This window comes from Pseudonocardia sp. NPDC049154, assembly GCF_040648315.1.
Classification (GTDB): domain Bacteria; phylum Actinomycetota; class Actinomycetes; order Mycobacteriales; family Pseudonocardiaceae; genus Pseudonocardia.
Genome location: NZ_JBEZDN010000041.1, coordinates 1 through 55,266, shown reverse-complemented (window position 1 = coordinate 55,266; position 55,266 = coordinate 1). Strand labels below are relative to the sequence as shown.

The following is a 55,266-nucleotide window of genomic DNA, read 5'->3' as shown; positions in this document are numbered from 1 at the left end:
GATGATCTCCTCGTTGGGCTCGGCGATGCGGGCGGCCGGGCCGGTGAGGGCGATCCCCGCGACGAGCCGGCCGTCCCGCGGCCCGCGGATGGGCACGGCGATGCAGCCCCGGTCCTCCCGGAACTCCCCGCACTGCCGCGCCAGGCCGTCCCGCGCCACGGCCTTCAACGTCCGGTCGAGCTCCGACTCCGAGGTCACCGTGCGCGCCGTGAACGGGCGGACGTCCCGGACCAGCGCGCGCCAGTCCGCCTGCTCGGCCAGCAGCAACCGGCCCAGGGCGAACGCGTACGGGAAGCGCGCCAGCTGGCTCGGGTCCGGGGCGGGATGGTCGGGATCGGGGTCGATCAGGGAGATCTGCCCGGCGGCGAACCAGGCGACGTGCACCGCCCACCGGGTCTGCGCCCGCATGTGGTCGACGACGGCCCGGGCGGCCGTGTTGAGGACGGTCGTCGCGGGCAGCGCGAGCCGGGCCGCCCGGCGGCCGAGCGCGAACCCGCTCAGATCGGGCAGCCGGACCAGGTACTCCTCGGCGACCAGCAGGTTGAGGATCCGGTAGGTCGTGGCCTGGGGCATGGCGAGCGACTCGGAGATCTCCTTCGCCGTGACGCCGGGACCCGCGGCGACGACCTCCTCGAGCACGTGCAACGCGCTCCGGACGGCCTTCGGCTGCCGTCCCGACAGCGGGATGGGCCCGGTCATGCCGCGCCGCTGTGGGGGCCGCGGTGGGGGAAGAGGACGTCCGCGGTGGTGGTCTCGTCGTACACCCCGATACCGGCGAGCGCCGCCGGCCTCCTCAGGCGGACGACCAGGTAGCCGGCCGCACCGAGCACCGCGAGCCCGGCGAGCAGGAGGCCCGACAGCGGCCGCGTGACCACGAACGCGACGAGCACGACCAGCAGGATGGGCACGATCACCGCGCTGACGGCGACCGCGGGCCAGGTCAGCTCGCCGATCCGGTGCAGGAACACCGGGGCGGCCGCGCACACCAACAGGTAGGCGAGCAGGAAGCCGCAGGCCGCGAGGGTCAGCACCGTGACCAGCACCGTCGGGAGGGGGACGCCGGCGGCGAGCAGCAGCACCGGCACCCCGGTCGTCACAGGCACGGACGCGAGGACCGCGAGGTGCGGGGTCCGGAACCGACGGTGGGTGCGGCCGAACGCCTGCGGGGCCACCCCGTCCCGGGAGAGCGAGAACAGCACCCGGGCCAGCGCCGTCGCCGTCGCCAGGCCGCAGGCGACGAAGGACATGACCAGCCCGAGATCCAGCAGCACCGGCAGCCAGCCCCAGCCCTTGGCCGCGGCGAGCGCGACCACCGGCTCGGCCTGGCCCGCCAGGCCGCCGGGGGTGGCGGAGAAGCCGAAGACCTGGACCTGGGCGGCGAAGACGTAGAGCACGCCGGCCACCGCCGCGGTCAGCCCGACGGCCCGCGGCACGCTGCGGAAGGGCTTGCGCACCTCCGTGCCGAGCGACGTCGCGATCTCGAACCCGATGAAGGCGGCCAGGGCCGGCAGCACCCCGGCGACGATCCCGCCGAACCCGGGCGGCGGCATCGCCGTCGCCTCGGCGGGTGCCGCCCCGCCGGCCGGTCCGCCGGCGAGCAGCAGCGAGAACACGATCAGCATCAGGGTGATCGAGATGCTCTCGGCCAGCAGCACGACCCGCGCGGAGAGCCGGGCGCCGCGCAGCACCAGCACCCCGGTGCCGAGCCCGATCACGGCCATCACGACCGCGGCGCCGAGGCGACCGCCACCCGCGCCCCACAGGTGGTCGAGCAGCGCCTGGAGGTAGAGGGTGGCGCCGACCAGGGCGCCGGCCGCCAGCAGCCCGTACCCGAGCAAGGACGCCAGCGCGCTGGCGTAGGCCGCGGCCGGGGTCAGCCCCTTCGCGGTGAGGCTGTACAGCCCGCCGGACGCGGCCATGCGTCGGGTGAACCGGGCGATGCAGCCCGCGACCAGGAGCGCGAGCGCGGTCGCGATGGCGAACGACCACACCGTGCCGTGCCCGGCGGAGACGGCGACGATCGCCGGCGTCGCGGCCATCGCGGCCGACGGCGCAGCGCCCGAGACCGACTGGGCGAAGACCTCGAGCGGCCCCAGCCGGCGGCGCTCCAGCCCCTCGACCGGCGACCGGCTGCGCAACCGCAAGCGCGCCTCATCGCGCATCCGACGCCCCTCTCCCACGCACGGCCCCGAGCGTAGGTGGGGAATGTTAGCCACAGCGTGCACCGCCGTGACCAGCATCGACCCCTGGAATGAGAACCGTGGCGGCATCCCCGGGTCCGAATGAGAACGTGCTTTGACTCACGCGGCGCAGCCGCCCACGGTGGTCGACATCACTCATCCGAGTCACCTGGAGAGCCGCTGATGAGCGTCACGGGATCGGATCGACCACACACCCTCACCGGCAGGCTCGGCGTGGGGTCGATCGTGTTCATGGTCGTGGCCGCCGCCGCGCCGCTGACCGTCATCGCCGGCACCGTCCCGCTCGGCCTGGCCGCGGGCAACGGCGCCGCCTTCCCCACCACCTTCGCCCTGTGCTGCGGGATCCTGCTGCTGTTCGCGGTCGGGTTCTGCGCGATGAGCAGGCACGTCCCGAACGCCGGCGCCTTCTACTCGTACGTGCAGAAGGGGCTCGGGCGCCCGCTCGGGCTCGGCTCCGCGTTCCTCGCCCTGGTCACGTACGCCGCCGTGCAGCTGGCGGTGTTCGGCTACATCGGCGCCGTGATCGACGCCCTGGTCCAGCACTGGGGCGGGCCCGCGCTGCCCTGGTACGTGTGGTCGCTGGTCGTGGCCGCCGTCGTCGGGGTGCTCGGGTACCGGCACATCGAGCTGTCCGGCAAGGTGCTCGGCGCCCTGCTGATCGCCGAGGTCGCCATCGTGCTGGTGTTCGACGCCGTGGTGATCGGCCGGGGCGAGCACCTCTCGACCGCGTTCGTGCAGCCCCCGCAGTTCGTCTCCGGCTCGCTGGGCATCGCGATCATGTTCGCCATCGCGTCGTTCATCGGGTTCGAGGCCACCGCGGTGTTCCGCGACGAGGCCCGCGACCCGCAGCGCACCATCCCCCGCGCCACCTACACCGCGCTCCTGCTGATCGGCGTCTTCTACACCCTGTCCAGCTGGGCCGTCGTGTCCGCGTGGGGCGACGCCGCCGCGATCGAGGCGGCGGCCGCCGATCCCGGCAACATGATCGTCACGACGATCACGAACGTCCTCGGGCCCGCCGGCGGCGACGTCGCCCAGGTCCTGCTCATGACCAGCCTGTTCGCCGCCGCGCTGTCCTTCCACAACGTGCTGGCGCGCTACTACTTCTCGCTCGGCAACTCCGGCGCGCTGCACCCGGCGGTGGGGCGCAGCCACCCCCGCCACTCCTCGCCGCACGTCGCCTCGCTGACCCAGACGATCGTCGCGGCGTCGTTCCTGGTGATCTTCGCGATCGCCGGGATGGACCCGGTGACCCAGGTCTTCGCGTGGATGGCCGGCACCGCGACGCTCGGCGTGCTCGGGCTGATGACCCTGACCTGCGCTGCGGTGCTCGTGTACTTCCGCCGCAACCGCGTCGACACCCGGGTGTGGCACACCCTCGTCGCGCCCGCCCTCGGCCTGGTCGGCCTGCTGGCCTGCCTCGTCCTCACCGTCTCGAACTTCCCGACGCTGATCGGCGGCTCGGGCGCACTGGCCTTCGGCATCGGCGCGATCCTCGTGCTGGCGTTCGTCTTCGGCCTCGTCTGGTCCCGCCTGCGCACGGTGTCCGGCTCCCTCCCGGCCACCCCGTCCCCGGCCGCCGACGCGGCCTGAAAGGAGCACCTCCCATGACCACTCTCGAGAACCGTACGCACGCGCTCGCCATGACCACCGAGGCCGAGGTGAGCACCGTCCGCGAGGTGCTGCTCGACGCCGGGCTGCTGGGCGAGACCGTCCGCTACACCTTCTTCACGCCCGAGGAGCCCACCAAGGGCGCGGTCCTGAGCGGTGCGCAGACCGACCGCCGCTTCCGCGTGGTGCTGCTCGACATCGCCAGCGGACGCTCCTGGGACGTCGTGGTGTCCACCGACTCCCGCTCGGTCGTGTCCAACCGCGAGCTCGACCCGCCGCGCGACGGCCAGCCGCCGATCATCGACACCGAGTTCGAGATGATCGAGGACATCCTCAACGGCGCCGCCGACTGGCGCGCGGCCCTCGAGCGCCGCGGCGTCGACCCGGCGCAGGTGCGCGCGGTCCCGCTGTCCGCCGGCGCCTTCGACGACTACCCGGAGCACCCGGGCCACCGCGTGGTCCGCGCCTTCGGCTTCCGCCAGGACCACGAGAAGGACCACCCGTGGGCGCACCCGATCGACGGGCTCGTCGCCTACGTCGACCTCACCGCCCGCACCGTGGACCGCGTCGTCGACCACGCCGAGCACCCCGTGCCCGAGACCACCGGCAACTTCGACGACCCCGAGGTCCAGGGCCCGCCGCTCGACCTCAAGCCGATCGAGATCACCCAGCCGGAGGGCCGCTCGTTCACCGTCGAGGACGGGCACGTCCGCTGGGGCAAGTGGGACCTGCGCATCGGGTTCAACGAGCGCGAGGGCCTGACCCTGCACCAGATCGCCTTCGACGGCCGCCCGATCTGCTACCGGGCCTCCGTGGCCGAGATGGTGGTCCCCTACGCCGACCCGTCGCCGGTCCGCTTCTGGCAGAACTACTTCGACTGCGGCGAGTACATGTTCGCCCGCTACGCCGACTCGCTGCAGCTGGGCTGCGACTGCCTCGGCGACATCCTCTACACGGACGCCGTGATCGCCGACGACCTCGGCAACCCGCGCACCATCCAGAACGCGATCTGCATGCACGAGGAGGACTACGGCGTCCTCTGGAAGCACTCGGACATGTTCACCGGCTCCCGCGAGACCCGCCGCCAGCGCCGCCTGGTGATCAGCTTCTTCACGCCGATCGGCAACTACGACTACGGCTTCTACTGGTACCTCTACCTCGACGGCACCATCGAGCTCGAGGCCAAGGCCACCGGCATCGTGTTCACCTCGGGCACGCCCGGCGAGTACGCCACCGAGATCGCGCCCGGCCTGGGCGCACCGTTCCACCAGCACCTGTTCTCCGCCCGGCTGGACATGACCGTCGACGGCGGGCGCAACGCCGTCGAGGAGATCGAGGCCGCGCGGGTCCCGATGGGCGAGGGCAACCCCTACGGCAACGCCTTCGCCCGCAAGGTCACCCGCCTGTCCCGGGAGTCCGACGCCCAGCGCGACGCCAACGGCGCCACCGGCCGGGTCTGGCACATCATCAACACCGAGAAGACCAACGCCCTGGGCCAGCCCGTCGGGTACACCCTGCACCCGGAGGGTCAGCCGACCCTGCTGGCCGACGACGCGTCGGTGATCCGGTCCCGCGCCACCTTCGCCAGCAAGGCGCTGTGGGTCACGCAGTACGACGCGGACGAGCGCTACCCCGCCGGTGACTTCGTGAACCAGAACCCGGGCGGCGCCGGGCTGCCGGCCTGGGTGCAGGCGGACCGGCCGGTCGACGGCGAGGACATCGTCGTGTGGCACACCTTCGGGCTCACGCACTTCCCGCGCCCGGAGGACTGGCCGATCATGCCGGTCGACTACACCGGCTTCGTGCTCAAGCCGTCGGGCTTCTTCGACCGCAACCCCGCGCTCGACATCCCGGCCTCGAGCAACGGCCACTGCCACACCCAGGGCGAGGTCCACGGCCCCGGCAAGGACCGCGGGGCCGAGTGATGCACGGCGCGGGCTGGTGGGAGGTCGTCGTCGGCGTGGCGTGCCTGCTCGCCGCGGCGGTCTTCCTCGCCCGCGCCCTCCGCGGCGACCGGGTGGGCGGCCCGGCGCACCGCCTCACCGCGCTGGGGCACAGTGGCATGGCGCTCGCGATGTGCGCGATGGCGGCCGGCGGGCTCGTCCTGTCGGCCGCCCTCGCCGTGGTGTCCTGCCTGTTCACCCTGGCCGGACGACGGCGGGGCGAGGGCAACGAGAACGGCGCAGTCGTCCACAGCTGCCTCGCCGCGTGCGCGATGGTGGCGATGCCGTTCGTCGCGGGAGACCACGGCGGCCTCACCGTCGCGGCCGTCTGCCTGGCCCTGACCGGCTACTTCGCCGTGCGGAGCGGGCGCTGGCTGGAGGCGCTGCGCGGCCGGTTCCGCGCGGAACCGGTCGCCCACCTCGTGATGAGCGGGGCGATGGCGACCACCTTCCTCACGATGATCTGACGTGCTCTGACGGCCCGGAGGGGGCTCGGATGTCCGGACCGGTCGACGAGGCGGCGGCCTACCGGGTCGCGTTCGGGCTCGCGGCCGCGGCGCAGCAGTCCTCCTGGGGTGCGACCGCCGCGGCGGTGCTCGAGGAGCTGGGCACCCATCTCCCCACCGCCGCCGCGGCGCTGGTCGCGGTGGATCCCGTGCGCGGCGGGCACGTCGTCCTCGGCTCCACCGGCTACCGGCCCGAGGTGCTGGACTTCCTGACCTCGCCGGCCTTCCTGGTCGACGACGTCGGCTACCGCCTGCTCGTCGAGAAGCCGCGGCGGGCGCGGGCCTGGTCCGACGTGGAGGGTCCCGACGCGTACGCGGACACCCGGTCGGCGCGGACGGTCTTCCGCCCGGCCGGGTTCGCCGGCGGTGCGACGGCCCGGCTCGTCAGCAGCGACGGCCGGTACACCGGCGACCTGCACCTCAGCACGGACGATCCGGAGCACCCCGCCCCCGAGCTGACGGCGGCCCTGCACCACGCCGCGCCCGTGCTGGCCGGCGCGGCGGACCTGTCCCGCCGGCTGCTCACCCTGCTGGAGTGCGGCGGCATCGAGGGACCCGCCGCCGTCGTCGGGCCCGACGGCACGGTGGTGCCCGTGCCCGGCCGCACCCGCCCACCCGGGCTCGACGACGACCTCGCGGCGAGGATCGTCCGGTGGCGCCGCGCCCGCCCGGACCCGCCGCAGGCGCGGTTCCTCGCCCCGGCACCCGCGGGCTGGGTCCCGCTGCAGCTCGTCGCGGTCGAGGACGGCACGCTCGTCGCCACGCGACCCCAGGACGCGGCCCACGGGTTGTCCTACCGGGAGGCCGAGGTGCTGACGCTGCTGGCCGACGGGCTGGCCAACGCGACCATCGCCCGCCGGCTCGGGATCAGCGCCCGCACCACGGCCCACCACGTCGAGCACGTCCTCGGGAAGCTGCAGGTGGACTGCCGGGTGACCGCCGCCCGGCTCGCCGTCGAGCAGGGGCTGCGGCTGCTCCCCGAGGCCTGACCTCACACGTCGAGCGGGTCGAGCGGCTTCGGGTCGGCGAAGCGCTCCAGCACGTTGCGGGTGAGGCGCGAGACGTCGTTGTCGTAGCCGTTCGTGGCGAGGCTGCCGGCCCACGCGATGGAGCCGGTGGAGAACACGCCCCCGCCGTTGGCGGTCGTCAGGTAGACGACGTCGGCGCGGACCTGGAAGTTGTCCGTGCCGCCCAGGCCGTCGAAGGGGAAGTAGATGTCCTCCGCGACGAGCGGGTAGTTGTCCGAGTGCCGGCCCGCGCTGGTGGCGAGCAGCAGCGCGTTCGGCGGGGTGCCGAGGGTGAGGTCGTAGCGGTCGCACTCGTGCCCGGCGGCCCCGTTGCCGACGAGCCCGTGGTCGCCGAGCACCGTGGTCCCCTCCAGGCCTGCGGTGAGGAAGCCGGCCCGCGGGTCCGCGAAGTCCTGCAGCGTGTCGTAGGCCGAGGAGTGATCCATGCCCTCGGTGGTGAACCCGACGCCGAAGAGCTTCTGCGGGCTGCGGCCGCGGTTGCGCCAGATCCCGCCGCGCTCCGGGGTGAAGGCCATGTGCAGCTCGCCCGGCCGGGCCTGCCAGGCGCGGCACCCGGCCTCGCCCTTGCGCACCTCCATCAGGTGCGGCTTCTCCGGGTGGTACGCGATCACCCAGTAGAACCCGTTGCCGCCCATGTACATCCCGCGGCCGCCGGCGCCGAGGTAGGTCTCCCAGGCGTCGAGCATCCGCGCGGAGTAGTACTCGGGGTGGGTGCCGGTCAGCACCACGGAGTAGCGGCCCAGCAGCTCGGCGCCCTCGCGGTCGAGGTCCTCGTCGGTGGCGACGTCGAACTCCGCGCCCACGCCGTGCAGCCAGTCGACGAGGTGCAGGTCGGCGGGGAACTGCCACAGCGAGCCGGTGCTGTGCCGGTGGCCGGGGCGCATCGTGAGAATCGGCCGGAGCCGGCTGGTGTGCCCGACGCCGCTGCCGTCCGAGTGGTGGTCGTAGGTCGACAGGCCGTACTCGGGGTGCTCCAGCAACGCGAGGTCCGGCGCGGCGAAGACCGAGGTGTGGCCGAGGATCGACTGGGCCACCGGGACGTCCGGGACGATGTGGTCGTTGGCGTAGGCCAGGTAGCTCGCGGTCGGGAAGAGCAGAAGGATCTTCGCCGTGGCCGTGCCCCGCGGGGGGAGGACCCAGAACGGGATGTGGTCCACGGTGTCGCCGAGTGTGATGCGCAGTGCGTAGACGGCGCTGGGCAGGTCGTCCGGGACGGTGAGACGGACGTCGGTCTCCCAGCCCGCGTCGTCGAGGGCGTCGTCGGTGAAGTGGACGGCGCCGTACTCCTCGGGCGCGTGCCGGTAGTTCTCCTCCTCGCCGGTCCAGTTCCAGCCGGTCATGGCGCGGTACGGTGCGTTGTGGCCGCGGCCGTGCAGCCCGTGCGGGCCCCGGTCGGTGTAGGTGTCCGAGGGGACGCCCGTGCGGCCGATCTCGGCGGCGAAGTCCCAGTGCGCCAGCAGGTCCGCGGTCGGCCCCTCGCCGCGGGACAGGGCGGTGCGGGCCTCGTCGGTGAGGGCGCGCGTGTAGACGGCCGGGGAGTCGAGCTTGCCGTTGTAGTGGTCGGTGAAGCCCGCGGTCGCCGCGAGCACCGTGTCGACGTCCGGCCGCGCCGGTACCGGGGCGCCCTCGTGAGCGCCGGTGGTCGGGGCGGCCAGCCCGACCGCGGGGCTCCACAGGCTGTTCGCCGAGGTCAGCGTGGGGGTCGCGGTGACGACGGTGGCGCCGTCGCTCCAGCTCGCGGTGACCGAGTACCAGATCCACGGGGCGAGCGGGGCGTCCGCGACGGTCTCGTGGACGGTCGTCCCGTCGCCGAGGCGCAGGGTCACCCGGCCGTCGACGAGGCCGAGCCACCACCCGCCGGTCCCGTCCCAGCGCGAGACGAAGGCCTGCGGGCCCTTCGCGGGCGTGGTCGGCTGGACGAACACGTGCACGGCACCGGTGCCGCCGAGCGCCAGCCGGCCGCCGTCCGGCACGACAACCGCGGAGCCCGTCCGGATCTCCTGGTGGCGGGCCGGGTAGGTGCCCGTGACCGGTGTGTCGACCACCGACTCGCGGAAGCCCGGGCCCGCGGGGTTGGTGTCGCCGTTGCGCAGCCGCACGACCTCGGCGCGGAACTCGCCGGGCTCGTCGCAGCTGACCTTGAACTCGATCGTCTCGCCGGGCGCGACGGAGAAGCGGTCGGCGTAGCCGGTGACGGTGGGCCGGGGCACGTGCACCATCACGCCACCCCCGCCCGCAGCTCGGCGACCCGCCGCAGGAACACGGCGTGCATCGCCTCCTGCTCGGTGGCGTAGGGCCCGTCGTCGAGCACCTCGGGTGCCTGACCGTGCGCCCCGGTCAGCGCTGCCAGCCGGTACTCCTCCCACGGCCGCACCGCGACGATCACGAGCTTCCCGGGGATCGGCGCCCGCCGCATGTGCCGCAGCACCCGCTGCAGCGCGTCGCTGTGCGGACCCGCGGGGTTCGCCTCGTGCTCGGCGATCACCTCGTCGCTGAGCAGCGACAAGGTCCGCTCGGTCGCTCGCCGTTCGAAGAGGCCGTAGACCTCCAGCTGCCTGTCCCGCATCCGGATCCGCCTTCCCCTGGTGGTGGTGGGTCAGCGAACCGGAGCCGGGACGCAGGGCTCAATGGGCAGAAGTGCCCATTGAGTCCAGGAACCCGACCAGCAGGTTGAGCAGGGGCATCCGCGCGAGGTGGCCGCGCACGCGGTCCTCGAGCGCGGCGGGGTCGTCGTCCGTGGTCGGGCTCGTCACGACGCCTCCTTCCGGCGCTCGAGGAACCGGGCGAGCCCGGCGCGCACCCCCGGGGTCCCGACCGTGGAGGCGAACCAGGCCGCCTCGATCCCGAGGCCCTCGTCGATCGGCACGTTGATCCCCCGCGTCACGGCGGCAAGGCACGCGGCCACCGCGGTGTCGGCGTGCCGGACGACCCGCTCGGCGAGCTCGCGCGCCGCCGGGAGGAGGTCGTCGCGCGGGACGACGCGGTTGACCAGCCCGATCTCCGCGGCGCGCTGCGCGCCGATCGCGTCGCCGGTGAGGATCATCTCCAGGCCGCGCTTGCGCCCGACGTGCCGCGGCAGCCGCTGCGACCCGCCGAACGGCGGCGGGAAGCCGAGGGTGATCTCGGGCTTGGCGAAGGTCGCGTGCTCGGCGGCGAGGGCCAGCGGCGCCGCCTCGGTGATCTCACAGCCGGCGCCGTAGGCGAGCCCGTTGACCGCGACGATCACCGGGACGGGGCAGTTCTCGACTGCCCGGGTGAGCGCGTGCCCGCGCGCCACGATCTCCCGGAGCGCGGCGGCCGGGCCCCGCGCGATGCTGCCGGCCAGGTCCGGGATGTCGGCGCCGGCGCTGAAGGCCCGGTGCCCGGCACCGGTGAGGATGATCGCCCGCGCCCCGTCCCGGGCGGGCAGCTCGTCGAGGTGCGCCCGCAGCGTGTCGATCGTGCGGAAGTCGAGGGCGTTGAGCTTCTCCGGGCGGTCGATCGTGAGGACGGGCACCGTCCGGTCACCGGACACGCGGACTGGCATGGGGACTCCGATCTCGAGGTGACGTCCACGCCATGTCAGACCAGGCGTCCACGCTCGACAACGACGGGGCGCCCCGACGTCAGGCCGCCGTCAGCCCGTCCGGAACCACCGGCAGGCGTACGGCCCGAGCAGGACCGACGCCCGCCCCTCGTCGTCGAGCCGGAGCGGCTTCGCCGCCGGGTCCAGCACGTCGGCCGGCTCGGCACCGGGCAGGCCGGTCAGCACCGGTTCGGCGCGGACCTCCGCGTCCGAGAAGTTGTGCAGGGCCACGACCGTGGTGCCGTCGGCGTCGCAGCGGTGCGCGAACACCGGGCGCGCCTCCGGCCCGGGATCGAGCACGGTGTAGGTGCCCCAGGCCAGCTCGGGGCAGGCGCGGTAGCTGTCGACGAGCAGCCGCATCCAGGACAGCAGCGACCCCGGGTCCCGCGTCTGCTCCCGGGCCGCGGCCCAGTCCATGTCGGAGCGCACGGCGAACCGGCCGGGCAGGCTCAGGTCCTCGACCATGCCGATCTCCTCGCCGTAGTACAGCACCGGGGTGCCGGGCAGGGAGAACAGCAGGCTGTAGACCATCCGGATCCGGCGCTCGTCGCCGCCGAGCATGGAGGGCAGCCGCCGCCGCAGCCCGCGGCCGTAGAGCTGCATGTCCTCGTCCGGGCCGAACGCGGCGAAGACCTCCGCGCGCTGGGCGTCCGTGAGCTTGTCGAGGGTGAGCTCGTCGTGGTTGCGCACGAACGTCGCCCACTGCCCGTCCTCGGGCGGGTCCGGCCGTTGCCGCAGCGCGTTCGCCAGCGGCTCGGCGTCGGCGCGGGCCAGGGACAGGTACATCTGCTGCATGCCGACGAAGTCGAAGCACATCGTCAGCTCGTCGGTGGTTCCCCCGCCGTCCCGGGCGCCGAAGAAGGGCATGGTGTCCGGGTACGGGAGGTTCACCTCGCCCAGCAGGACCGCCTCGCCGTTGCGCCGGCGCAGGAACGCGGCGAGGTCGGCGAGGTAGTCGTGCGGGTCGGGCAGGGCACCGGCGTCGTCCTGGCCGGCGGTCTCCAGCAGGAACGGCACCGCGTCGACGCGGAACCCGGACAGCCCCACCTGCATCCAGAAGCCCATGATCCGCGCGATCTCGTCGCGGACCTCGGGGTTCGCGACGTCGAGATCCGGCTGGTGCTTGTAGAAGCGGTGCAGGTAGTACTTCCCCGCCTGCTCGTCGTACTGCCAGACCGAGGTCTCCTGGTCGGGGAACACCACCCCCTGCGGGCCGTCGGCCGGCGGCTCGTCCTGCCAGACGTACCAGTCGCGGTACGGGGAGTCCGGCGAGCTCCGCGCGTCCTGGAACCAGGGGTGCTGCGCGGAGGTGTGGTTGACGACGAGGTCGGCGATCACCCGCATGCCGCGGTCGTTCGCCGTGCGGATCAGCTCCACGAGGTCGCCGTGCGTCCCGAGCCGCGGGTCGACGCCGTAGAAGTCGACGATGTCGTAGCCGTCGTCGCGGTCCGGGGTCGGGTAGAAGGGCATCAGCCACAGGCACGTGACGCCGAGCCGGTCCAGGTGGTCGATGTTCTGGATCAGTCCGCGGAAGTCCCCGCAGCCGTCGCCGTCCCCGTCGGCGAAGGTCTCGACGTCCAGGCAGTAGACGACGGCGTTCTTCCACCACAGGTCCGAGGTCCGGGTCAGCTTCACGCCGCACTCCTCAGCTGGGGCAGGACCTTGTCGCCGAACGCGTCGAGGAACGCCGCCTGCTCCTGTCCGACGTGGTGGATCGCGATCTCGTCGAAGCCCAGGTCGGCGAACTCCGCGAGCAGCGCGGCGTGCCGCGCGAGGTCGCCGGACACCTGCACGGACTGCCGGACCTGCTCGATCGGCACGTGCGCGGACACGGCGTCGAAGGTCTCCGCGGTGTCGATGTCCCAGCAGGCCGGCGGCGGGAAGACGTTGCTGCGCCACTGGTCGAGCGCGATCGCCTCGGCCGTCTCCTCCTCCGGCGCCCAGCTGACGTGCACCTGCAGGTGCAGCCGGCCGCGCCCGCCGGCCTCCCGGTAGGCGTCGATCATCTCGCGCAGGTGCGGGACGGGGGCGTTCACGGTGATCAGGCCGTCCGCCCACTCCGCGCACCAGCGGGCGGTCGCCACGCTCACCGCGGCCCCGACGAGCGGGGGCGGCTCGGGCGGACGGGTCCACACCCGCGCCCGGTCGACGCGGACGAGCCCGTCGTGGCTGACCTCCTCGCCGCGCAGCAGCGCCCGGATGACGTCGACGCACTCCCGCAGCCGTGCGTTGCGGACCTCCTTGCGGGGCCAGTCGTCGCCGGTGATGTGCTCGTTGCTCGCCTCGCCCGTGCCCAGGGCGGCCCAGAACCGTCCCGGGAACATCGCCCCGAGCGTGCCGATGGCCTGCGCGATGATCGCCGGGTGGTAGCGCTGCCCGGGGGCGTTGACCACGCCGAACGGCAGCGACGTCGCCTGCATCGCCGCCCCCAGCCACGTCCAGGCGAACGCGGACTGGCCCTGCCGTTCGCTCCACGGGGAGAAGTGGTCCGACGACATCGCGGCGTCGAACCCGACCTGCTCCGCGCGGACGACGGCGTCCAGGAGTGCGGTCGGGGCGATCTGCTCGTGCGACGCGTGCCAGCCGAAAACGGTCATTCCTGCCAGTACCCGGCACGGTTCCGGCCGACACCCAGGACTCCCGCGGACCTCGGCCGCTGGTCGCCGCGTCCCGGGCCCGTCATCCTGGTCACGTGGCCTACCGCTTCCTCGCCGACGCGGTGATGCTGGTCCACTTCGCGTTCCTGACCTTCGTCGCGCTCGGCGGGTTCCTCGCCTGGCGCTGGCCCCGGGCCCTCGTGCTGCACGCGGTCGCGGTCGGATGGGGCCTGGTCAGCGTGCTCGCCCATGTCGAGTGCCCGTTGACGGCGTGGGAGGACCGGTTCCGGCGGCTCGCCGGGGAGCAGGGGCTGGCCCGGGGCTTCATCGACACCTACCTGACCGGCGTGATCTACCCGCGCGAGTACCTGCTGGCCATCCAGCTCGCGATCGGCTGCCTCGTCGTCGTGTCGTGGGTGGGGTTCGCGGTGCGCCGGCGCCGGACGGTGCATCGCTGACGCCGCACGTCGATCAGGCGCGCGCCCCGGCGTCGTGCCATCCTGTCGCCCGGGGCGGGACGACCTGTCGCCCGGGCGGGTCGACCGGAGCCGGGAGCACGCATGAACCTCGAGAAGGTCGTGTTCGGCTTCTTCGTGCTGCTCGCCGCGACCCTCAACTTCGGCTTCTTCATCGGCGACATCTCGAACCCGGCGCTGCACAACATCTACGAGCTGTTCGCCGCCATCGTCGTCAGCCTCATCGCGACCGTGCTGAAGTTCGGCGACCGCACCCAGATCGGCGCGGTCCACCTCGCCACCAGCCTGGTCGCCGACCTGCAGCTCGTGACGGCGGCACTGGCCTGGACCTACTCGGCCCACATCGCCGACACCGGCCTGACCCCGGCGGCGATGGCCAGCGTCGTGTCGCTCTCCGGCGGCGCGCTGTTCGCCAACGTGGTCTCGGTGGTGCTGCTCGTGGTCGAGACCGTGTCGTACCACCGCCGGTAGGCGCGCATGGGCAACCCGCTGCTCTCCTTCTGGATGCGGCTGCTGGGGCAGGACGAGGAGCCGGGCCCCCGCGGGCCGTCCCGGCGGCTGCGCCGGCGGATCCCGATGGCGTCCGCCGTCGAGGCCGAGGCCACGATCTTCCTGATCCTGCGCCGCATGCGCGCCCCGTTGATCGTGCTGATCACGATCTTCGCGGTGAGCGTGCTCGGCCTGACCCTCGTCCCCGGCCAGGACGCGACCGGCGCGCCCTACCGGATGAGCTTCTTCGATGCCTTCTACTTCATGAGCTACACGGCGTCGACGATCGGCTTCGGCGAGCTGCCGAACACCTTCACCCCCGCCCAACGGCTGTGGGTCACCGCGACGATCTACCTCACCGTCATCGGCTGGGCCTACGCGGTCGGCACGCTGCTGGCGCTCCTGCAGGACCGCGCGTTCCGCCGGGCGCTCGCCCTGCAGCACTTCACCCGCAAGGTCAAGCGGCTGCGCGAGCCCTTCCTGCTGATCGTCGGGCACGGGCGCACCGGGGAGCTGCTGTGCCGCGCGTTCGACGCGCTCGGCAAGCGGGTCGTCGTGATCGACGTCGCCGAGGACCGCATCGACGCCCTCGAGCTCGGCTCGTACCACGGGGACGTCCCCGGGCTCGTCGCCGACGCCCGCGACCCGGGGCACCTCGGCGTGGCCGGGCTGCGCAACCTGCGGTGCGAGGCCGTCGTCGCCCTGACCAACGACGACGAGGCCAACCTCGCCGTCGCGATGACCGCCGCGCTGCTGCGGCCGGACCTTCCGGTGGTCGCACGCACCGTCTCCCCCGCGATCGCCGAGCGCATGCAGGCCTTCGGCAGCCCGACGGTCGTCAACCCCTTCAACCGCTTCGGCGACCACCTGCGGATCGCCATGCGCTCGCCCGCGTCCTACCAGCTCATGACGTGGTTGGAGAGCGGCCCGGGCGCCGAGCTGCCCAGACGGGGGCGGCCGCCCGGCGCGGGGCACTGGGTGGTGTGCGGCTACGGCCGCTTCGGGCGCGAGGTCACCGCCGACCTGCGCGCGGAGGGCCTCGACGTGACCGTCGTCGACCCGCGCCCGGATCCGGCGCCGGCCGACGGGGTCGCGACCGTCGAGGGCTCCGGCGTGGATCCCGCGGTCCTGGTGCGGGCCGGCGTCGCCGACGCCGTGGGGTTCGTCGCCGGCACGGACAACGACACCACCAACCTCTCGATGGTCTCCGACGCCCGCCGGCTGAACCGCTCGATCTTCGTGGCCGCCCGGCAGAACCGTGCCGCGAGCGCACCGCTGTTCGCCGCCATGGAGATCAACTCGCTGCTCGTGCCGGCGGAGGTCGTGGCGCACGAGGTGTTCGCGCAGCTCAGCACCCCGCTGCTCTGGCGCTTCCTGCAGGGTGTGCCGCAGCAGGGCGACGCCTGGGCGGCGGACCTGATCCGGCGCGTGACCTCGGACTGCGGGCGGCGGATGCCGGCCCTGTGGAAGATCCGGCTCAACCGCAGCGAGACGCCGACCCTGCTCGGGTGGCTCGATACCGGCGAGGCACGGCTCGGCGACGTCCTGCGCGACCCGGAGCGCCGCGAGAACCGGCTCGGCATCACCGTGCTGATGGTCCTGCGGCGGGATGCGGACGGCACGGAGGAGTGCGTGATGGCGCCGGACGACGGGTTCGTCCTGGCCCCGGACGACGAGCTGCTCCTGCTCGGCGCCACCCCCGCCCGCCGCGGCCTCGACGTCACGCTCATGGTCGACGCCGCCCGCGAGTACGTGCAGACCGGGCGGCGGGTGCCGGCGGGGTGGGTCTGGCGCAAGCTCACCCGGGCGGGCCGGGACTGACGCCGACCCCGCACCGTGGCCTTGGTCCCTTCCCGTGGTGCGGCGGGTGTCGCAGGGTGCGGGCCGTGGTGACGAGGTTGCGGCTCGACGAGCTGATGTCCGCGTGGGTCAGCGGGCCGGACACCCCGATGCAGATCGGGCTGCTGGGTGTGTTCGACGCCGGACCGTTCCGGCGGGCCGACGGCCTCGTCGACCTCGCCCGGGTCCGCGCCGAACTCGCGCAGCGCGCCACCCGGGTCGCGGGGCTGCGCAAGCGGGTGGTGTGGACCCGGCTCGGCGAGGGCCGGGCCTTCTGGGCCGAGGACCCGGCCTTCGTCCCGCCGGCTCACGTCGAGGTGACGACCCTGCCGACGGGCACGGACCTGCCGAGCTGGGCGGCGACCCGGTCGGCGACGCCCCTGCCCCCGGACCGCCCCCTGTGGCGCGCCGACGTCGTCGGCGGGCTGCCCGGGGAACGGTTCGCGGTGCTCCTGGTGGTGTCGCACGTCCTGGCGGACGGGGCCGCCGGCATCGCGCTGCTCGGCTCGCTGCTCGATCAGCAGCCCGAGGCGGCGACTCCGGTCGTTCCGCCGACGACCCCGCCACCGCTGCCGTCGCACCGGCAGCTCCTACGGGCAAGGCTGCACGAGATCGCCGCCGCGGCGCGCCGGCGCTGCCGGCGGGGGGTTCGACGCCCACGCGGGGGCAGGCGAGGGCTGACCCAGGTGCGGGCGGCGCTCGCGGAGTTCGCCGGGCCGGAACCGGTCACCTCGCTCCCCCGGCACATCGGGCCGGGCCGCAGGCTGGGGGTCGTTCCCGTCCCGCTGCCGGAGCTGCTGCGGACCGGGCACGCGCTCGGGGTCACGGTGAACGACCTGCTACTCGCCGCCGTCGCCACGGGCCTGCGGGAGTACCTGACCGCCCGCGGCGAGGACGTCCCGGGGCTGGTGCTACGCGCGACCGTGCCCGCGACGACCGGGCATGCGGACCGCCAGGTGGGCAGCATGCTCGTCGTCGGCCTGCCGGTGGGCGAGCCGGACGCGGCGCGGCGGCTCGCCCTGATCCACGAGATCACGACCCGGGACAAGGCCCGGCTGCAGGCCGCCGGCACGGACGTCGCGGATCTCCGCCTGCCCGCTCCGCTCGCGCGCCCGTTCCTGCGCCGGGCGCGGCGGTTCGGCAGCCGGCGGCTCACCCTCGCCGTGACCGACGTGACCGGGCCCTCGACGCCACTGTGGCTGGCGGGCGCCAGGTTGGTGGCCGCGGCACCGATCGCGCCCATGAGTGCGGGCGTGCCGCTCTCCGTCGCGGCGCTGTCCTATGCGGACGAGTTGCTGGTGACGATCGACGCCGACGCCGCCCTCACCGACCTCGACGTGCTGACCGAGGGAACGGCCCGCGGCTTCACCGACCTGCGGGAGCGGGCGGGGCTCGCCACCGAGCCGGCCCCGGCCCGGGCCTGGTGATCGCGCCGGGCTTCCCGGGCCGGCGTGCGGCCGGCCCGGGACCCCGGCGTCGGGCTCACGGTCGGGCGAGGTCGAAGCGGTCCAGGTTCATGACCTTGTCCCACGCCGCCACGAAGTCCTCCACGAACCTCTCCCTCGCGTCCTCGCAGGAGTAGAACTCGGCGAGGGCGCGGAGCTGGGAGTTCGCGCCGAGGACGAGGTCGACCGCGGTGGCGGTCCACCTGACCTCACCGGTGGCGCGGTCCCGGCCCTCGTAGACGTTCTCCGTCGACTCGGAGGTCCGCCATTCCGTGCCCATGTCGAGCAGGTTGACGAAGAAGTCGTTGGTCAACGTCCCGGGCCGGTCGGTGAGGACGCCGTGCGGGGCGTGCCCGTGGTTGGCGTCGAGGGCCCGCATGCCGCCGATCAGCACCGTCATCTCGGGGGCCGTGAGGTTCAGCATGTACGCCCGGTCCACCACCCGCTGCTCCGGCGGCACCTTCTCCCCGGCGCGCAGGAAGTTGCGGAAACCGTCCGCGTCCGGTTCGAGCACGACGAACGCGTCCACGTCGGTCTGCTCCTGCGTGGCGTCGGCGCGCCCCGGCGTGAACGGGACCGTGACCTCGTGCCCGCCGTCGCGCGCCGCCTTCTCGACGGCCGCGCAGCCGCCCAGGACGATCAGGTCGGCGAGCGAGATCTTCTTCCCGCCGGACTGCGAGTCGTTGAAGTCCTGCTGGACCCGCTCGAGGGTCTCCAGGACCGTCGTCAGCTCGGTCGGCTCGTTGACGTCCCAGGTGCGCTGCGGCTCGAGCCGGATCCGCGCCCCGTTCGCCCCGCCCCGCTTGTCCGTGCCGCGGAAGGAGGCCGCCGACGCCCACGCGGTCGAGACCAGCTGGGCGACGGACAGTCCGGAGTCGAGGATCGTGCCCTTGAGGGCCGCGACGTCCTCGTCGGTGACCAGCTCGTGGTCGACCGCGGGGACGGGGTCCTGCCACAGCTGCGGCTCCGGAACCCACGGGCCGAGGTAGCGCGCGATCGGGCCCATGTCGCGGTGCAGCAGCTTGTACCAGGCCTTGGCGAATGCGTCGGCGAGCTCGTCGGGGTTCTCGTGGAACCGCTTCGAGATCGGCCCGTAGATCGGGTCGAGCCTCAGCGCGAGGTCCGACGTCAGCATCATCGGCGCGTGCCGCCTCGACGGGTCGTGGGCGTCGGGCACGGTGTCCTGGGCCTCGGGGTTCTTGGGGGTCCACTGCTTCGCGCCGGCCGGGCTCTCGGTGAGCTCCCAGTCGTAGCGGTACAGGTTGTCCAGGTACCCGTTGTCCCAGCGCGTGGGCTCGTTGGTCCAGGCGCCCTCCAGCCCGCTGGTGAGCGTGTCGGCGCCCTTGCCGCTGCCGCAGGTGTTCCGCCAGCCCAGGCCCTGCTGCTCGAGGGGGGCGCCCTCGGGTTCCGGCCCGAGGCAGTCGGGGCTGACGGCGCCGTGGCACTTCCCGACGGTGTGGCCACCGATGATGAGGGCGACCGTCTCCTCGTCGTTCATGGCCATGCGCTTGAAGGTCTCGCGGATGTCCCGGGCGGAGGCCAACGGATCCGGGTTGCCGTTGGGCCCCTCCGGGTTCACGTAGATCAGGCCCATCTGCACAGCGCCCAGTGGACCGGAGAGCTCCCGTTCGCCGCTGTAGCGCTCGTCGCCGAGCCAGGTGTCCTCCGGTCCCCAGAAGATCTCCTCGGGCTCCCAGATGTCCTCGCGGCCGAAGCCGAAGCCGAAGGTCGTGAAGCCCATCGACTCGTAGGCGCAGTTGCCCGCGAAGATGATCAGGTCGGCCCACGAGATCTTCCGCCCGTACTTCTGCTTGACGGGCAGGAGCAGCCGGCGCGCCTTGTCGAGGCTGACGTTGTCGGGCCAGCTGTTGAGGGGCGCGAAGCGCTGGGCACCACTGCCGCCGCCGCCACGGCCGTCGGCGATGCGGTACGTGCCCGCGGCGTGCCAGCTCATCCGGATGAAGAGACCGCCGTAGTGGCCGTAGTCGGCGGGCCACCAGTCCTGCGAGCTCGTCATCAGCTCCATGACGTCGCGCTTGAGCGCGTCGACGTCGAGGGACGCGAACTCCTTCGCGTAGTCGAAGGTCCCGCCCATGGGATCGGCCTGGGGCGCGTGCTTGCGCAGAACCGAGAGGTCGGGCTGGTTCGGCCACCAGTCCCGGTTCGTGAACGGTCGGTGCGCCGCCGGGGTCGGGGAGGGGATCGCCGGGTTCTCGCTCTCGCTGACGCTCTCAGTCACGTCGGTCCTTCTTCCTGTCTCGCTGTCGTCCTTTCAGCCGAGATCGCCGCATACCGCGGTGAGGATCGGGCCCGGAGCAGCGAGCGTCGTCGTGCACCGCGGCGGGCACCGCCCATCCCGGGCGTGTGCTCGAGGTCCGACGTCGTCGGCACGCCGGCAAGTCTGGTCCCGTTCCTTGAACCACTCAACGCACAGGTGAAGGTCGGTCAGGTCGAGTTCGGCCTCCGCTCCTCGGTGTCCTCGGTGTCCTCCTGCTCCTCCTCGGGGGTCTCCGAGCCCACGAGGCCGGCGACGTCCTCCTCCTCCTCGTCGTCCTGGGCCTCGGGCTCGGACCGCTTCGAGGCGGCGAACTGCTCCAGCCGGCGAACGAGCCCTTCGAGGGCCTGGAGCGCCGTGTGGAGAGCCATCAGGGCGAGCCGCTTGATCAGCTGCAACAGGATCGCGGCCCTGGCCACCAGGAAGCTGAAGCTCGCTCCCAGGACGGGCTTGACCACAGAGCCCACGGTCCCGACGACGCCCTTCAGCGTGCCGGCCGCCGTCGACGCCACCCCACCGACTGCACTCTCACCGGTCTTCGCCACGCCCGACGCGACGTCGCCGCCCGCCTTGGCCACACCGGACGCAGCGGCCCCGCCGGTGGAGGCTGCAGTACGGCCCGTGCTGCCGACGGCCTGCGCAGCACCGGACGCCGCGGCCCGTCCCGTCTGGGTGACGGTCCGCGCGGTGCGTCCGGCACCCGGCGCGGCCGCCTGACCCGCGGTGCCCGCCGTCCGACCGGCTCGACCCGCGGCCCGGCCCACCGTCCGTCCCGCCTGCCCGGCCGCGGCCCGGCCGGCGCCCGTCACGCGCCGGACACCACCGGTGACGTTCTTGGCCGGCGCCTTCGTCCCTCCGTCCGGCGCGCTCATCCCGGGCGCACGACGCCGAATCTTCCGCGTGGCGTCGGATGCGTCCTGCTCACCTGCGCGGGCATCTCCGCGCTTCTCCTGGGGCTGGTCGGATTCCGTCATCGGTCCGCTCCTCTGCTCGGCTCGCAGTGCTACCACTTCTCGGGGGGCGGCTACCCGAATCCGAGGTATGACCAGGCAATTTGCGCTGAATGGACGCGCCCCCAGGCCCGCGTCCCGCATCGGCCGAAGGGCCAGATGCGTGCTACGAGTCCAAGCGTCCCCCGAGCAGCCGCACGGCCTCGGCGACCAGGGCGGGGCGGCGGGCGGCGCCCGTCTTCGCCAACAGCCGTTCGACGTGCTTCTCCACGGTTCGCACGGACAGCACGAGCCGCGCCGCGATCTCCCGGTTGTCCAGGCCCTCGGCGACCAGCGCGAGAACCTCGCTCTCCCTCGAGGTCAGACCCTTCTCGCGCAGAACCGCGGGAACGACGGTGGTGGTCCGCCGCGGCACGGCCACCCCGGCCCTCCGCAGCTGACCGCGCAGCAGCGCGGCCCAGCGCTCCCGGCCCCGCGCCTCGACCTGGGGGAGATCGGCGGCGAGCCACCGCGCGGCCTCGCCCCAGCCGTCGGCGAGCGCGGCCCCGGCCACCAGCCGTCGGGCCTGCAGGCGGTACCAGCCGATGTCCACGGGCTGCTGCAGGACCTCCTCGGCCTCGTCGAACGCGGTGAGGGCGCCGACCCGGTCGCCGCGGCGGCCTCGGGCCACGGCCTCCGCGAACCGCGCCATACCGCGGTTCCAGCGGTTGGTGAGCGGATCGGGCGGCTCGGGGACGGCGGTCCGTCCGGCGTCGCACGCCACGGCGGTCACCAGCCAGAGTCCGACCGCGGGTGAGCCGGTGACCTCGTCCGGTCTGCGAGCGAACTGCTCCATCGCCTCCTCGAGCTGGGCGTGGGCGGCGGCGTCGTCGCCCCGGTCGAGGGCCCACATCGCCCGCACCTGAGCGACCTCCCCGTGCAGGTGCGTGTCGTCCGGGGCGACGGCCCGCGCCTCGGCGAGCTGCGGCCAGGCCTGCTCACCGTCGAAGGCGCGCGACGCGGCGTCGAGGACGAGGGCTTTCGGCAGCGTCGCGAGGTGCAGGCGGCGGGAGGCGGTGATGCAGCGGGCCGCCGCGGCGATCGCCTCCTCCGTCTCCCACCGGGTGTTGCGGATGGCGGCCTCCTGGAGATCGACCACCGCGACCCCGGCGAGGTCGCCGAGCGCGGCCACCCGCGCCCGGGCCTCGGCGAGCAGGTCGACGCGCAGAGTCTCCTGCACCCCGGCTATGGCCCGCTCGTAGGCCGCACGCGCCGCCGCGTGCGCCAACCCGTGCTGCTCGGCGAGAGTCTGGGCGCGCAACGCCAGTGCCTCGGCCTCGTCGAGGTCGGAGCGGCGGGCGAGGCGGCTCAGCAACAGGAGGGCCTCGACCCGCACGTCGACCGGGCCGCGCTCGTGTGCCGCGGCCGCCAGGAGAGCGGCGTCGTCCGGGCGGGCGTCCTCCAGCGCGACGGTCGCGCGCACCACCATCGCCCGCAGCCCGTCGGCGCCGTCGGCAGGAACCTGCCGAAGCTCCGCCTCGGCGGCGGCCCAGCGGCCGGCGCGGACGTGGACGCGGGCGAGCCGGACACGGGCCGCGGACGCGTGCGGCGCCGCGTCGAGCAGGCGACGGCTGATCGCCGCGGCCTCCTCGGTCTTGCCCGCGGACGTCAGGACCTCGGCGAGGAGCTCGTCGACGGCGGTGGCGTCGTCGGACACCTCACGGGCCCGGCGGAGGGTCGTCTCGGCGGATTGCAGGGCGCCGCGGGCGAGGTTGCGCCGACCCGCCTCGAGCAGCACCTCGGCCGCCGCGGCCCGGTCTCCCGCGGTCAGGGCGAGGTCGGCGGCGACGTCGCACCACGGCCCGTCGAGTTCGGGCTGCCGGTGCCGGACGGCGGCGAGTGCCCTCGCGGCCCAGGCCGCGCGCTCGGGCGGGAGGAGGTCGGCGAGGACCGCGTCGCGGACGAGGGCGTGGCGGAACCGGAACTCGTCCTGCTCCCCGGGGTCGATCATTCCCGACCGGATGATCCCGCGGAGGACGGTGAGCGCCGCGGTCTCGTCGAGGCCGACGATGTCCGTCAGGACGCGCCAGTCGAACCGCTCGCCGAGCACGGCGGCGGCCTGGAGGGCCGCGCGGCCGTCGTCGGGGAACGCGGCGAGCCGCGTCCGGACGGACTCGGCCACCGACCGGGGGACGCCGCCGGGCTCGGCGCCGAGCAGCTCCTCGACCAGGAGCGGGAGACCGGCGCTACGACGGTGCAGCGCGTGCCGGTCCGCTGTGTCGACCGGGGTGTCGATTCCGCACGCGTCGATCATGGCGTCGATCTCGGGTGCGGTGAGCGGTGCGAGCATGCGGACGGTGCAGGCGCCGCGCCGGGCCAGGGTGTCGGCCAGCCGGACCACGGCGTCGGGCTCGTCGCGGGCGGTGAGGAGCAGGGCGACGCGCTCGGTGTTGTCGGCGAGGAACTCGACCACGGACAGCGTCTCGGGGTCGGCCCAGTGCAGGTCCTCGAGGACGAGCAGCAGCCCGTCGGGCGCGAGGTCCTGGAGGAGGCGGAGGACGGCTTCGGCGAGGACGAGTACGGAACCTTCCGGCTGGTCGTCGACACGCCAGCGGCGGACGAGCCGACCGAGCTCGGGCCGGGCGTCGATCCCCGGATGCCGACGCAGCCCGGCGAGCAGGGCTTCGGCGATCGGCCGGAACGCCGTCGCGCCCCCGTTCGGTACCGCCCGTCCGGTCAGCGCGGGGATGCCCCACGCCTCCGCCGCCACGGCCGCCTCCCGCGCGAGACGCGACTTGCCGATCCCGGCGGGGCCGAGGAGCGCCGTCGTCGAGCCCCGTCCGAGCCGGGTGGCGGCCAACGCGGACCGCACCGCGGCCAGCTCCACCGCCCGTCCGACCACGACGGGGCAGCGCGGCGCGGGCACCCACCGGACAGTAGGCGACCGCACGGACGTACGTGCAGCGTTTGCGCAAGATACGTACGCACCCCGATGTCGGTGGGCGCGGGACGCGTCAGGGTCGAGGTCATGACGATCCCCAGCACTCGCCCGTACCACCTCGCCGCCGGTGAGGGCCCTGCCCTGTGGCACCTCGGCGCCCTGCTGACCTTCAAGGCGACCAGCGACATCACCAACGAGCGCCTCTGGGTGCAGGAGGCCTACGGCGCCCGCGGCTACGCCAGCCCGCTGCACCGCCACACCCGCGAGGACGAGGCCTTCTACGTGCTCGACGGCCGCCTCGCCGTCTCCGTCGGCGACCAGGTGATCACTGCCGAGACCGGCAGCTTCGTCTGGGCCCCGCGAGATCTCGCCCACGCCTTCTGCGTGGAGTCCGACGAGGCCCGCTTCCTCGCCTTCTCCACCGGCGGCCGAATGGACCACTTCTTCTTCGCGACCGGCGAGCCCGCGCCGTCAGCAACCCTGCCCCCGCCGCCGGACGGCCCCCCGGACGTCGAAGCACTAGTCCGGGCGATGACGGAGTACGGGCTGGAGATGGTCGGCCCGCCGCCGCTGCCGCGGGGATGAGGGTGTGGCCCTGGCCGGAGGGGTGCCAGGGCCTCACGAACGCTGCGGCAGCGCCGCGAGGTCGTCCGGACGCACCTGCTCGACGGGTCGGCAGGGTGCAGCGACCCGACCCAACAGGTCAGGGCGATGGACGACGTTGCGGCCTGATGCTTCGCCCGACCACCACGGCGGATGGAGCTCGACCAGCGCGTCGCCGTCCCGCTCGGCCATCGATCGGGGATCCGGTCGCGACTCACCCGGGCCGTGCTCGCACCCGGACTCCGTGCACTCCCCGGCCTCGTGCTCACCGGTCGGCGCGGCCAACCCGGAGCAACGCGGTCCGGGTGATCGCCGCCGACTCCCGGTCGACCAGCCCCGCGCCTCGAACCTCTCACCGCGGGGTAGGAACCGCAGCTGCGTCCGCGTGAGGTCGTTGTGTCGGGGCCGCGGCCCGTCCGAGCTGCATTGATGCGGCGAGCGGGCGACTCGCGGGGACGACTGGCGTACTTCTCACGAGCCCGTCCGTCTCGAAAGCAGTGGTGCCGCACAACGGCAGGCGTGGGCTTCGGCGCCACCGACAGAGGGATGCACGACGGCCGACGTCTTCCGGAAGTTGGAGTCGGGTTGGAGCCGGCGGGTGGACGGTGCTCGCGACGGGCCCGTGAGGCGGCCCGCGCTCGGGAGGGAGTGCCATGTCCGACGGCTTCGCTTCGCTCGACCAGGCCCTCGCCGGCCGGGTCCATCGGCCGGCACGTCCGGCTTCGACGCGGCCTGTGCCGGCTTCGACCTGGCCGCGATCCCGACCCCGGACGTCGCCGTCTCCGTGACCTCCGAGTCCGACGTGACGGCCGCGGTGCGCTTCGCGGCGGACCACGGGCTCCCCGTCGCGGTCCGGGCGACCGGGCACGGGCCCATCCCCGGCGTCGACCACGGGCTGCTGATCGACACACGCGCCCTGTCGACGGTCAGCGTGGATGGGTCACGCTCCACGGCGACGATCGGGGCCGGCGCGACCTGGGCGCCCGTGCTGGCGGCGTGCGCACCGCTGGGGCTGGCGCCCCCGTGCGGATCCGCGCCCGACGTCGGCGCCGTCTCCTACACCCTCGGCGGCGGCCTCGGCCCGTTCGGCCGCAGCCACGGCTGGGCCGCCGACCGGGTCCGCCGGCTCGGACTGGTCACCGCCGCCGGTTCGCTCCGCGAGGTCACACCCGAGTCGGATCCCGAGCTGTTCTGGGCCTGCCGGGGCGGCGGCGGCAACTTCGGGGTCGTGACGGAGCTGGAGATCGACCTCGTGCCCGCCGGGAGTCTCTACGGCGGTGGGCTGTTCCTGCCCGGCGAGGCCGCGGCCGAGATCCTCGCCGCCTTCGGCCGGTGCACGGCCGAGGCCCCCGACGAGCTCACCCTCTCGGTCGCCTTCGTGACCTTCCCCGACGTCGACCCGGTCCCGCCGGAGGTCCGCGGCCGGTTCGTCGGGCACGTCCGCGTCGCCTACCTCGGGCCGTTGAGCGAGGCGGAGGACCTGATCAAGCCGCTCCGCGCGGTGGCGACGCCCCTGCTGGACACCGTGCGGCCCCTGGCCGTGACCGAGATCGGCACGATCCACGCCGACCCGGTCCTGCCCCAGCCCGTCGCGTGCGGCGGCGCCATCCTGCCCCGCTGGGACGACGCCGCGATCGCCGTCCTCGTCGACGAGGTCAGTGTGTCGAAGCCGCACATGCTGGAGCTGCGACACCTGGGCGGCGCCCTCGCCCGTCCCCCCGCCGTGTCGAACGCGGTCGGTCACCGCGACGCCTACTACAACCTCTTCACCTCGGCCTACCCCGGCCAGACGTTCGCCGACGCCGTCGGCCTCCAGACCGCGCTGTACGAGCGGCTCCTGCCCTGGACCGGCGGCCGGGCGCTCTACAACTTCGCCGCCTCCCCGGGCGGCCGTCCGGTCGACGCCCGGACCGCCTTCGACGAGCCGACGTACTCACGGCTCCGGAGCGTCAAGACGGCGTGGGACCCGGACAACCTCTTCCGCTTCTGCATCGACATCCCGCCCCTCGCGCCCGCTCGTTCTGTGTCGCTCCGGGAGCGGCTGCAGGAGATGTTCACGCGCATGGTCGAGGCGAAGGACGCCGCCCTCGTCGACACCTACTACGACCCGGAGTTCGTCCTCACCACGAACGGCCAGACCCAGGACCTCGAGGCCTTCCGCGCCGGCCACGAGCGCGTCTACCCCACCCCGATCACCTACCGGGTCGAGTACGACGACTCCTGGGTCGAGTCCGGCCCCCGCCTCGCCGCCCGGGTCTGGATCACCACCCAGCGGCCGGGCGAGGAGGCGCACCGCATCGAGGTGGTGCTGGTCGCCGAGTACCGGGACGGCCGCCTCCTCCGCGTCCACGAACTCACCTGGCCGGACTGGTCGCAGCGGGGGGCGTTCGAGAGGTATGGGTCAGATGGTTCGCAGACGGCGGACGAGCCGGAGTGAGCGGCCGCGAGAGCCTGCTGTCGATTCCGAACTCGACCTTCGTCGAGACGCGGGCAGAAGTAGCAGAGCGAGCCATGCTCCACTCACGGAAGGAGAGCTCTGACCTTCTCGGGGTCCGGGCCTCCTGGTTCGATCACCACGATCGCGTCGTCGAAGCCCGCCTCCGCGTACCGGTTCAGTTGTTCGCCGACCGGGCCCAGGTCGGCCGGGCTCGAGAGTGGGATGGCGCAGACGATGGCTCGTCCGCCATCTGCCGCTCGGAAGCGCCCGAGAGCCTCGAAGATCTGGTCAGGAGTGCGGCGGTAGGCGGAGCCCAGCCAGCCGTCGAAGTGCTGGGCGGCCTTCTCGACGTTGACGCCCCAGGAGCCCAGGAGGAAGGGCGGCGGGGCGGGCAGCAGTTCGCGCAGTCGGGCCACGTTGTGGTCGAACGTGCGGAAGCGGCTTCGGAAGTCCCGGTCGAGCAGCAGGTAGTCGGTCTCGGTCGAACCGGGGCTGAGGCCCATGACCAGCCTGTCCCCGCACACCAGCTGCAGCGACCGGATGCGGTGGGCGAGGTCGGCGGGGTGGTGGAGCGGGACCTGAACCGTGGCCGTCCCCAACTCCACCCCACCCACGACAGAAGCAGCCGCCGCCAACGCGACCAACGGGTCGGGGACGAAGCCGGAACGCCCGATGATCTGCGGCATCCACAGGCTCTCGAAGCCCGCGTCCACCAGCCGTCGGGCCCAGGAGGCGACGTCGTACGACGGACCCGAACCGAAGTGAGCCAGATAGGCGCCGAGCTTCACAACCGGGAGGCGGCGAACCGCGCGTACCAGCGCAACGCGTCGGGGTCGTCGACCGAGGCGATGTTCGCGGCCTTCTCCAGCGGCCTGCCCGACAGCAGTTTCTTGATCGGGACCTCGAGCCGCTTGCCGCTCAGGGTGTGCGGCACGGCGGGCGCCTCCAGGATCTCGTCCGGGACGTGGCGCGGCGTCAGGCGGGTCCGCAGCGTCTGCACGATCTTCTGCCTGAGCGAGTCGTCCAGCGCGTGTCCCGACGCCGGGACGACGAACAGGCCCAGCCAGTAGCCGTCGTCGGGCCGGTCGACCCCGACCACCAGGGTCTCGCTGATCTCCGGCATGGTCTCGAGCACGTCGTAGAAGTCGCTGCTGCCCAACCGGACGCCCTGCCTGTTCAGGGTCGAGTCGGAGCGGCCGTGGATGGCGAGGCTGCCGTCGGCGGAGAACGTGACCCAGTCCCCGTGTCGCCACACGCCGGGCCAGGTCTCGAAGTACGACTCCGTGTACCGCTCCGCGCCCGGGTCGTTCCACAGGTGCACCGGCATCGACGGCAGAGGCTGGGTGACGACGAGGTCCCCCACCGAGTCGACGACCGGCTCGCCGTCCTCGTCCCAGGCCGCGCAGTCGACGCCGGCGAGCCGGCCGCCGATGCGCCCCACCCGGACCGGGGCGTACTCGTTGGCGCCGACGAACGCGCCGGAGATGTCGGTGCCGCCGCTGGTCGAGTCGATCCGCACGTCCGGGCCGATGTGCTCCATGATCCAGTGGTAGCCGGCCGAGGGCAGCGCCGAGCCGCTGACCATCACGTGCCGCAGCCGGCTCAGGTCGTGCTCCTGCCGGGGCGAGACCCCGGTGTTCGCCGTGGCGGTGACCACGGCGGCGCCCAGCAGCAGCACGTCCGCCCGGGTGCGGGCCGCGACCTCGAAGACCGCGCCCGCGGGGTGGCCGGGGCTGCCCTCGTACAGCACGATGCTCGCGCCCTGGGTGAGCACGCCCAGCTGCATGTTCCACAGCGCCCAGCCGGTCGAGGTGAAGGCGAACATGCGCTCGGCGGCGCCCGTCTCGCGCGGAGCGGGGCGCAGCCCGCAGTACAACCCGGACCACATCAGACCCTGCAGCGTCATCCCGCCGTGGCCGTGGACCAGGCCCTTGGGCAGCCCGGTGGTGCCGGAGGTGAACAGCACCCACAGCGGGTGGGAGAACTCGACCTGCTCGAACTCGAGCGGCGTGTCCTCGGCGAGAACCGACTCCCACGGAACCGCATCCGAAGGAGCAGGCCGGTCGAACACGTACGGCACGTGGACGAAGTGCCGCACCGTCGGCAGCTTCTCGCGCAGCGTGGCGACGACGTCGGCGCGGTCGATCTCCTTGCCGTTCCAGTGGTAGCCGTCCGCGGCGATGAGCACGGTGGGCTCGAGCTGTGCGAGGCGACCGATGGTGCCCTCGGCGCCGAAGTCCGGGGAGCAGCACGACCACACGGCGCCGACCGCGGCGGTGGCGAGGAGGCCGATCACCGCGTGCTCGGTGTTCGGCAGGTACGCGCAGACACGGTCACCCGGGCGCACGCCCGCCCGGCGCAGCCAGCCGGCCGCCGCCGCGACCGACCGGCGCAACGCGCCCCACGTGATCTCCCGCGCGGGTGCGCCACCCTCCCGGACACACACCACCGCCACCGAGGAGTCGGCCCCGCGGCGCAACGCGTGCTGCGCCCAGTTCAGCCGCGCCCCGGTGAACCATCGGGTGTGGGGCATCGGGTCGGCGGTGCGCACCTGCGTCCACGGCGCGGAGAACTCGACCCCGTAGTAGTCGACGACGGACAGCCAGAAACGGTCGATGTCCTCCACCGACCAGGCCCACAGGGCGTCGTGGTCCGCGAACGGCCGCCCCTCGCGCTCCTCCAGCCAGTTCAGGTACTCGCGCAGCGCGGAGCCCTCGATGCGGGCCTCCGTCGGGCTCCAGAGCGTGTCGGTCATCGGCACCGCCTCCCTGTGCGACGGGCCCGGTCGCGCGGGCCCGTCGCACATGCTCACACGAGGGACGCTCACACGAGGGACGCGGTCAGCCCACCGTCGAGGACGTAGTGGCTGCCGGTGATCCACGACGCCCGGTCGGACGCGAGGAAGGCGGCCACCTCGGCGATGTCCTCCGGGGTGCCGAGCCTGCCCTGCTTCATGGCCACGAGGTCGCCGAACGGGACCTGGGTCGCCGCCTCGAAGTCCGGGACGAGCCGCTCGACCATGGCGGTGTCGGCGAAGCCCGGGCAGACCGCGTTGACCCGCACGCCCGTCGGGCGCATCTCCACCGCGGCGACCCGCGTGAGCTGGATCAGCGCCGCCTTGGTCGCGCAGTAGGAGCCGAGCAGCGGGCTGCCGCCGATGCCGGCGATCGAGGCGATGTTGACGACGTTGCCCTTGGACTCGACCAGGTGCCCGATCGCCGCCTTCATCGCCACGAACGGGCCGCGCACGTTGACCGCGTAGATCTTGTCGAAGCTCTCCGTCGACTGCTGCAGCAGCGGCGACGAGACCTCGATCCCGGCGTTGTTGACCAGGACGTCGAGACCGCCGAGCAGGTCCACCGCCTGCTGCACCGCGCCCCGGACCTGGCTCTCGTCCGTGACGTCGCAGTTGGCGACGCCTGCGGCACCGATCTCGTCGGCCGTCTTCTCGGCCGCGTCGGCGTCGATGTCGCTGATCACGACCCGGGCACCGCGCTGCGTGAACAGCGTGGCGATCGCCTTGCCGATCCCGGCAGCGGACCCGGTGACGAAGACCCGCTTACCGTCAAGTTCGGGCATCTCTTTCCTCTCACGTCGTTGTGGGGGGTGCGGAACCGACCTCTCAGGAGGCCTCGACCTTCGGCATGATGTCGTTCTTGATCCGCTTGAGGTCGTCGAGGGTCTTGGACACGGGGACGTCCGCGAACGGCGGCCAGAACATCGGCATCGTCATCCCGGCCTCCTTGTACGCCTTGAGCTTGTCGGTGATCTGCCGCTCGCTGCCCGCCAGCAGGTTCGTGACCTTGCCCGCGGGGGAGTCGTCCAGGTCGACGTCCGTGATGACCGTCCAGATCATGCTGCTGATCTCGAGGTCGCCGATCTTGCGCTGGCTGCCGATCGCCCCGAGCTCGCGCTCGATGCCGCTGCGCCAGGTCGCGATGTCCTCGGGCGAGTCCTGGATCCCGATCCAGCCCTTGAGGTCGTACTTGCTGACGCGCTTGGCCGCCCGCGCCGGGTCCTTGAGGCCGGAGAAGAAGATCGGCAGCGGGTCCTGCAGCGGCTTGATCCCGAACCCGCAGCTGTCGAAGTCCGCGAACTCGCCGTGGTACTCGAACAGCTCGTTGTTCCAGACGCCCTGCATGACCTCGATCGTCTCGCGCACGTGCTTGTGCCGCTTCGGGAAGATGTGCGCGGCGCTCGCGGCCGCGAACTCCTCCGGCATCCACCCGGATCCGACGCCGACGTTGAGCCGACCGTTCGAGAGGTGGTCGATCGTGGCCATCTCCGCGGCCAGGACGCCGGGGGCGCGGAACGGCGTGTCGATGATGCTCATGCCGATCCGGACCTTCGAGGTCTTCGCCGCGAGCCACGGGATCAGCGGGTAGCCCTGGAACCACTGCCCGCGCGAGGACACCGGCAGCGCCTTGGGCAGACCGTCCATCATCCCGAAGGGGTACTGCAGCTCCTGTCGGTCCGACGCCTCCGGGACGACGATCCGGTCGAGCGTCCAGACGGAGTCGAAGTCGAGCTCCTCGGCGAGCGCGGTGAGGTCCTCCAGCTCCTTGACGGTCACCTTGTCGCGGAAGTTGGGCAGGTAGAGGGCGAGCTTCATCGGGTTCCGCCTCCTTGCGGTACTGAGGTGAGTGTCGTGCGGATCTCTGTCTTGAGGACCTTGCCGATGGTGGAGCGCGGGAGGTCCGGCCAGATCTCGATCTGTTTGGGCGCCTTGACGCTGCCGATCCGCTGCTTGACGAACGCGACCAGCTCGTCGACGTCGACCTCGGCCGCGGGCTGGAGCTGGATCACGGCGGTGACCCGCTCGCCCCACTTCTCGTCCGGCAGGCCGACCACCGCGCAGTCGCGGACGGCGTCGTGCGCCATCAGCGCCTGCTCGACCTCGGCGGAGTAGACGTTGAACCCGCCGGTGATGACCATGTCCTTGGCGCGGTCGACGATGTGGAGGAAGCCGTCCTCGTCGAGGAACCCGATGTCGCCGGTGTGGTGCCAACCGTGGGCGGACGCCTCGGCCGTGGCCTCGGGGTTCCGGTAGTAGCCGGCCATCACCAGCGAGCCCCGGACGCAGATCTCGCCCCGCTCCCCACGCGGCACGGGCCGACCCTCCTGGTCGAGGATCGCCACCGTGACCAGCGGCGACGGCCGGCCGGCGGACGACAGCCGGGCGGTGGCGATCGTCCCGTCCGGCAGGCGGTGCTCGGCCGGCGACATCGTCGAGATCATCATCGGGGCCTCGGACTGCCCGAAGAGCTGCGCCATCGGCCCGATGCGGTCGAGCGCCTCGGCCAGCCTGGCCACCGACATCGGCGCCGCGCCGTACCAGAAGCACTGCAGGGACGACAGGTCCGTGCGGTCGAGCGCCGCGTGGCCGAGAACCATGTAGATCAGCGTCGGCGGCAGGAAGGTGTGGGTGACCCGGTGCCGCTCGATCAGCTCCAGGAACCGTCCGACGTCCGGCTTCGCCATGATCACGACCTCGCCGCCGCGGGCGAGGATCGGGAAGCACAGCACGCCCGCGGCGTGGGTCAGCGGGGCCTGGGCCAGGTACACCGGGCGGCCCTCGAAGGGGTAGCTCATCAGCGTGATCGCCGACATCGCCTCGAGGTTGCGGTCGGTGAGCATGACCCCCTTGGGGCGCCCTGTGGTGCCACCGGTGCCGACCAGGGCGACCACGTCGTCGGGCTGCGCGGCCTCGGCGTCCGGGTCCTCGCGCGCGGCGTCGAGCCAGGGGTGGAAGGCCTGCGCGCTGCCGTCGCCGTCGCCGAGGCGGACGAGCGTGGTCAGCTTCGAGAGGTTCGGGGCGATCGCGGCGACCAGGTCGTCGAAGGCCGGCTGGAAGATCAACGTGGAGCAGTCGAACAGGTCGAGCAGCTCCGCGTTCTCCGCGGCCGCGTTGCGCGGGTTGATCGGGCACCACACCGCACCCGCCCGGGCGATGCCGAAGACGCACGAGAACGCGGTCGGGTCGTTGGCGGAGAGGATGCCGACCTTGTCGCCGGGCCGGACGCCCGAGCGCCGCAGTGCCCTCGCGACCGCACGGGAGAGCTCGACGACCTCGCCGTACGACAGCGACGCCCCGTCGAGGGTCAGGCAGGGCGCCTCGGGATCGAGGGAGGCGCCCTTGTCCAGATAGAAGGTCAGCGACATCGTCGTCCCTCGATCGTCGTCGGCATCGTTGCTGACAGGGACGACCGTGGCCCGATCTTGGACGGTTGTCAAGATTTTCTTGGACGAGTGGTCAGGAAATCCCCTCGATGGGTATCGTCACCTCATGCCCAGCTCCGCCGCGGTGCGGTTGCGGTCCCGCGTCGACAAGTTCGAGGACCGCCGACGCGAGCTCGCCGACGCGGCGCTGCTGACCCTGGCAGAACTCGGCTACGCGCGCACCAGCCTGCGCACGATCGCGGACAACACGACGTTCTCCCACGGGCTGCTGCACTACTACTTCGCCGACAAGATCGACCTGATCACCTACTGCGTGCAGCGCTACAAGGAGGCCTGCGTGCAGCGCTACGAGGGCTTCGTCGCCGAGGCGTCCACGCCCGCGGAGCTCGCCGCGGCCTGCGGGAACGGGCTGGCCGCCACGCTCGCCGACGCCCCGCTCATGCACCGGCTCTGGTACGACCTGCGCGCGCAGTCCCTGTACGAGGAGGCCTTCCGGGACGACGTCGCCGAGATCGACGGCCGCCTGCAGGACATGATCTGGCGCCTGGTCCGCGCGTACGCCCAGCTGTCGGGAGCCGAGCCCACCTGCTCCCCCTCCGCCGCCTACGCGATGTTCGACGGGCTGTTCCAGCAGGCCCTGCAGCGGCACCTCGGGGGCTCCGGGACGGCGCTCGACGAGCTCCGCGAGAACTGCCGGGACCTGCTGCCGCGACTGTTCGTCTGACGGCCCTGCGCGGCCCGGCGTACGGGCGAACAGCTTGTCCGTCGCCCGCTCCCGCGCCGGCTCGGGGTCTAGCCCGTCGACGGCGGCTCCAGCTGCCGCACCGACAGCAGCGGCACACCGAGATCACGGATCCTGGCCAGCGCGCCGTGCAACGCGGCCTGGTCCGCCAGTGGCCCGGTGAGCACGGTCTGCCCCGCCGGACCTTCGGTGGCCACCAGCCCGTCGAGCCACGCCGACCAGTCGGCGTCGAGCACGGCGCCCACTCGGATCTCGTACACCGGCCCCCTGTCGGCCCCGCTCATCCCGAGTCCGCCAACGCGGATCGCGGCGGGCGCCCGGGGCCCCGCTTGCGCGCGATCACCGCGCCGCGGTCGATGATCTCGCCGCCCCAGACCCCCCACGGCTCCCCCCGGCGCACCGCCCCGGCCAGGCACTCCGCGCGGACCGGGCAGGGCCGGCACAACCGCTTCGCCCGTTCCAGGTCGATGGGCGAGACGGCGAACCACAGGTCGGGATTCGCGTGCTGGCACGGCAGACCAATGCCGGCCCGTACCGGACCGGCCCGCCGGCGACGTCGGATGTCCACCGGGACGCTCCGTGGGGTGACGGTCGCTGACGTGGGCATCGCCCACCTCCTTCCGGACCCCGGCGACGGTAGGCGGACCGGCCGCCGCCGGGATCACGCGAAGGTGGGACGCACGGTGGCATTTCGCGAGCACCACCACCGCCCGGTCAGGACAGCAGCCCGAGAACGCGTGCCCGGGCGACCGCCTCCGTGCGGTTGGTGGCGGCGAGCTTGTCGAGCACGTGGGTGACGTGGCGTTTGACGGTGTCGACCGAGATCACCAACTCCTCGGCGATGGCACGGTTGGACCGGCCGTCGGCCAGCAGACAGAGGATCTCCTTCTCCCGGGCGGTGAGCGGCTCGACCAGACCGGGGGCGGCGACCGCGCCGCGCCGGGCGGCGGGCAGCAGCGAATGGCCGCTCCGGTCGAACGCCGCGCTCAGGGCGGACAGGAAGGTCTGCGGGACGGCCCGGCCGCCGTCGAGCCGCTCCAGCCGCCGGCCGACGAGCAGCTCGCGCAGCAGCGCGGCCGCGGCGGCGCCCTCGTCGACGAACACCTGCAGCTGACGGTGCGGCGCAGCCAGGGCGAGTGCCTCGACCATGAGCGTCGACGCCCCGGCCGGGTCGCCGAGCTCCGCGCAGGCCAGCGCCTGCAGGACGCGGATCTCGACGACGCTACCCGTGCGGTGCTGGGCTTCGGCCAGGCCGTGCCACGCAGCGAGCAGCCGGACGGCCTGCTGCGGCTGTCGGCGGACGAGGAAGCGGGCCAGGAGGAGGTACTCCGGCTCACGCGGGTAGTACGGCTCGTCGGCCGGGACGAGGCCACGGGTCCGCACCCAGTCCGCAACCTCGTCGATCCGTCCGTGGGCGAGCGCGATCCGGGCCGTCTGCACACCCACCGACGCGGCGATGGGCGCGGCGATACCTGACCCGGCCGCGAGCCTTCCCGCCTCGTCCAGTGCCTGGGTCGCCCGGTCGTACTCACCACGGGCCTGCCGGACCCGCGCCGCGGTGACCAGCGCGGTGACCTGCCAGCGGGGCCGGCCGAGCCGGTGGCACAGCTCGACGGCGTGCTCGGCCTGCTCGACCGCCGCGTCCAGCTCGCCGCGCAGGTAGGAGATCTGGGCCAGGCGCGCATGGGCGACGCCGGCGTCCGGCAGGTGTGTGCGGTCGGCCGGCCGGGCCCACGTGTCGAGGGCGCTGCGGTAGATCCGGAGGGCCTCGTCGAGGCGGCCCTGGACCACCCGCATCCAGCCGGTCAGGGAGAGCGTGCGGGCGGCGAAGAACGGGTCGGCGCGCGCGGCCCACGGGTGCACGGCGAGCTCGTCGAGGAGCGGTTCGGCGGCGTCGGCCGCACCCTCGAGCAGGAACCCGGCCGCCAGGTCGTAGCGGAGGAAGTACTCGAGGTAGCCGTCGGCGCGGTCGACGAGGGTGAGGCCCTCGCGGGCGTGCCGGACCGCTGCCCCGCCGCTGCCCGTCCGCAGGGCGAGCTCGGCGCGGACCAGCGCGACGACGGCGGGCACCGGACCCAGCCCGGGTCCGGGCTCCGCCCCCGTGTCGGGGCCGCCCTCCACATCGGCGAGGAGCGGTTCGACCTCCTCGGCGTGCCCGCTGACCAACGCCGCAAGAGCCTTCGTCACGCACAAGGGGGGACGCCGGCGCAGCAGCTCGTCCGGTAACGCGGCCGCCCACCGGTACAGGGTCGCCGCTTCCCGTCGTCGCAGCCGGGCCTGCGCGTGCTCGCCGACGATGTCGGCGGCCCGCTCGTGGTCACCGATCGCGAGGAGATGGTGCACCGCCTGATCGGCGAGCCGGTGACGGGCGTACCAGTCGCCGGCGGCGCGGTGCAGGACCTCGACGCGGCCGGGCTGCTCGCGAGCCAGCCGGGCGCGGAGCAGGTCGGCGAACAGGTGGTGATAGCGCCACCACCGGCGGACGTCGTCGAGCGGGTGGAGGAACAGGTTGGCCTGCTCGATCTGCTCGAGCAGCTGCTGGCTGTCGTCGCGCCCACGGACCGCGTCGCACAACGGCCCCGACAGCCGTTCCAGCACCGACGTCTCCAACAGGAACCCGCGCACGGCAGCCGGTTGGCCGTCGAGCACCTCCTCCGTCAGGTAGTCGAGCACGAACCGGTTGCTGCCGGAGAACTCGGCGACGAAACGCTCCACGTCCGCCCGGCGCGCCAGCGACAGCGCGGCGAGCTGGAGTCCCGCCGCCCAGCCCTCGGTACGGGCCGCGAGGGCCGCGGTCGCCTCGGGTGGCAACGAGCGGGCGGTGGCAGCGCCGAGCAGCGCTCCGGACTCCGCGATGGTGAACCGCAGGTCCTCGGCGCGCAGCTCGGCGAGCCGGCCGCGCGCCCGCATCCGTGCCAGCGGCAGCGGAGGATCGGCCCGGGTGGCTATCAACAGCCGCAGCGCGCCCGGAAGGTGCTGGAGCAGGTCGGTCAGAGAGGCGTGGACCACCGTCGAGTCGACGACGTGGTAGTCGTCCAGCACCAGCACGACCGTCTCGGCGCTCTCGGCGAGCTCGTTGACCAGAGCCGCCACGGCCGCGTGGTACGACGGCGTGGACAGCCCGCCCGAGCGCGCGGCGACGGCCTCGGCGATGCCCGGCCGCGCGACGTCCAGCGCGGCCGCGACGTGGCGCCAGAAGCGGACCGGGTCGTTGTCGGCGTCGTCCAGCGACAACCACGCAACCGGCGTCCCGCAGCGGGCGGCCCACTCGGAGATCGCGCTGGACTTGCCGAACCCGGCAGGCGCGGACACCACCACCAGGTCGCGGCGCACCGCATCCGCCAGGGACACGGACAGCCGGGGCCGGGCGACGAACCCTTCCCGCAAGGGAGGCGGTCGGAGCTTCGTGGCCAGCAACACGTCGCGGTCCGCGCCCGTGCCCACCGTGCCGACGCCACGGGCTCCGGTCACCGGGACTGCACCACCATGAGCGGTCTCCCCTCGCCGTGACCGTGCGCCGACCCGTCGACCGTGTCAAGGGCCCGCACGAGGGGCGAGGCGGTCGTCGGGGACGGTGTCGGTGAACTCGACCATGTCGCGGTACCCGTCGCGCGAATCGCCGTCCAGCCAGCGGAAGCGTTCGACGTCGTCGAGGTCCGGGGCCTCCTCGTCCGCGCCGTCCGCCAGCACGGATCGCGGCCACACCTCGCCGGTGTGCAGGTCGAGCGCGCCACCGGTGGTCAGGTCCCCTCGATCCTGCGCGTTCCTCGCGCCCGAGGTGTTGCCTACGACCTGGCCGACGAGGTGATCGGCGACCCGGCAGGGGCCCCGGAGTCCGGCACCCCTGCATAGTCGGGGAGCTCGATGCCGTTGATCGCGCGCTCGACCAGCTCCATGAGCGCCTCCATGTCGGGCTCCGGGCTCGGCCCGGCGTCCGGCCCGGTGGCCGCGAGGCTGTCCACGTGCATCCGGCCGATCTCCTGGTTGGCCTCGACGAACGGGCGCATCCGTGCTTCGTAGGCCGCGAACCCGACCGCGGGGTCCCACCCGGCGGCCGCCAGCTCCCCGGCCAGGAGGTACGCGCCGACCAGGGCCAGCCCGGTTCCCTGCCCGGACATCGGCGAGGAGCTGAACGCCGCGTCCCCGAGCAGCCCCACCCGCCCGCTCGACCAGCGGTCCATCACCACCTGGGCGACCTGGTCGAGGTAGAAGTCCGGACTGTCGTCCAGGTGCGCGAGGATGCGCGGGGTCAGCCAGCCCAGGCCCTCCATCCGCTCGCGCAGCAGGCGCTTCTGGGCCGCGACGTCCCGGTGGTCGACGTCGAAGTCGGCCGCGGGGAAGGACAACATGGCCATCGCCCGGGAGGCGTCCCCGATCGGCCGCAGGCCGGCGGAGCGCCCGGACTCCTGGTCCTGGTAGTCGATGAGCCAGCGGTCCAGCTCGAACTCGTTGGGCACGGTGTAGAAGGCCAGCACCAGCCCGAGGTGGCGGATGTACTGCTCGCGCGGCCCGAAGACCATCGCGCGCAACGCCGAGTGCAGCCCGTCCGCCCCGATCACCAGGTCGAAGCGCCGCCGGTCGCCGCCCGCGAAGACCACGTCGACCCCGTCCGGGTCCTGGGTGAGCTCGGCGATCCGGTCGTCGAAGACGTACTCGACACCGTCGCGGGTGTCGTCGTGGAGCACCCGGGACAGGTCCCCGCGCAGGATCTCGATGTCCGCGATGAACCCGTCGCCGCCGTGGTCGTCCGCGCGGAAGGTCTCCAGCACGTTCCCGTGCACGTCCACTGTGTACGCACCGGCGGTGTCGGTGCAGGCCGCGCGCACCGCCGCGTCCAGCCCCATCCGCCGGATGACCTCCTTGGCCACCCCGCGCGCGTCCACCGCCTGCCCGCCGGGGCGCAGTCCGGGGGCCCGCTCCACCACGGTCACGTCGGCACCCCGCCGACGCAGCCAGTGGGCCAGCGCGGGCCCCGCGATGCTCGCCCCCGCCACCAACACCCTGATACCGCTCACCGGTGCTCCCTTCGTCGACCCGTCGAGGGAAAGACCGCGACGAGGCCCGAAAATCATCGCCTGCTCGGCCTCGGCGGACCACGATCTTGACCCGGTCCTGGCCGTCCTCGCGACCGGATTCTCAACCGGGTCCACGGCCCGGACGGGAGCCGGCGGGCGCTGGACGGGGGAGCGATCCACGACCCGGCGCCGCTCGAGCGGTTTCGCGAGCCGTCGGCCGATCACGCATGGACCGCTGGGGCCGGGGTAGGCGGACAGTGGTGTTGTCCGCGCCGCGCCGCGCCGGAATCGGTGGCATCAGGGCCGAGACGAGCGCGGGGCCGTGGGATGAGGGCAGTCAGTGTGAACTGGCAGAGGTCGTTCGCGCCGGTTGTGGAGACGCCGAAGCGGGCGCGGGATGAGCTGCGCTGGTGGTTGGCCGAGCAGGGCTGGCCGGGTGGGCGGGCAGCGGAGCTGGTGGCCGCGGTCAACGAGGCGGTCACCAACGTCGTCGAGCACGCGTATCCGGTGGTCGGGTTCGCCGGCGGTGTGGTGACGGTGAGCGTGGAGTCGGTCGAGGCGGGCGGACAGCGTCGGGTCCGGCTCCGGGTGGTCGACGACGGCTGGTGGCAGCCGCGTGTCGAGCCGATCGGTCCGCCGGAGCATTTCGGCCTGGATCTGATCAGTGGCCTGATGGACGAGGTGTGGCTGCGCCGCGGCGGGATCGGAAGGCCGGGCACCGAGATCGTGATGTTGAGTCGATCGGTGCCGGACGCGCGCGGCTGAGCTGCTGGCGGGCGGCGTGATCCCATCGGGCGCCTCATCGCGGACGGCTGTGCATCCTTTGCGTCGGACTGCCGCGCATCGCGGGCAGAGGCTGAGGCGGTGTAGCCGGCCGACTCGTGGACGGGATAGCGAGTTCTCCCCGCACGACGACGTCATTCCATGCTGAGCTGCCACGATCAGAGAAGACGCCACACCTGGCTAGTCAGAATAGTCACGCATGAGTCGGACTCGCTCGGGCCGGCGCAGTCTTGCCATCGTCCGTTCCTCGATCTGGCGGATTCGTTCCCTGCTGACGCCCAGGAGCGTGCCGATCTCCTCGAGGGTGTGGGGACGGCCGTCGAAGAATCCGAACCGCAGGCGAATGAGCTCGGATTCTCGGTCCGGGAGCGCGGCGAGGATGACGGCGACCTGTCGCGAGCGGGCCTGCGCAAGGGCCGCTGCCAGGGGGTCGATCGCGTGCGGGTCGGCGAGCTGCGCGCCGAACGTGTCGGGCCCTTCCTCGTCGAGGGGTTGGTCCAACGACATCGGATTGCGGGCGTGCTGGAGCAGTTGCTCCACCACGGCGGTCGAGACGTCGAGCGCTGTGCCGATCTCGGAGGCCGTGGCCTCCCGGTCGAGGTCCTGGGCGAGGCGGCTCCGGACACGGAGAAGTCGCACGAGCAGGTCCGCCTTGTTCGACGGAAGGCGGATCGTGCGGGCCTGCTCGGCGCGACCGCGTCCGATCGCCTGGCGGATCCACCACGTGGCGTAGGTCGAGAACCTGTACCCGCGCTTGTGGTCGAACTTGTCGACCGCGCGCATCAGGCCGATGTTGCCTTCCTGGATCAGGTCGAGCAGGGGGACGTCACGGCCGCTGTGGCGGCGGGCGATGGACACCACCAACCGTAGATTGGCGGTGATCAGACCTTCGCGGGCGCGAGCACCCGCACGAACCAGCGTCCGCAGGTCGCGCCCGAGCATGCCGTCGCGGTCGTCGGCCGTCAGGGCGTGGAGTCGCTCCGCTGCCAGTACGCCGGTCTCGATGCAGCCGCCGAGCGCGACCTCCTCGGCCGCGGTGAGGAGCGGCACCCTGCGGATGCGGACGAGGTACGCCCCCAACCCGGCTGTCCCCTCCTCGTCGCGCGGAACTACGCGGGGAGGGTCGACGTCGTCGGCGGCCCTCCCCGCTGTCGGGAGGGACTCGACAAGGCGGGTACGCCGCGGTCGTCGCAACGTCGGGTCAGCGTGCCGTGCGGTTCGGGTCGACATCGCGAACCCTCTCGTGCCGGGACTCGGCTGCTTCGTGGATGTCCGAGGCCTGGAGACGGGCACCGCTGCCTTCTCGACGCTACGTCGTCGCACGGTATCTGTCGACCGGACCCTCACCGGTGCCCAGGGCGCGAAGCCGCGGGAATTCCTTCACCACCCGCCGACGGCGTCCCGTGTCCGAGATGCCGGCTCAGGTCTTGTTCCGTACCACACCGGCAACAGGCACCAGATTGCGCTCGAGGAGGGCGTAGGCCTCGGCGAGGTCCCTGACGCCTGCGGGACTGTTCCCCACCTTGGGCGCTGCTTTGACAATGGCCTCGAGGACGGCCTCGCGGGCCTGCTCGGTGAGGCTCTGACCGGACATGGGTAACTCCTCGTGCAGGCCCGCCCCGGCAGGGTGCCGGTCGGCCGCATCGCGCCAGTCTCCACCCGCCCGAGTACCTGGGTGAACCGGAGACGGGTTCGGCGGTGGTGCTCGCGTGGAGGAGACGGGTCGGCGACGGCTCGCGAGCCGGTCGAGCCGGGCGGTGGTGGGCCACCGCACCGCACCGCACAGATCATCGCCCCGCGTCGGGTTCGTTCGACGGCTCGCAGTTCCGCGCGCGCACCCGCTTCGCCGATCGATCGGCGGTGTAGCGTCGGTGGCGTCGAGGGCACAACGCACATGGGCGCACGGCCCACGTCGTCCCCGGTGAACACCGACACCGGACGGGCGACCGTGCGGAGGCTGGAGAGCCGACATGACGTCGGAACCCACCATCCCGAACGAGGGCAACCAGGGCGCGGAGCCCGTCGAGGTGTTCGGTCACGGCTTCACCGTGTCCGCCGAGGAACGTTCCCACGTGGTCGAACGTCTGGAGCACGTGCACCGCTACAGCGGTGGGGTGGAGCGCTACGAGGTCGGCCTGTTCCGCGAGCCCAACCCGCGTCTGGCGAAGCTGCGCGACCGCGTCGAGATCACGGGGATCGGGCCGGGGGTCACCGTGCGGGTCCACGCCAGCGGGCCGAGGCTCGAGCGTGCCCTCGCGGCGGCGCTCGCCAAGCTCGAGACTCGTCTGCACCGCCATCACGACCGGCGCCTTGAGCAGCAGCAGGGCACCGGGCATCAGGATCCGGTGATCGACACCACCGCGTGATCGTCCCCTGGACGCGGCACGACCGTCGCCGAGGTCGTCGCAACCACACGACGAGGCGGGGACTGAGCACCGACGAAAGTGGTCAGCGCGACCCTCTGCGGCGCTCGGCGATGTCGCGGGCCGCGCTCAGCGTCCGGGGGTCGAGCCGCCGGGTCACGATGTCGCGGGCGACCTCGGCCAACCGGAGGTTGTTGCCTCGTGAGTAGCTCCGCAGCTGTTCGAATGCCTGAGCCATGGGCACACCGGCATGCTGGGCGATGACGCCCTTCGCCTGTTCGATGACCACCCGGCTGTTCAGCGCGCTCTGCAGCTGCTCCGCGACGATCTCACCGCGGCGGATCGCCCGCTCCGCCAGGATGCCGATGGTCGCCACGTCGGCCAACGCCTGGCCCAGTGCCAGGTCGTCCGCCGGCAGCGGCCCGGGGCTGCGGTGCAGCAGGTTCAACGCACCGATCGCCTCGCCGCGCAACCGCAGCGGCAGGGCGTGCACGGACCGGAACGCCCCGCGCACGGCCACCGCGGCCACGAACCGGGGCCACCGGTCCGTCGCCGAGAGGTCGTCCACCGTCACCGCGGACGACGTCCGCACGCACTCCACGCAGGGACCCTCGCCCGCCTGCAGCTGCAGGAGCTCCATCAGCTCGGCGTCCTCGCTCGACGCCGCGACCGTGCGCAGGCCGCCGCTCGCGTCGACCAGCATGATCGCGGCCGCGTCGGACGCGAGGAGCTGGATGCTGTGCGCGATCAGCCGGTCCATGAGGTCGATCGTGTCGTAGTCGTCGACGAGGGTGTCCGCGAGCTCGACGAACGCCCGTGCGACCTGCTGCTCTCGGCCTCCTGCGGCCGACCGCGCCTCGGGATCCCGTGACTCGAACTGTCCCATCGTTACCTCGCCTCCTCCGTGAACACCAGCCGACGCTCCACCACGTCCCTCGCCACGTCGATCAGCAGACGCTGCTCGGCGAACGCCCGGGCCCGCATCCGGGCCAGTGCCTCCTCGGGACCGATCCCCAGCTGGACCAGGACCATCCCGGCGGCCTGGTGGATCTCCGGTCGCCCGAACACGCCGTCGCTCAGCCAACCGTCGTGCTCGGCGTCGACGACGAGGGCGCCGTTCCCGTCGCCGCGGACGCCGTTTCCCGGCCGCGTCCGCACCCCGAGCAGCAGGAGCCCGGCGATCTCGGCCGTCGCCAGCAGATCCTGCCACTGCCCGAGGGGGAACGTGCCCGTCCGGAGGCGGTAGAGGTCCATCACCCCGATGGTCACCGCCCCCCACCGCAGTGGCAGCGCGAACAGCGCCCGGACCGGGGTCCGCTCGGCCACCTCGGACGCGAACACCGGCCACCGCACCTGCTCGGCGGCTTCGGTGAGGTCGCCGACCAGCACCGGGGAGCCGCTCCTCGCGGCCTCGACGCAGGCGCCTTCGTTGAGGGTGGCCTGGATCTCCTCCAGCCTCAGAGCGGTCTCGTCGGTGGCCCACAACGTGCGCCGGGAGGCCTCCGCCGTCAGGACCGAGATCGCGGCCCCGTCGACGTCGAGGTACTCCACGCAGGCCTCGCAGACCCGGCGTGCGAGCTGTTCCTCGTCCAGGTCGTGCGCGACCAGGCGCGTGAGCCGAGTGGTGACCGCGCCGAGCTCAGTCACGGCGACACAGAGTGCTCCCGCGGTCCGTTTCAGAGCGGTTCACAGGCCTCCCACCCTCGCCATCGTCAGGGGATCGCGACGAGGACCTGGCCGGACACCGACGGTGAGGCGAGCATACCGGTCCACGGGATCGCGTGCAGTGCGGCTCAGGCCGTGCGCCGGCCGGTGGTCTCGCCCAGGCGGACGAGGATCTCGGTGGGCAGCTCCTCGATCTCGAGGGCGCCCCGCAGGCGCGGGAGGGCTTCGGTCGCGATGCGCTGCCGCAGCTCCGTGACCGGCGCGTCCTCCTCCGTGGTGACGGTGAGATGCAGCCGCGGCCGGAGGCGGGAGCCGGTGATCGCCGCCCGCGTCCGGCGCACGCCGGGATAGGCCTCGATCTCGTCGGCGACCGCGGTCGCTGCCGCGTCCGCGTCGAGCACCGTCGACCCGCCTGCGTCCTCGGTCGGCAGGTGCCAGGGTTCGCTGCCCGGCAGTCGCCGTCCGATCTGGGCCGCGAGCCACAGCAGACACAGCACCCCGACCAGCGCCGCGAAGGCGATCACGACGTACGCCAGCCACCCCGGCGCGGACGGACCGCCCGCGACGAGACCGTCGGCCGCGGCCTGGCCCGCCGACAGCGAAGCGAGCACACCGGTGCCGCGGAGCAGGACGTAGGCGCCGCCGAGCAGGAGGAGCACCCCCGCGAGGGTGAGCAGCGCGCGGTTGAGGCGTGCGGGCCGGTTCGGGGTCGCCATCACATGCTCCTCGCTCGGTTGATCGTCACCCGGCGCGGCCTGCGGATCACGCGAGCTCCCGGCGGGCGCGCACGGGCCGGTGCAGGGCGGTGACGGAGATGTCGACCCGGCGCGGCAGGAGCCCGGTCAGCGCCGTGACCCGCTCGACGACGTGCTCGCGGACCCGCTGAGTCACGAGGGCGACGGGGGCCGGATAGGCCACCGACAAGGTCACCTGCAGCGTCACGATCGTCCCGTCGACCCGGGCCCGGACGGTGGGGCTGCGGGCCGGCTCGTCGGCCCCGATCCGCACCCCGAGGACCCGGCCCGCCACCCCACCGACGTCGTCGACCTCGCCCGCGGCCCGAGCGGCGATCTTCTCCACCACCTCGTCGTCGACGCGTGTGCGGCCCGGTCCACCCGTGTCCTGGAGGTCCCCGAGCGCGGCATGGTCGACGGCGGCGCTCACCGGAGCGTCCGGTCGTAGGATCCCGCGCCGAACATCGACAGGTCGAGGCGGCCGTCCAGGTAGCGACAGACCGCCAGCCCCACCGCGCCGCAGACCAGGACGACGAGGAAGGCGCTGGATCCGCCGAAGACGATGGCGAGGCCGAGGGTGAGCCCGGTGATCAGCCCGAGAAGGGTCGCGTTCATGAGGGGTTCTCCTCGTGGAGGGGCCGGGGACGGCCTGGACGGTCCCCCGCAGGCGCCGGGTGACCGGTGATGTGGATCTCCACGCCGTCGGCGTGCGCCACGGGCGGCGCGGCCCGGTCGAGGGGGCCCGCGGTCACTGGACGCGCGGTTCCCGCGGCTCGGCGCGGTCCGGAGCGCTCCCTCCGTCGCTGCCACCGTCGTCGTCGGAGGGCAGGTGGACGTCGTTGACGCTGATGTTGACCTCCACCACCTCCAACCCGGTCATCCGCTCCAACGAGGTGATCACGTTGCCCCGCACGGCCTTGGCCAGCTCGACGATCGCCACGCCGTACTCGACGACCAGCTCCAGGTCGACCGCGGCCTGGGTCTCCCCCACCTCGACGGTGACGCCCTGGCTCGCGTTGGTGGTGCCGCCCGGGATCCGCTCCCGGATCGCGCCGAACGCACGGGCGGCGCCACCGCCGAGCATGTGGACGCCGTTGATCTCCCGGGCGGCGAGGCCCGCGACCTTGGAGACGACGGTCTCCGCGATGTGTGTGTTGCCCTGGCTCGTGGCCAGGGCCGTGCCGCTGGTGTTCCCGGCCGGCCCGGTCGAGGTGCGGGGTGCGGGCGTCGTGGAGCTGTTGGTGCCGGTCGGGGTGCTGTTCGAAGTGGTCGGTGTCGTCATGGAGGTCCTCCCGGTGGCGACTGGTGGTGCTCAGGTCCGGCGGCGGAGCCGGGCGAGGCGGCGCGCGGTCGGCCAGCGGACGGCGTCGACCCAGCCGAGCCGCTCGAGCGCCCAGATCACGCGGGCGGTCGGATCGACCTGGCCGCGGGCGATGCCGTGCCGCGCGCAGGTCGGGTCCGCGTGGTGCAGGTTGTGCCAGGACTCGCCCATGGACAGGACCGCGAGCGGCCACACGTTCGTCGCCCTGCCGGATCCGTCCCAGGGGCGGGTGCCGACCATGTGGCAGATCGAGTTGATGGACCAGGTGACGTGGTGCAGGACCGCGACGCGGACCAGCCCCGCCCAGAAGAACGCCGTGAACGCGCCCCACCAGGACATCGTCGCCAGGCCGCCGATCAGGGCCGGGGTGAGCAGGCTGAGCACCGTCCACAACGGGAACAGGGCGCTGATCCGGACGATGTCGCGGTCGGCGAGCAGGTCGGGCGCGAATCGGTCGGCGTTGGTGTGGTCCCGGTCGAACAGCCAGCCGAGGTGAGCGTGGAAGAACCCCCTGGCCAGCGCGAGGGGCGTGGTCCCGTAGAGCCACGGGGAGTGCGGGTCGCCCTCCTTGTCGGTGAACGCGTGGTGCCGGCGGTGGTCGGCGACCCAGCCGATGACGTCACCCTGCATCGCGAGACTCCCGGCGATGGCGAGCCCGTTGCGCAGCGGGGGACGGGCCGCGAACCCGCGGTGGGTGAAGTAGCGGTGGAACCCGACGGTGACACCGAACCCGGAGAGGAAGTAGAAGCCGACGGCGAGCCCGACGTCGAGCCACGACAGTCCCCAGCCCCAGGCCAGCGGCACGGCTCCGACCAGCGCCAGCATGGGCAGGATGGTGAAGGCGTAGACCAGACCCGCCCGGCTGCGCGACTCGCGCCCTGAGAGGACGGGCTTGGCCGGGGTGCCGGCGGCGGCTGCCGGAGGAGCCGGGGTCCGGTCGGTGGTGATGGGGTCTGCGGTCATGGGTGCTCTTCTCGATCGGTGTCGCGCACGGCGCGGATGCGTCGTGGTGGAAACCGCCGAGGTCAGGAGCGGAGACGGGCGCCCCTCCGCGAAGCGGGCCGGAGGACACGGGCGTCGAGACAAGGTTACCCACGAACGGAGTGCCCAAGCATCGGGCGGACGGGCCGTCCGAGTTGCCCACCCCGGCACACGGGCCTACCGTCGGGCCCCGATTTCGTCCGCCCTGCGCCCCGGACCCCGGCGTGGTTGACCACGATCCGTTCCCGATCCACGCAAGGGGCCGACCATGCCAGTGCGCACACCCACCCGCTCCCGTCCACCCGGCTCCGCCCGGGCCCACGACCAGGCCTGCAGAGGCGACGCGTGATCGCCGACGAGCAGGTCGTCCTGGTCGATCCGGACGGTCGCGCCGTCGGCACCGCCGACAAGCAGACCGTGCACGGTGCCGACACGCCACGCCATCTCGGCTTCTCCTGCTACGGCTTCGACGCCGCCGGACGGGTGCTGGTCACCCAGCGCTCACGTCTCAAACGGACCTTCCCCCTGGTCTGGTCGAACACCTGCTGCGGCCATCCCGCCCCGGGAGAGTCCCCCGATGACGCCGTGCGTCGCCGGCTGCCCTACGAACTCGGCGTACCTCCGGTCGACGTGCACCTCGTGCTGCCCGACTTCACCTACCGGGCCTCGTCGGGCGGCATCGAGGAGAACGAACTCTGCCCCGTGCTGGTCTGCCGGATAGAGGACGTGCCGCTCGCCCGGCCCGACGAGGTCGAGACCTGGCAGTGGTGGTCCTGGGGCCACCTACTGGAGGAGGCCGCGTCCCCCGACTCGGTCCTGTCGCCCTGGGCCCGGCTGCAGGTCCCGCTCCTGGCCGCCTCCGGGCAGGTGGAGCTCGCAGTGGGTTCCGCCCTTCGCTGAGCGGACGCCGCCGGGCCACAGCGGTCCCGCCGGACCGCGTTCCGAGAGACCGTGAGCATGTCGCTCCGGACCGAGACGGCCACCCGTGGCGTTCCGTCACGGCTCGGTACGGGTTGTCGTCCGGGAGCCGGCCGGTGAACCGCCCGTAGGCACCCAGGATCAGGAGCATCCCGCCCGCGACCAGACTGAAGATCACGTTCGGCATCCCGAACGCGAGGACGTTGAGATCGGAGTCGAGCACGAGGACGCTGCCGATCCCGACCAGCATGAACGTGATCCCCACGACGACGATGACCGTCGAGGACAACCGGCCGCCGCGGATCGCGGCCACGATCAGGATCGCACCCACGACGAGCGAGATGATCGACAGCAACCTGTTGGACGACAGTCCCAGCACGACCTGTCCGCGCGTGGAGAACATCCCGATCCGGTTGACGATGCCGACGATCCCGAAGGCGCCGAGGCCGAGGCCGAGCACGAGCCCACCCACCCGGTGCAGGGCGTCGAGATGGCGGAACGAGTCGCCCCACGAGGGGCGCCGGCCGGCGAGATGGCGGCTCATCGGACCACCCGGGCCGATCGGGGCGCCGCTGAGCCGCCCCGTGGCGTGCCGGGGTCCTGCCCCGTGGTCCCGGGGACCTCGACGGACAGGGCGGCGACGTGCGTGGTGCCGGTATCGGTGGTGGTCATGGTGCTTCTCCTCGAGTGGGGAGCGGGGGGACGGTGTGCCTGTCGTCGCGCCGGCTCGACACCGCCGTCACTCCGGTCGGCGCGTGTCGACGGGCATCCGGCCCTCCTCGATGACTGTGGTTGCGACGTCACGCAGCTCGACGTCGAAGTGCTGCGAGGTGCGCCGGAGCAACTCGAACGCCTGGCCCTCCTCGATCGGCGAGCTGGCGGCGGAGCGACGTCTCACGCCGCCCCGGCGAAGCCGTGGCGGGTCGAGGTGGACGCGGGCTCCCGATGCCACACCGGCGACGGGTCGGGGAACCTTCGACCCCGCGCCGACGCACGAAGAAGCCCCGGGTCACCGCGATGACTGAGCCTGAGCTACACCGAGGTCCGGGGCGTAAGCGGAGCACTGTGATTCACGATGAACGTAGGCTCGGTGCCAGGGCGCCGCAACCCGGCCACCGGCGCCGGTCGCCCGATCGTTCCGCGGGAATCGCGGCGCCCCAGTGGTGGTGACGAGTCCCACCGCGCGCTTTCGGTGTATCGATCACGAGCAGGGGCATCCCGGGGTTGTCACGTTGTGCAACAGCGCCGCGCGGCCCATGCACGATCCTTCGTTGCTCCGCACGGTTCTGCGCGCCGCCACCGACGCTTCTCCTCGGGCGGTCGTCGATCCGCGCGGCTCCTCCCGAGTTGCCCACCCACCGCGGCCCGCTTAGCGTCGACGCGGAGCAGCGCGATCTCGACCTTCATGCCCCGGACCCGGCGTGGCGTACGACCACCCGCGTACCGGGGCCTCGTCGTCTCCTGGCCGTCTCACGCCGGTCCGGGTCCGACCGCCCCGCTGCGTCCCGATCCCGTCGAGCATGAGCGGGTCGGCCGAGTCCGACCGCTGTCGCCGCAGATCTCCACTCGACCCAAGGGATCATCGATGTCCTCTCGCAACACCGTCCTCCGCAGCCTCCACGACGTCGGCCTCGCCGCCTGGTTCGGCGGCTCGCTCGCCGGCGCGGTCGCCGTGAACGGCGCCGCCGCCGACCTGCCCGACCCGACACGACGGCTGAAGACCGCGAACACCGGCTGGGCCCGCTGGACCCCCGTCAACGCCGCAGCGATCGCCGCGCACCTGATCGGCGGCGCCGGCATCCTGAGCGCCAACCGCACACGGGTCGGGACCCAGGCCGGGGTCAAGGCGTCCACCGTCTCGAAGCTGGCCCTCACCGCCGCGGCACTGGGGACGACCGCCTACAGCGGCGTGCTCGGTAGCCGGCTCCGCAAGGCCGAGGGAGTTCCGGTCGAGGGCGCCACCGACCCGGCCCCGGTCACCCCACCCGGGGTGGCGGCCACCCAGAAGCAGCTCGACGTCTGCCAGTGGGTGATCCCCGCCCTGACCGCCGGCATGCTGGTCCTGACCGCGGTGCACGGTGAGCAGCAGCGCCCCGGGCAGCAGCTCGCGGGTGTCCTCGGCGCTCCCGGCCGGTGGCTCCGTGCCGCCGCGTGACCCGGCCACCCCGGCCTCCTCACCACCCGGCTCGACCGCACGCGGATCGAGCCCACCCCGATCGGAGTACCACCGATGAGCAGTTCCGCCACCTCCCCCTCTGACACCGACCGCCGCAGCCCGTTGCGCCTCGCCGCCGCCGGCGTGGGCGCGGTCTTCCTCCTCGTCGGCATCCTCGGCTTCGTCCCCGGCGTCACCAGCGGCTACGACCAGCTGACGTTCGCCGGCCATGAGTCCGGCGCCCTCCTGCTCGGGGTGTTCGCCGTCTCGATCCTGCACAACCTGGTCCACCTGGCCTTCGGAGTCGCCGGGCTGGCCCTCTCCCGCCGCGCCGACACCGCCCGCAACTACCTGCTCTACGGCGGCATCGTCTATGCGGTCCTCTGGATCTACGGGCTCGTGATCGACCACGACAGCGACGCCAACGTCGTGCCGGTCAACTCGGCCGACAACTGGTTGCACCTCGGCCTCGCCGTCCTGATGGTCGCCCTCGCCCTCGTCCTCGGACGCCGCGCGAGCCGATCCGAGGGGATCGGGTGACGACCCGCGACCGCCTCGCGGAACTGTCCGCTGCCGGGGTCTCGGTCTGGCTCGACGACCTCTCCCGCGAACGCCTCCGCTCCGGCACCCTCGCCGCGCTGATCCGCGACCGCAGCGTGGTCGGGGTGACGACCAACCCCACCATCTTCGCGACCGCCCTGTCGCAGGGCGATGCCTACGACCCGCAGGTCCGCGAGCTCGCGTCCGCAGGCGCCGACGTCGACGCGGCCATCCGCGCCGTCACGGTCGCCGACGTGCAGGAGGCCTGTGACCTGTTCCGCGGGACCTGGGAGAACAGCGGCGGCGTCGACGGCCGGGTGTCGCTCGAGGTCGACCCGACCCTCGCCCACGACTCCGACGCGACCGTCGACGACGCGATCGACCTGTGGAGGTCCGTCGACCGCCCCAACCTGCTGGTGAAGATCCCTGCGACCGAGCAGGGCATTCCGGCGATCGTCCGCGTGCTGGCCGAGGGCGTCAGCGTGAACGTCACCCTGATCTTCTCCGTCGAACGCTACGAGCGCGTCGCCGAGGCGTACCTCGACGGACTCACCCTGGCCGAGCGCAACGGCCACGACCTGCGCGGGATCGCCTCGGTCGCGTCGTTCTTCGTCTCCCGCGTCGACGGCGAGATCGACCGCAGGCTCGACGCCCTCGACACGGACGACGCCCGAGCCCTGCGGGGCAGGGCCGCGGTGGCGAACTCGCGGCTGGCCTACGCCGCCTTCGACGCGGTCACCGCCTCCGAGCGCTGGGAGCGGCTGCGTGCGCGCGGTGCGACCCCACAACGTCCACTGTGGGCCTCCATCGGGGTCAAGAACCCCGACTACCCCGACACGCTGTACGTGTCCGAGCTGGTGGTCGCCGGCACCGTCAGCACGATGCCGGAGAAGACGCTGCAGGCCTTCGCCGACCACGGCGACACCACCGGCGACCGCGTCACCGGGTACGCCGACGACGCCCGTGCGGTGTTCGACGGGCCGGAGGCGGTCGGGATCGACCTCACCGAGGTCTTCCTCGCCCTCGAGAGCGACGGCGTGGCCGCCTTCGAGAAGTCCTGGCTCGAGCTCCAGGACACCGTGCGGCAGCAACTCGCCGCCGCCCAGCACTGACCCGACCGAGAGGAACCCCATGTACCTGCACGTGCAACGCCTGATCAACGAGATCGTCCCCGACGAGCCGGACCCGGCCGCCGCCAACGCCCTCCAGGAGGGCCTGGGCGGCCAGTTCGGCGAGATGCGCACGATGATGCAGTACCTGTTCCAGAGCATGAACTTCCGCGGCGCCACCGCGAAGCCCTACCGCGACCTCCTGCAGGGCATCGGGACCGAGGAGATCAGCCACGTCGAACTCATCGGCACCACCATCGCCCGGCTCACCGACGGTTCCCCTCACTACAAGGGTTCGGCCACCAAGCCGGTCGACGAGCCCGGCAAGGGCGGGAACACTCCGCTGGCCGACGCCCTGAGCGTGGGCAACATCCACCACTACCTGGTCGGGGCGCAGGGCGCACTCCCCGTGGACGCCGCCGGGAACCCGTGGTCGGGCTCCTACGTCTACAACAGCGGCAACCTCGTGCTCGACCTGCTCTACAACCTGATGCTCGAGTCCACGGGTCGCCTGCAGAAGTGCCGCATCTACGAGATGACGGCCAACAAGACCGCGCGGGCCACGATCGCCTACCTCATCGTGCGCGACCAGGCCCACGAGAACGCCTACGCGAAGGCGCTGGAGAGCCTCGGCATCGACTGGGGCAGGTCCCTGCCGATCCCGAAGACGGACGCCGAGCGGTTCCCGGAGGTGAAGGTCCTCCTTGACCAGGGCCTGCACCTCAAGCAGTACACCTTCGACCTCGACAACCTCTCGGAGGCCGGGAAGATCTTCCGCGGCGCGGCACCCGCGGCCACGGAGGGCGACACGCTGACCACCGAGCAGATGCCCGAGGGATTCCCGCAGGACATCGCCGTCGAGCGGCCTGAGGAGTTCGCGCCCGGCCTCGATCCCGCACTGCTCGAACTCGTGCAGCAGACGGCCGAGCTCGAGCTGGCCACCGCGGACCGCCCCGCAGGCAGCTAACGCTCGACGGACGGCCTCGATGCTCCCGGTGCCCCTGGATCCAAACCCGGCGCAGGGCACTCCCGCTCGCACTCGACGGCCCGTCGCACGGAGTACCGTGAAGAGGTCGCTCCGGACCGAGGCGACTGCACGTGGCGACTCCGCCACGCGTCCGCCGAACCGGAGAGAGCCGACATGTCAGCAGCCTCCCGTGCGCCCGGGCGCACTGCCCCGGTCCCGTCGGACGAGTACGAGACGATCAGGCGCCGGCACAACGTCGTCGTGACCGGTCGTCGTGACGGTCCGGTCGTCGTCCTGGCCCACGGTTTCGGCTGCGACCAGAACATGTGGCGGTTCGTGCTCGACGACCTGGCCGCTCGATGCACGGTCGTCCTCTTCGACCACGTGGGCGCCGGCCGCTCGGACCTCTCGGCGTGGTCGGCGGAGCGCTACGGCAGCCTCGACGCCTACGCCTCGGACGTCGTCAACCTCTGCCGGGCGCTCGATCTGGGTGAGGTGGTCTACGTCGGACACTCGGTCAGCGCGTCGGTCGGTGTGCTCGCCGCGATCCGCGCACCGGAGCTGTTCGCCGGTCTCGCCCTGCTGACGCCCTCCCCCCACTACCTCGAGGACGGCGACTACCACGGCGGGTTCACCGCCGACGACATCGAGGAGCTCCTCACCGCCCTGGACAGCAACTACCTCGGCTGGTCCGCCACGATGGCGCCGGTGATCATGGGCGCTCCCGGGCAGCCCGAGCTCGCCCGAGAGCTCTCCGACAGCTTCTGCCGGGCAGATCCGCAGGTCGCCGCGGTGTTCGCGCGAGCGACGTTCCTGGCCGACAACCGGTCCGATCTCGCGAAGGTCACGACACCGAGCCTGGTCGTCCAGAGTGCCCAGGACTCCATAGCCCCGCCGGAGGTCGGCCGGTACGTCCACCGCCAGATGGCCGGGAGCCGCCTGGTGGTCCTGGACACCACCGGCCACTGCCCCCACATGAGCTCACCCGAGGTCACCGCCCGCGCGCTGCTCGACTTCGTGTTCTCCGACCTGGTCGCCGTCGCCTGATGACCGGCGCGCCGCGCGAGCCGGCGGCCTTCCCGGGGACCTTCGCCGATCTGGCGCCCTGCGGGCTGCTGGTCCTGGATCCGGGCGGCACCGTGCTGCACGTCAACGCCACCCTGCTCGGCTGGGTGGGCCGGGACCGGGACGCCGTCGAGCACCGGGTGCGCTTCGCCGACCTGCTCTCGGTGGGCGGGCGGATCTACTACGAGACCCACGTCGCCCCGCTCCTCATGGGCCGGGGCCGGGCGGAGGGCATCGCCGCCGAGCTGCGTGCGGCCGGTGGCCGGCGGCGGCCCGTCCTGATCACCGCCGTCACGGACGTGGACGACCCGGCCGGAGAGGTCCGGGTCGTGGTGTACGACGCCGGCCCGCGCCGGGCCTACGAGGACGAACTGCTCAGGGCTCGTCACGAGGCCGAGCAGGAACGCGCCGTCAGCCAGACCCTCGCCGCCACCCTGCAGCAGACGCTGCTCCCGCCGGCCCTCCCCGCGGTGCCCGGCCTCGCGGCCGCCGCGGCCTACCACAGCGCGTCGCCCGACCAGGTCGGCGGAGACTTCTACGACCTCTTCCCCCTCGTCGGGAGCCGGTGGGGCCTGTTCCTCGGCGACGTGTGCGGCAAGGGCGCCGACGCCGCCGTGCTCACCTCGCTGGCCCGCTACACGCTGCGCGCGGCTGCCGCCCACGACCCCGATCCCGTCTCCGGTCTGCGGTCCCTGCACTCGGTCCTGATGCAGAACGCCGGCGACGGCGCCCTGCGCCGCTTCTGCACCGTCCACAACGCGACACTCTCCCGGACGGCGGACCGGACCTTTGCCCTCGACCTGGCCAGCGGTGGACACCCGGCCCCGGTTCTCGTGCGCGCCGACGGCGCCACCGGTCTCGTCGACGTCGACCACGGCCAGCCCGTCGGGCTCATCCGCGACCCCTCCTTCGGCCGCACCACGGTCCTCCTGCACCCCGGGGACACCATGCTGCTCTACACCGACGGTCTCACCGAGGCCCGCCTGCCCCCCGACGCTGCCGCGGTCGCCGACACCGGGCCGGCGCCGTACGCCTCACGACACGGCCGGATGGACGAGGACGGCCTGCTGGAACTCGTGACGAGCCTCGGACCCGTTGCGCCCGAAGCACTGGTCCAGGCCGTCACCACCTTCCTTGTCAGCCTCGGCGAGGGCCTCGAGGACGACGTCGCGATCCTGGCGTTGGGGGTTCCCGCCTGACACGCGCTGCCGCAACGTCTGGCAGACCTGCGGGGGCGCGTGGCGCAGGACCTCCCACTCGCGGCCGGTGACGCCGAGCGCACGCAGGGCCGGCGGGACCACCGTCCCGTCCCGCCCCGGGCGGGGAAACCGGCAGGCCGAGCATCCGCAGCCGCTCTCGGCACCAGCGCACGAGTCGCACCTCGCCGGCCGGTTCCCAGCGCGTCAACGCCTCGCGGAGCAGCACCTCGGCGTCGAATGCGGCCGTGGCGCCGGTCGGGCCGATCATCAGGCTGCGTTGGAACAGGCGCTCGTGATCGCGACCGGCGAGGCTCGCGTCGGCCGCCTCGACGAGCTCCCGCAACCGTGCGAGGGCACCGGCCCGTGCGGCGACGACCGCGTCGCCGTACTGCAGTGCGGCCCGGTTGGCGACCTGCCCCCGACCCGCAGCAGGACGCGGACCGAATGGATGAGCGGCCGTCAACGAACGGGGTCGTGCCAGGAGTCCCCCTCGGGCAGCAGGTCGTCGGCCTCCTTGGGCCCCCAGGTGCCGCGCTGGTAGCGCTGCAGGGGCACGACGTCGCCGAGGATCGGGTCGACCACCCGCCAGGCGGCCTCGACGGTGTCCTGCCGGGCGAACAGGATCCGGTTGCCGTCCAGGGCCG

Annotated in this window: 53 protein-coding genes and 2 pseudogenes (1 of these 55 only partly in view); 20 read left to right on the top strand and 35 right to left on the bottom strand. The window is 72.9% G+C overall.

All coding sequences use genetic code 11. The annotated features are described in order from the left end of the window. Together AB0B41_RS20515 and AB0B41_RS20510 are read right to left on the bottom strand one after the other, a co-directional pair. Positions 1 to 699: the 5' portion of an IclR family transcriptional regulator C-terminal domain-containing protein gene (locus AB0B41_RS20515; protein WP_358205507.1), read on the bottom strand. Its footprint begins 48 nt before the window's first position; 699 of the gene's 747 nt are visible here — the first part of the coding sequence; its start codon is at positions 697 to 699; the stop codon falls past the left edge of the window. After that, positions 696 to 2,162 (bottom strand): APC family permease, encoded by a 1,467-nt coding sequence (locus AB0B41_RS20510; protein ID WP_358205505.1) that lies wholly within the window; start codon positions 2,160 to 2,162, stop codon positions 696 to 698. The genes AB0B41_RS20515 and AB0B41_RS20510 overlap by 4 nt, the downstream gene beginning before the upstream one ends. A gap of 201 nt (positions 2,163 to 2,363) precedes the next feature. On the opposite strand from AB0B41_RS20510, the gene AB0B41_RS20505 reads away from it, so the two are divergent. Genes AB0B41_RS20505 through AB0B41_RS20490 form a run of 4 tightly spaced genes read left to right on the top strand, consistent with a single transcriptional unit; the run spans position 2,364 to position 7,250 of the window. Further along, a complete protein-coding gene (locus AB0B41_RS20505; protein WP_358205503.1) occupies positions 2,364 to 3,794 on the top strand; it encodes an APC family permease in 1,431 nt (476 codons plus the stop codon). A gap of 14 nt (positions 3,795 to 3,808) precedes the next feature. Further along, complete coding sequence (locus tag AB0B41_RS20500) at positions 3,809 to 5,737, top strand: primary-amine oxidase (RefSeq protein WP_358205501.1); 1,929 nt, start codon at positions 3,809 to 3,811, stop codon at positions 5,735 to 5,737. Continuing rightward, positions 5,734 to 6,222 (top strand): DUF5134 domain-containing protein, encoded by a 489-nt coding sequence (locus AB0B41_RS20495; protein ID WP_358205498.1) that lies wholly within the window; start codon positions 5,734 to 5,736, stop codon positions 6,220 to 6,222. Before AB0B41_RS20500 ends, AB0B41_RS20495 begins: the two co-directional genes overlap by 4 nt. 29 nt (positions 6,223 to 6,251) lie before the next feature. Then, complete coding sequence (locus AB0B41_RS20490; RefSeq protein ID WP_358205496.1) at positions 6,252 to 7,250, top strand: helix-turn-helix transcriptional regulator; 999 nt, start codon at positions 6,252 to 6,254, stop codon at positions 7,248 to 7,250. 2 nt (positions 7,251 to 7,252) lie between these two features. Here AB0B41_RS20490 and AB0B41_RS20485 read toward each other — a convergent pair whose 3' ends face one another. The 6 genes from AB0B41_RS20485 to AB0B41_RS20460 all read right to left on the bottom strand — a co-directional run bounded on the left by AB0B41_RS20485 (position 7,253) and on the right by AB0B41_RS20460 (position 13,451). Further along, positions 7,253 to 9,508, bottom strand: coding sequence for a N,N-dimethylformamidase beta subunit family domain-containing protein (locus AB0B41_RS20485; protein WP_358205493.1), 2,256 nt, complete (start codon positions 9,506 to 9,508; stop codon positions 7,253 to 7,255). Next, positions 9,508 to 9,855: a hypothetical protein gene (locus AB0B41_RS20480; protein ID WP_358205491.1), complete on the bottom strand. Its 348-nt coding sequence runs from the start codon at positions 9,853 to 9,855 to the stop codon at positions 9,508 to 9,510. The genes AB0B41_RS20485 and AB0B41_RS20480 overlap by 1 nt, the downstream gene beginning before the upstream one ends. A 58-nt stretch (positions 9,856 to 9,913) precedes the next feature. Next, positions 9,914 to 10,042, bottom strand: a complete 129-nt coding sequence (locus AB0B41_RS20475) for a hypothetical protein (RefSeq protein ID WP_358205488.1) — start codon at positions 10,040 to 10,042, stop codon at positions 9,914 to 9,916. Beyond that, on the bottom strand, positions 10,039 to 10,815 hold the full coding sequence (locus tag AB0B41_RS20470) for an enoyl-CoA hydratase-related protein (protein WP_358205486.1): 777 nt from the start codon (positions 10,813 to 10,815) through the stop codon (positions 10,039 to 10,041). The genes AB0B41_RS20475 and AB0B41_RS20470 overlap by 4 nt, the downstream gene beginning before the upstream one ends. A gap of 90 nt (positions 10,816 to 10,905) precedes the next feature. Continuing rightward, positions 10,906 to 12,489, bottom strand: a complete 1,584-nt coding sequence (locus AB0B41_RS20465; RefSeq protein ID WP_358205484.1) for an alpha-amylase family protein — start codon at positions 12,487 to 12,489, stop codon at positions 10,906 to 10,908. Beyond that, the gene (locus tag AB0B41_RS20460) at positions 12,486 to 13,451 is read right to left on the bottom strand and encodes a TIGR03885 family FMN-dependent LLM class oxidoreductase (protein ID WP_358205482.1); all 966 of its coding nucleotides are present in this window, start codon (positions 13,449 to 13,451) and stop codon (positions 12,486 to 12,488) included. Before AB0B41_RS20460 ends, AB0B41_RS20465 begins: the two co-directional genes overlap by 4 nt. Before the next feature lie 95 nt (positions 13,452 to 13,546). Here AB0B41_RS20460 and AB0B41_RS20455 point away from each other — a divergent pair, with 95 nt between their 5' ends. The 4 genes from AB0B41_RS20455 (at position 13,547) to AB0B41_RS20440 (ending at position 17,682) form a co-directional block, all read left to right on the top strand. Next, entirely contained in the window at positions 13,547 to 13,909 is a 363-nt protein-coding gene (locus tag AB0B41_RS20455; RefSeq protein WP_358205480.1) for a DUF2784 domain-containing protein, read from the top strand. 102 nt (positions 13,910 to 14,011) lie between these two features. Next, positions 14,012 to 14,398 carry a DUF6394 family protein gene (locus AB0B41_RS20450; RefSeq protein ID WP_358205478.1) on the top strand — a complete coding sequence of 129 codons (387 nt, stop codon included), beginning with the start codon at positions 14,012 to 14,014 and terminating at the stop codon, positions 14,396 to 14,398. A gap of 6 nt (positions 14,399 to 14,404) precedes the next feature. Further along, entirely contained in the window at positions 14,405 to 16,237 is a 1,833-nt protein-coding gene (locus AB0B41_RS20445) for a potassium channel family protein (RefSeq protein WP_358205476.1), read from the top strand. 65 nt (positions 16,238 to 16,302) lie between these two features. Beyond that, entirely contained in the window at positions 16,303 to 17,682 is a 1,380-nt protein-coding gene (locus tag AB0B41_RS20440; protein ID WP_358205474.1) for a wax ester/triacylglycerol synthase domain-containing protein, read from the top strand. Positions 17,683 to 17,737: 55 nt separating this feature from the next. Here the strand turns inward: AB0B41_RS20440 and katG are convergent, their stop codons facing one another. From katG to AB0B41_RS20425, 3 genes are all read right to left on the bottom strand, one after another. Beyond that, positions 17,738 to 19,939, bottom strand: coding sequence for a catalase/peroxidase HPI (gene katG, locus AB0B41_RS20435; RefSeq protein WP_358205471.1), 2,202 nt, complete (start codon positions 19,937 to 19,939; stop codon positions 17,738 to 17,740). A gap of 206 nt (positions 19,940 to 20,145) precedes the next feature. After that, positions 20,146 to 20,949, bottom strand: a complete 804-nt coding sequence (locus AB0B41_RS20430) for a hypothetical protein (RefSeq protein WP_358205469.1) — start codon at positions 20,947 to 20,949, stop codon at positions 20,146 to 20,148. A gap of 142 nt (positions 20,950 to 21,091) precedes the next feature. Further along, positions 21,092 to 23,830, bottom strand: a complete 2,739-nt coding sequence (locus AB0B41_RS20425; protein WP_358205466.1) for an AAA family ATPase — start codon at positions 23,828 to 23,830, stop codon at positions 21,092 to 21,094. Between the two features lie 102 nt (positions 23,831 to 23,932). Here AB0B41_RS20425 and AB0B41_RS20420 point away from each other — a divergent pair, with 102 nt between their 5' ends. Then, a complete protein-coding gene (locus tag AB0B41_RS20420) occupies positions 23,933 to 24,430 on the top strand; it encodes a quercetin 2,3-dioxygenase (protein WP_358205464.1) in 498 nt (165 codons plus the stop codon). Positions 24,431 to 24,463: 33 nt separating this feature from the next. Here AB0B41_RS20420 and AB0B41_RS20415 read toward each other — a convergent pair whose 3' ends face one another. Beyond that, complete coding sequence (locus AB0B41_RS20415) at positions 24,464 to 24,640, bottom strand: hypothetical protein (RefSeq protein WP_358205462.1); 177 nt, start codon at positions 24,638 to 24,640, stop codon at positions 24,464 to 24,466. Between the two features lie 406 nt (positions 24,641 to 25,046). Between AB0B41_RS20415 and AB0B41_RS20410 the strand changes: the two genes are divergently transcribed. Further along, complete coding sequence (locus AB0B41_RS20410; protein ID WP_358205459.1) at positions 25,047 to 26,885, top strand: FAD-binding protein; 1,839 nt, start codon at positions 25,047 to 25,049, stop codon at positions 26,883 to 26,885. An 83-nt stretch (positions 26,886 to 26,968) separates the two neighbouring features. Here AB0B41_RS20410 and AB0B41_RS20405 read toward each other — a convergent pair whose 3' ends face one another. The 5 genes from AB0B41_RS20405 to AB0B41_RS20385 all read right to left on the bottom strand — a co-directional run bounded on the left by AB0B41_RS20405 (position 26,969) and on the right by AB0B41_RS20385 (position 33,047). Beyond that, positions 26,969 to 27,673, bottom strand: coding sequence for an LLM class flavin-dependent oxidoreductase (locus AB0B41_RS20405; RefSeq protein ID WP_358205457.1), 705 nt, complete (start codon positions 27,671 to 27,673; stop codon positions 26,969 to 26,971). Next, positions 27,670 to 29,640 carry an acetoacetate--CoA ligase gene (locus AB0B41_RS20400; RefSeq protein WP_358205454.1) on the bottom strand — a complete coding sequence of 657 codons (1,971 nt, stop codon included), beginning with the start codon at positions 29,638 to 29,640 and terminating at the stop codon, positions 27,670 to 27,672. Before AB0B41_RS20400 ends, AB0B41_RS20405 begins: the two co-directional genes overlap by 4 nt. 68 nt (positions 29,641 to 29,708) lie before the next feature. Next, positions 29,709 to 30,464 carry an SDR family oxidoreductase gene (locus tag AB0B41_RS20395; RefSeq protein WP_358205452.1) on the bottom strand — a complete coding sequence of 252 codons (756 nt, stop codon included), beginning with the start codon at positions 30,462 to 30,464 and terminating at the stop codon, positions 29,709 to 29,711. A gap of 43 nt (positions 30,465 to 30,507) precedes the next feature. Then, positions 30,508 to 31,497, bottom strand: coding sequence for an LLM class flavin-dependent oxidoreductase (locus AB0B41_RS20390; protein WP_358205451.1), 990 nt, complete (start codon positions 31,495 to 31,497; stop codon positions 30,508 to 30,510). Further along, positions 31,494 to 33,047 (bottom strand): long-chain fatty acid--CoA ligase, encoded by a 1,554-nt coding sequence (locus AB0B41_RS20385; RefSeq protein WP_358205449.1) that lies wholly within the window; start codon positions 33,045 to 33,047, stop codon positions 31,494 to 31,496. Before AB0B41_RS20385 ends, AB0B41_RS20390 begins: the two co-directional genes overlap by 4 nt. Positions 33,048 to 33,171: 124 nt before the next feature. Here AB0B41_RS20385 and AB0B41_RS20380 point away from each other — a divergent pair, with 124 nt between their 5' ends. After that, a complete protein-coding gene (locus AB0B41_RS20380; protein ID WP_358205446.1) occupies positions 33,172 to 33,789 on the top strand; it encodes a TetR/AcrR family transcriptional regulator in 618 nt (205 codons plus the stop codon). 68 nt (positions 33,790 to 33,857) lie between these two features. Here the strand turns inward: AB0B41_RS20380 and AB0B41_RS20375 are convergent, their stop codons facing one another. The 5 genes from AB0B41_RS20375 to AB0B41_RS20355 all read right to left on the bottom strand — a co-directional run bounded on the left by AB0B41_RS20375 (position 33,858) and on the right by AB0B41_RS20355 (position 38,822). Next, positions 33,858 to 34,091, bottom strand: a complete 234-nt coding sequence (locus AB0B41_RS20375) for a hypothetical protein (protein WP_358205444.1) — start codon at positions 34,089 to 34,091, stop codon at positions 33,858 to 33,860. Next, positions 34,088 to 34,414, bottom strand: coding sequence for a WhiB family transcriptional regulator (locus AB0B41_RS20370; RefSeq protein WP_358205442.1), 327 nt, complete (start codon positions 34,412 to 34,414; stop codon positions 34,088 to 34,090). Before AB0B41_RS20370 ends, AB0B41_RS20375 begins: the two co-directional genes overlap by 4 nt. A 107-nt stretch (positions 34,415 to 34,521) precedes the next feature. Then, positions 34,522 to 37,278: a LuxR C-terminal-related transcriptional regulator gene (locus AB0B41_RS20365; RefSeq protein ID WP_358205440.1), complete on the bottom strand. Its 2,757-nt coding sequence runs from the start codon at positions 37,276 to 37,278 to the stop codon at positions 34,522 to 34,524. Between the two features lie 63 nt (positions 37,279 to 37,341). Continuing rightward, a complete protein-coding gene (locus AB0B41_RS20360) occupies positions 37,342 to 37,512 on the bottom strand; it encodes a hypothetical protein (protein WP_358205437.1) in 171 nt (56 codons plus the stop codon). Positions 37,513 to 37,592: 80 nt separating this feature from the next. Beyond that, entirely contained in the window at positions 37,593 to 38,822 is a 1,230-nt protein-coding gene (locus AB0B41_RS20355; RefSeq protein ID WP_358205435.1) for an FAD-dependent monooxygenase, read from the bottom strand. 327 nt (positions 38,823 to 39,149) lie between these two features. Here AB0B41_RS20355 and AB0B41_RS20350 point away from each other — a divergent pair, with 327 nt between their 5' ends. Further along, positions 39,150 to 39,587 (top strand): ATP-binding protein, encoded by a 438-nt coding sequence (locus AB0B41_RS20350; protein ID WP_358205433.1) that lies wholly within the window; start codon positions 39,150 to 39,152, stop codon positions 39,585 to 39,587. 198 nt (positions 39,588 to 39,785) lie between these two features. Here AB0B41_RS20350 and AB0B41_RS20345 read toward each other — a convergent pair whose 3' ends face one another. Then, positions 39,786 to 40,835, bottom strand: coding sequence for a sigma-70 family RNA polymerase sigma factor (locus AB0B41_RS20345; protein ID WP_358205430.1), 1,050 nt, complete (start codon positions 40,833 to 40,835; stop codon positions 39,786 to 39,788). Positions 40,836 to 41,025: 190 nt separating this feature from the next. Continuing rightward, positions 41,026 to 41,199, bottom strand: coding sequence for a hypothetical protein (locus AB0B41_RS20340; protein WP_358205428.1), 174 nt, complete (start codon positions 41,197 to 41,199; stop codon positions 41,026 to 41,028). Between the two features lie 376 nt (positions 41,200 to 41,575). On the opposite strand from AB0B41_RS20340, the gene AB0B41_RS20335 reads away from it, so the two are divergent. Beyond that, a complete protein-coding gene (locus AB0B41_RS20335) occupies positions 41,576 to 41,971 on the top strand; it encodes an HPF/RaiA family ribosome-associated protein (protein ID WP_358205426.1) in 396 nt (131 codons plus the stop codon). 82 nt (positions 41,972 to 42,053) lie between these two features. On the opposite strand, the gene AB0B41_RS20330 is transcribed toward AB0B41_RS20335, so the two are convergent. The 7 genes from AB0B41_RS20330 to AB0B41_RS20300 all read right to left on the bottom strand — a co-directional run bounded on the left by AB0B41_RS20330 (position 42,054) and on the right by AB0B41_RS20300 (position 46,651). Next, positions 42,054 to 42,854 (bottom strand): GAF and ANTAR domain-containing protein, encoded by an 801-nt coding sequence (locus AB0B41_RS20330; protein ID WP_358205424.1) that lies wholly within the window; start codon positions 42,852 to 42,854, stop codon positions 42,054 to 42,056. Between the two features lie 2 nt (positions 42,855 to 42,856). Further along, positions 42,857 to 43,615, bottom strand: a complete 759-nt coding sequence (locus AB0B41_RS20325; RefSeq protein ID WP_358205421.1) for a GAF and ANTAR domain-containing protein — start codon at positions 43,613 to 43,615, stop codon at positions 42,857 to 42,859. Between the two features lie 146 nt (positions 43,616 to 43,761). Continuing rightward, a complete protein-coding gene (locus tag AB0B41_RS20320) occupies positions 43,762 to 44,349 on the bottom strand; it encodes an alkaline shock response membrane anchor protein AmaP (RefSeq protein ID WP_358205418.1) in 588 nt (195 codons plus the stop codon). A gap of 46 nt (positions 44,350 to 44,395) precedes the next feature. Beyond that, positions 44,396 to 44,797: an Asp23/Gls24 family envelope stress response protein gene (locus tag AB0B41_RS20315; protein WP_358205416.1), complete on the bottom strand. Its 402-nt coding sequence runs from the start codon at positions 44,795 to 44,797 to the stop codon at positions 44,396 to 44,398. Further along, positions 44,794 to 44,982, bottom strand: coding sequence for a hypothetical protein (locus AB0B41_RS20310; RefSeq protein WP_358205414.1), 189 nt, complete (start codon positions 44,980 to 44,982; stop codon positions 44,794 to 44,796). The genes AB0B41_RS20315 and AB0B41_RS20310 overlap by 4 nt, the downstream gene beginning before the upstream one ends. Before the next feature lie 133 nt (positions 44,983 to 45,115). After that, positions 45,116 to 45,649, bottom strand: a complete 534-nt coding sequence (locus AB0B41_RS20305; RefSeq protein ID WP_358205411.1) for an Asp23/Gls24 family envelope stress response protein — start codon at positions 45,647 to 45,649, stop codon at positions 45,116 to 45,118. A gap of 30 nt (positions 45,650 to 45,679) precedes the next feature. Next, a complete protein-coding gene (locus AB0B41_RS20300; protein WP_358205409.1) occupies positions 45,680 to 46,651 on the bottom strand; it encodes an acyl-CoA desaturase in 972 nt (323 codons plus the stop codon). A gap of 363 nt (positions 46,652 to 47,014) precedes the next feature. Between AB0B41_RS20300 and idi the strand changes: the two genes are divergently transcribed. Continuing rightward, positions 47,015 to 47,569: an isopentenyl-diphosphate Delta-isomerase gene (gene idi, locus AB0B41_RS20295; RefSeq protein WP_358205407.1), complete on the top strand. Its 555-nt coding sequence runs from the start codon at positions 47,015 to 47,017 to the stop codon at positions 47,567 to 47,569. Positions 47,570 to 47,729: 160 nt separating this feature from the next. Here idi and AB0B41_RS20290 read toward each other — a convergent pair. From AB0B41_RS20290 to AB0B41_RS20280, 3 genes and pseudogenes are all read right to left on the bottom strand, one after another. Beyond that, a pseudogene (locus AB0B41_RS20290) lies at positions 47,730 to 48,131 on the bottom strand (DUF4383 domain-containing protein); the annotation flags it as partial. Next, the gene (locus AB0B41_RS20285) at positions 48,128 to 48,259 is read right to left on the bottom strand and encodes a hypothetical protein (protein WP_358205405.1); all 132 of its coding nucleotides are present in this window, start codon (positions 48,257 to 48,259) and stop codon (positions 48,128 to 48,130) included. The gene AB0B41_RS20285 and the pseudogene AB0B41_RS20290, both read right to left, overlap by 4 nt. A gap of 67 nt (positions 48,260 to 48,326) precedes the next feature. Then, on the bottom strand, positions 48,327 to 48,485 hold the full coding sequence (locus AB0B41_RS20280) for an ANTAR domain-containing protein (RefSeq protein ID WP_358205402.1): 159 nt from the start codon (positions 48,483 to 48,485) through the stop codon (positions 48,327 to 48,329). A 687-nt stretch (positions 48,486 to 49,172) separates the two neighbouring features. On the opposite strand from AB0B41_RS20280, the gene AB0B41_RS20275 reads away from it, so the two are divergent. The 6 genes from AB0B41_RS20275 (at position 49,173) to AB0B41_RS20250 (ending at position 54,622) form a co-directional block, all read left to right on the top strand. Continuing rightward, the gene (locus tag AB0B41_RS20275) at positions 49,173 to 49,742 is read left to right on the top strand and encodes a hypothetical protein (RefSeq protein WP_358205400.1); all 570 of its coding nucleotides are present in this window, start codon (positions 49,173 to 49,175) and stop codon (positions 49,740 to 49,742) included. Between the two features lie 75 nt (positions 49,743 to 49,817). Then, positions 49,818 to 50,282, top strand: coding sequence for a DUF4383 domain-containing protein (locus tag AB0B41_RS20270; protein ID WP_358205397.1), 465 nt, complete (start codon positions 49,818 to 49,820; stop codon positions 50,280 to 50,282). Next, positions 50,279 to 51,394, top strand: coding sequence for a transaldolase (gene tal, locus AB0B41_RS20265; RefSeq protein ID WP_358205395.1), 1,116 nt, complete (start codon positions 50,279 to 50,281; stop codon positions 51,392 to 51,394). Before AB0B41_RS20270 ends, tal begins: the two co-directional genes overlap by 4 nt. Before the next feature lie 19 nt (positions 51,395 to 51,413). Next, the gene (locus AB0B41_RS20260) at positions 51,414 to 52,358 is read left to right on the top strand and encodes a manganese catalase family protein (RefSeq protein WP_358205392.1); all 945 of its coding nucleotides are present in this window, start codon (positions 51,414 to 51,416) and stop codon (positions 52,356 to 52,358) included. Between the two features lie 174 nt (positions 52,359 to 52,532). Further along, a complete protein-coding gene (locus tag AB0B41_RS20255; RefSeq protein WP_358205390.1) occupies positions 52,533 to 53,405 on the top strand; it encodes an alpha/beta hydrolase in 873 nt (290 codons plus the stop codon). After that, positions 53,405 to 54,622, top strand: coding sequence for a SpoIIE family protein phosphatase (locus AB0B41_RS20250; protein WP_358205388.1), 1,218 nt, complete (start codon positions 53,405 to 53,407; stop codon positions 54,620 to 54,622). Before AB0B41_RS20255 ends, AB0B41_RS20250 begins: the two co-directional genes overlap by 1 nt. A gap of 459 nt (positions 54,623 to 55,081) precedes the next feature. Here AB0B41_RS20250 and AB0B41_RS20245 read toward each other — a convergent pair. After that, a pseudogene (locus AB0B41_RS20245) lies at positions 55,082 to 55,266 on the bottom strand (glucose-6-phosphate dehydrogenase); the annotation flags it as partial.

What these genes read in the sequence shown, in the direction of transcription:
- AB0B41_RS20510 (WP_358205505.1), bottom strand. Translation starts at nt 2,162, where the DNA reads ATGCGCGATGAGGCGCGCTTGCGGTTGCGCAGCCGGTCGCCGGTCGAG.
- AB0B41_RS20505 (WP_358205503.1), top strand. Translation starts at nt 2,364, where the DNA reads ATGAGCGTCACGGGATCGGATCGACCACACACCCTCACCGGCAGGCTC.
- AB0B41_RS20500 (WP_358205501.1), top strand. Translation starts at nt 3,809, where the DNA reads ATGACCACTCTCGAGAACCGTACGCACGCGCTCGCCATGACCACCGAG.
- AB0B41_RS20490 (WP_358205496.1), top strand. Translation starts at nt 6,252, where the DNA reads ATGTCCGGACCGGTCGACGAGGCGGCGGCCTACCGGGTCGCGTTCGGG.
- AB0B41_RS20485 (WP_358205493.1), bottom strand. Translation starts at nt 9,508, where the DNA reads ATGGTGCACGTGCCCCGGCCCACCGTCACCGGCTACGCCGACCGCTTC.
- AB0B41_RS20480 (WP_358205491.1), bottom strand. Translation starts at nt 9,855, where the DNA reads ATGCGGGACAGGCAGCTGGAGGTCTACGGCCTCTTCGAACGGCGAGCG.
- AB0B41_RS20470 (WP_358205486.1), bottom strand. Translation starts at nt 10,815, where the DNA reads ATGCCAGTCCGCGTGTCCGGTGACCGGACGGTGCCCGTCCTCACGATC.
- AB0B41_RS20460 (WP_358205482.1), bottom strand. Translation starts at nt 13,451, where the DNA reads ATGACCGTTTTCGGCTGGCACGCGTCGCACGAGCAGATCGCCCCGACC.
- AB0B41_RS20450 (WP_358205478.1), top strand. Translation starts at nt 14,012, where the DNA reads ATGAACCTCGAGAAGGTCGTGTTCGGCTTCTTCGTGCTGCTCGCCGCG.
- AB0B41_RS20445 (WP_358205476.1), top strand. Translation starts at nt 14,405, where the DNA reads ATGGGCAACCCGCTGCTCTCCTTCTGGATGCGGCTGCTGGGGCAGGAC.
- AB0B41_RS20430 (WP_358205469.1), bottom strand. Translation starts at nt 20,949, where the DNA reads ATGACGGAATCCGACCAGCCCCAGGAGAAGCGCGGAGATGCCCGCGCA.
- AB0B41_RS20420 (WP_358205464.1), top strand. Translation starts at nt 23,933, where the DNA reads ATGACGATCCCCAGCACTCGCCCGTACCACCTCGCCGCCGGTGAGGGC.
- AB0B41_RS20415 (WP_358205462.1), bottom strand. Translation starts at nt 24,640, where the DNA reads ATGGCCGAGCGGGACGGCGACGCGCTGGTCGAGCTCCATCCGCCGTGG.
- AB0B41_RS20400 (WP_358205454.1), bottom strand. Translation starts at nt 29,640, where the DNA reads ATGACCGACACGCTCTGGAGCCCGACGGAGGCCCGCATCGAGGGCTCC.
- AB0B41_RS20395 (WP_358205452.1), bottom strand. Translation starts at nt 30,464, where the DNA reads ATGCCCGAACTTGACGGTAAGCGGGTCTTCGTCACCGGGTCCGCTGCC.
- AB0B41_RS20390 (WP_358205451.1), bottom strand. Translation starts at nt 31,497, where the DNA reads ATGAAGCTCGCCCTCTACCTGCCCAACTTCCGCGACAAGGTGACCGTC.
- AB0B41_RS20385 (WP_358205449.1), bottom strand. Translation starts at nt 33,047, where the DNA reads ATGTCGCTGACCTTCTATCTGGACAAGGGCGCCTCCCTCGATCCCGAG.
- AB0B41_RS20380 (WP_358205446.1), top strand. Translation starts at nt 33,172, where the DNA reads ATGCCCAGCTCCGCCGCGGTGCGGTTGCGGTCCCGCGTCGACAAGTTC.
- AB0B41_RS20375 (WP_358205444.1), bottom strand. Translation starts at nt 34,091, where the DNA reads ATGAGCGGGGCCGACAGGGGGCCGGTGTACGAGATCCGAGTGGGCGCC.
- AB0B41_RS20370 (WP_358205442.1), bottom strand. Translation starts at nt 34,414, where the DNA reads ATGCCCACGTCAGCGACCGTCACCCCACGGAGCGTCCCGGTGGACATC.
- AB0B41_RS20350 (WP_358205433.1), top strand. Translation starts at nt 39,150, where the DNA reads ATGAGGGCAGTCAGTGTGAACTGGCAGAGGTCGTTCGCGCCGGTTGTG.
- AB0B41_RS20345 (WP_358205430.1), bottom strand. Translation starts at nt 40,835, where the DNA reads ATGTCGACCCGAACCGCACGGCACGCTGACCCGACGTTGCGACGACCG.
- AB0B41_RS20340 (WP_358205428.1), bottom strand. Translation starts at nt 41,199, where the DNA reads ATGTCCGGTCAGAGCCTCACCGAGCAGGCCCGCGAGGCCGTCCTCGAG.
- AB0B41_RS20335 (WP_358205426.1), top strand. Translation starts at nt 41,576, where the DNA reads ATGACGTCGGAACCCACCATCCCGAACGAGGGCAACCAGGGCGCGGAG.
- AB0B41_RS20330 (WP_358205424.1), bottom strand. Translation starts at nt 42,854, where the DNA reads ATGGGACAGTTCGAGTCACGGGATCCCGAGGCGCGGTCGGCCGCAGGA.
- AB0B41_RS20320 (WP_358205418.1), bottom strand. Translation starts at nt 44,349, where the DNA reads ATGGCGACCCCGAACCGGCCCGCACGCCTCAACCGCGCGCTGCTCACC.
- AB0B41_RS20310 (WP_358205414.1), bottom strand. Translation starts at nt 44,982, where the DNA reads ATGAACGCGACCCTTCTCGGGCTGATCACCGGGCTCACCCTCGGCCTC.
- AB0B41_RS20305 (WP_358205411.1), bottom strand. Translation starts at nt 45,649, where the DNA reads ATGACGACACCGACCACTTCGAACAGCACCCCGACCGGCACCAACAGC.
- AB0B41_RS20300 (WP_358205409.1), bottom strand. Translation starts at nt 46,651, where the DNA reads ATGACCGCAGACCCCATCACCACCGACCGGACCCCGGCTCCTCCGGCA.
- AB0B41_RS20285 (WP_358205405.1), bottom strand. Translation starts at nt 48,259, where the DNA reads ATGACCACCACCGATACCGGCACCACGCACGTCGCCGCCCTGTCCGTC.
- AB0B41_RS20275 (WP_358205400.1), top strand. Translation starts at nt 49,173, where the DNA reads ATGTCCTCTCGCAACACCGTCCTCCGCAGCCTCCACGACGTCGGCCTC.
- AB0B41_RS20270 (WP_358205397.1), top strand. Translation starts at nt 49,818, where the DNA reads ATGAGCAGTTCCGCCACCTCCCCCTCTGACACCGACCGCCGCAGCCCG.
- AB0B41_RS20260 (WP_358205392.1), top strand. Translation starts at nt 51,414, where the DNA reads ATGTACCTGCACGTGCAACGCCTGATCAACGAGATCGTCCCCGACGAG.
- AB0B41_RS20255 (WP_358205390.1), top strand. Translation starts at nt 52,533, where the DNA reads ATGTCAGCAGCCTCCCGTGCGCCCGGGCGCACTGCCCCGGTCCCGTCG.
- AB0B41_RS20250 (WP_358205388.1), top strand. Translation starts at nt 53,405, where the DNA reads ATGACCGGCGCGCCGCGCGAGCCGGCGGCCTTCCCGGGGACCTTCGCC.